Below are 56,765 nucleotides of genomic sequence, written 5' to 3' on the forward strand. Positions count from 1 at the left end.
CGCATGCCATCGAGACGGCGCTCGCCTCACCGCGTCCTGCGCGGATCACCGCGCTCGGTCACCGTTCGGACTCGGTCACCTATCTGGTGAACGAGCGTTTCGTCTTTCGTTTCGCCAAAGAAGCGCGACCGGCGGCCGCGTTGCAGGTGGAGACCCGGCTGTTGCCGGAGCTCGCGCCGCGGCTGCCGGCGCCGGTGCCGGAGTTACGTTTCGTCGGCCAGACCTCGACCGGCCTGCCGTACGTCGGCTATCCGCAGCTCACCGGCGAGTTCCTGACCGCCGACCGGTTTTCCACCTTGGACGCCGACGCGCGGCTGCGGCTGCTGGACGAGCTGGCCGCGTTCATCGCCGCCCTGCGCGACACCGACCTGGAGATGGCGCGCGGCCTCGGCGTGCCGGAGCTGGATTTCCCGGCCGTTTTCCGAGCCGACCGGGCGCGTTTCCAGGCCGAGTTGGCCGCGGCGCTGTCGGCCGCCGACGCGGAGCGGATCGACCGGCAGTTCGCGAGCTATCTGAGCGATGCGGCCAATTTCGCGTACGAGCCGGTGCTGCTGCACAATGCGCTGTCGGTCGACCACATCCTGTGCGATCCGCTGACCGGCGCCATTCGTGGCGTACTGGACTTCGGGGCGGTCGCGATCGGCGATCCGGACTACGAGCTGAGGCACGTCGCGCGGGCGTTCGGCCTGTCGGTGGCGCTGGAGCTGGCCATCCGGCTCGGTCACCACGACCGCTCGCGGCTGGTCGACAAGCTCGACTTCTTCGTCGCCGCCGACGGCGTACGGCTGGCGATGCGCGGCCACGAGCGCGGCGACCAGGACCTGGTACGCGCCGCCCTCAGCTCCTCACGCGCCGTGTCCCGTTGAGTCGTGGTCGCATGGCCACCATACGTGCGCTGGACGCACGCATGGTGGCCATGCGACCGAAAGGCTAGAGGCCGAGGCCGCGGCCGATGACCTCTTTCATGATCTCCGTCGTGCCGCCATAGATCCTGGTGATCCGCGCGTCCGCGTACGCCCGCGCGATCGGGTATTCGTTCATGTAGCCATAGCCGCCGTGCAGCTGCAGGCACATGTCGGTGACCCGGCCCTGCAGCTCGGTGCACCACCACTTGGCCTTCGCCGCGTCCTCCGGCGTCAGCTCGCCGGCGTTGAGCGCCAGCACGCACGCGTCCACGTACGCCTGCGCCACGTCGACCTCGGTGGAGATCTCGGCGAGCTTGAAGCGGGTGTTCTGGAACGAGCCGACCGGCTGGCCGAAAGCCTTGCGTTCCTTGACATATCCGAGCGTCCAGCCGAGTGCCGCCGCCGACGCGGCGACGCCGGCGACGGCGATCGAGAGCCGCTCCTGCGGCAGGTTGGCGACCAGGTGGCGGAAGCCCTGGCCGAGCTCGCCGAGCAGGTTGCCGGCCGGCACGCGTACGTCGTGGAAGAACAGCTCGGCGGTGTCCTGCGCGTGCTGGCCGAGCTTGTCCAGGTTGCGGCCGCGCTCGAAGCCGGCCATGCCGCGCTCCAGTACGAGCAGGCTCATGCCGGCATGCCGCTGGGACGGGTCGGTTTTCACCGCGGTGATCACCAGATCGGCGTTGATGCCGTTGGTGATGAAGGTTTTCGAGCCGTTGACGACGAAATCGTCGCCGTCGCGCAGCGCGGTGGTGGACATGCCGGCAAGGTCGGAGCCGATGCCCGGCTCGGTCATCGCGATCGCGGTGATCAGCTCGCCGGAGGCGATGCCCGGCAGCCACCGCTCGCGCTGCTCTTTCGTCGCGTACGCCAGGAAATACGGCAGGCAGATGTCGTTGTGCAGGGTGATGCCGAGGCCAGCGGCGGCCGCGCCGCAGTGCTGCACCTCCTCGCCGAGCACCGCGTTGAAGCGGAAGTCGTCGACTCCACCTCCGCCGTGTTCCTCCGGCACCGCCATGCCGAGAAATCCGGCGGCACCGGCCGCGGCGAACACCTCGCGCGGCACGATCCCGGCCGTCTCCCATTCGTGCAGATGCGGCACGACCTCCTTGTCCAGGAACCGGCGGACGCTCTGCCGGAAGGCCTCGTGCTCGGAGTCGTACAGCTGGCGGCGCATGGCGGTCTCCCCGGTACGGACGGCTGCCCACCAGCTTAACGATCGTTTGGTCGACAGGTCCTGGAAATGTGCGTGTAACACTGTCCCGATGAAAAAGCCAGACAAAACGGGTGTACAAATCTAGCAAACTTGTCACATTGTGTACGCCACGTACCTTACCTAGGCTCAACTGGTTAGCACTGCGAACTTATTCATCGACGGGGAAATCCGACGCAAGCATCTCTTGACCCCGCCGTTGGTGGAGGAGGCGACGCGGAATGTGCGGAATCACCGGATGGGTGGACTTCGATCGGGACCTGACCGGCCAGCGCGACATCGCGCAGGCGATGGTCGACACGATGGCCTGCCGCGGACCGGACGCGGAGGGCCTGTGGATACGTGAGCACGTGGCGCTCGGTCATCGCCGGCTGGCCGTCATCGACCTGCCCGGCGGTGCGCAGCCGATGCCGTTCAGCCAGCACAACGAGGATGTCGTCGCGCTGACCTACTCCGGCGAGGCGTACAACTTCGTCGAGCTGCGCGACGAACTGACGGCCAACGGCCACGTCTTCCGGACCGACAGCGACACCGAGGTCGTCCTGCACGCCTACCTGCAATGGGGCGCCGAGCTGGTCGACCACCTCAACGGCATGTACGCCTTCGCCATCTGGGACACGCGTAGGGAGGAGCTGCTGCTGGTCCGCGACCGGATGGGCGTCAAGCCGCTGTACTTCGCCGCGCTGCCACACGGCGTGCTGTTCGGCTCGGAGCCGAAGGCGATCCTGGCCAACGGCCAGATCAAGCCGGTGGTCGACGCCGACGGCCTGCGCGAGACGCTGGCCTTCGTCAAGACGCCGGGCCTGTCGCCGTACAAGGGCATTCGCGAGGTGCGGCCGGGTCACGTCGTACGGATCAACCGCGACGGTGTGACCGAGCACCGCTACTGGGGCCTGCGCTCGGAGCCGCACACCGACGACCTTGAGACGACGGTGCGCACGGTCCGCGAGCTGCTCGACGACATCGTCACCCGCCAGCTGATCTCCGACGTGCCGTTGTGCACGCTGCTCTCCGGTGGCCTGGACTCCAGCGCGATCACCGCGCTGGCACAGAAATCGCTGGTCGCCACCGGCCGGCCGCCGGTGCGTTCGTTCGCCGTCGACTTCACCGGCCAGACCGAGAACTTCCAACCGGACTTCATGCGCGACACCCCGGACGGGCCGTACGTCCACGACCTCGCCGAATACGCGAAGACCGACCACCAGGACATCGTGCTCAACACGGCCGACCTGATGGACGAGCGGCACCGCGAGGCCGTCGTACGCGCACGCGACGGCCTGTCGATGGGGGACATGGACACGTCCCTCTACCTGCTTTTCAAGGCCATCCGTGAGCGCTCGACCGTCGCGTTGTCCGGCGAGTCGGCCGACGAGGTTTTCGGTGGCTACAAATGGTTTCACGACCGGGACGCGGTGCGGGCCGGTACGTTCCCGTGGCTGGCCATGCGGCAGCGGATGGACGGCGGCTGGGACCGGCTGCTCGCGCCGCGGCTGGCCAAGAAGCTGGCCGTCGCCGACTACGTCCAGCACCGCTATGCCGAGGCGATCGGCGAGGTGCCGGCGCTGGACGGCGAGGAGCCCTTCCAGGCCCGGATGCGCGAGGTCAGCTATCTGCACCTGACCCGGTTCGTGCAGAACCTGCTCGACCGCAAGGACCGGATGAGCATGGCGGTCGGCCTGGAGGTGCGCGTGCCGTTCTGCGACCACCGGCTGGTGCAGTATGTCTTCAACACGCCGTGGTCGATGAAAACCTTTGATGGTCGGGAAAAGAGCCTGCTGCGTGCGGCGACCAAGGACGTGCTGCCGGAGTCGATCGTGCAGCGGGTCAAGAGCCCCTATCCCTCGACCCAGGACCCGACCTATCACCAGGCGCTGGTCGAGTCGGTGGAGAAGCTGATCGCGCAGGGGGACAGCCCGGTCTTCGACGTGCTCAACGCCGACATGCTGCGCGCGGCCACCCGCGCGCCGGCCGGTTTCGAGCAGCCGGCGCGGATGGGGCTGGAGCTGGCGCTCAGCATGGACAAGTGGCTGCGGATCGACAACGTCGAGATCGCCGTCTGACGCCGTCAGCCAAGCGCGGCGTGCAGCTGCTCGTACGTCGGTGCGAGCTGGCGAAAGGTCTCGGCGGCGGCCTTGGCCGAGCCGGCGGTCAGCTCGTACTGCAGCGATCCGACGAGTTTTGCCTGCCGTGACAACACATCCGCGGCGCTGGCGCGGCCGATCCGGCCGAGCCAGTGCGCGGCGTCGCACAGCCGCCGCACCCCGACGCGTACGGCGAAATGCACCAGGTGACCACGGCTGTCGGGCGGCAGGCCGGCCTCGACGAGGTCGGCCAGCCGCAGCGCCGCGCTCGCGCCGCCCGCGGGTGTGTCGCAGTCCTCCAACAGCTTGCGCGCGGCCGGTACGAACTCGGTGAAAGCGGTGTCCAGGTCGACGTTTTCGGTCTTTTCCAGCTCCGTACGCATGACGAACGGCTTGCCCGTGTAGTCGATGCTGTCGGCGCGCCAGGCCGCGGCGAAGGCGCCGGCGGGCAGCGTCGCGTACGGACATCCGTGTGGATCGTGGAAAACCACGGTGTCGCCGGCGACCTCCGTGACCACCACGTAGTGATCGGACCCGATCGGGCCGGTCATCTCCGGCAGGTGCCGGAGCAGACCGATCTCCACCGGACCGACCAGTGCCGGTCGGTCGCGGACGGCCAGTCGGAGCCGTTGGATGGCATCCCCGTCGTCTTCCTCCTCGCTTCCGGTGGTCACGGTGCTGGACCAACCCAGCCGGGCCAGCGCCGCCGTGCTGCCGGCGAGCGGATCCCAGCCGTACGGGTCGAAGAACGGCAGCCGGTCATCGTCGAGCCAGAGGCCGAACGGCGACCCGGTCAGCACCTCCACTGCCGAGGGATCCTCGCCGGTCAGCATCGCGATCGAGTTGGCGTAGCAATACGGCCCTGAGCCGGTGTAGCGCGTCGTCATTCGTCGACTGTGGCAGAATTTTTACCGCGATTTCAACAATTTCGTCGTCAGGACCGGGATCGGCGGCGCACCGGCGAGGGGGGCGTTCGGCGGTGGCTGCGCCGATCCCGGACTAGTTTTATCGTACATATGTTCGAACAAGATGGCAAGTGTTGGCCGACCGTCATGCGTGGTTTTGGGTCAGTACGCGCGCCACCACAGGTTGACGGCGTAGTCGACCTCCAGGCCGCTGTGCGCGGCGATGAACTCGTCCGCGAGCGCCGACGCAAACTCGATGCGGACGACCGCCTCCAGGTCGGCGCGCGAGCCGAACCGCCACCCCATGTCCAGGCTGCGCCGCGCGAAACCGTGCCGTCCCCAGAACCGCTCGACGCGCTCCGGGTCGTACGAGGGCACCGACCGGCGAAACCACGGCGCGAAGAACGACCGCGTCGCGTCGTTGTCGATGACGAAGGCGACGCCGCCACGGCGCATCACCCGGTCGAGCTCGCGCAGGCCAGGTTCGCAGCCAGGGCCGAAAAAGTATGACCAGCGAGCGTGTGCGACGCCGATCGTACGGTCCGCCACCGGCAGCGACTGCGCGACGCCGACCCGTACGTCCACATTGGACAGAGCGGCGACCCTTCGCTGTGCCTGCCGCGCGTTTTCGCGATGTGGCTCGACGCCGACGACCGACGACGCGGTGTCTGCGAAGGCCGGCAGGTGAAAGCCGGTGCCGCAGCCGATGTCGAGGACCACATCGCCGGCCCAGTCGCGGATCTCGCGCATCGCCCGCTCCAGCACGCCGTCCGGGTCGACCGCGCGGTTTTCCAGCTCGTAAACGTCGGGATGCCGCCAGATGTTCGGACTCGGGATCGCGCCACGCACATCCGGATTATCGCACCACCACCGGTGTCGAGCCGCGCCACCGCAGCCCGGCGGCGAACATCCCTCTGCCGCTGGGAATGTTGGCGTGGAAGACGATGTGGTCGCCGACCAGGTCCTGGCCGCCGGGGTTGGCGATCGCGCCGGGCCAGGTCGAGCTGTCCATCACGTACGTGCCGGACTTCCGGTACGGCCCGGTCAGCTGCCACGCGGTCGCGAACTTCACGTGGTAGTCGACCGTGTAGGGATTTGCCGAGTAGAGCAGGACGAACCGGCCACCGTGCCGGACGATCACCGGCGCCTCGATCACGTTGTTCTCGTCACCGGCCGGATCCGCGGTCAGCAGCCGCGTACGCGGACCGGTGAAGGTGAGCCCGTCGGCGGCGACCGGCTGCAGCCAGATCGACGCCGGCCGGTCGTGCGCGTTGGCATTGTCTTTGTAGACAAGGAAATGCCGGCCGCCGACCACCAGGCTGGACGGGTCGATCGCGCCGTCCACCGGGTCGCACACGAGCGGCGCGTCGCCGACGTTGTGGAACGGCCCGGTCGGCCGGTCGGCGAGCGCGGCGCCCACGCACTGCACCTGGCCGTGGACGTTTGCCGCGAAATACATCAGAAACCGGCCGTCCGGCCGGCGCGACACGTCCGGAGCCCAGATCAGGTTGGTGCCGCTGCCGGGGTCGAAGTCGGTCCACGACGGCGCCTGCGGCAGCGCGTCGACCGGCCCGACCGACCAGGGTCCGGTCACCTTTTTGGCCGAGGCGTACGGAATGTTTCGCAGGCCGTCGGCGTACGTGCTGTTGGTTGAGTACGCGTAGTAGGTGTCGCCGACCCGCAGGACGTCGGGATCGGGGAAGTCGCGGTTGATCAGCGGCGCCGGCGTGGCGTACGCCGGAGTGCCGGCTGCCAGCGTGAAGAGCGCGGCCACCAGGGCGACCACGGCGCGACGGACGGACATCGACGGCTCCTGAGGGGTGCGACGGGACCCTATTTTTCTCACGTTGGAAAACAATTGCGCGAGCCATTGTCCACATCTGGCAGCCGAGTTTTGCGGCAGTAGCTCCTGGTTTGCCAGCTAATGGGGGTTGCCAGGCGAGCTAATGTCGACGCCGGCGCGACGCGTTGTCACGGGTAGGCGCCGAGGGTCTGGCGGCAGACCCGATGACACCGGGGATGTGCGGCACGAGCGCCGGTTGGCCGGCGCCGGCTCGTACGTCCGTCGCGCTGGACGCGCGTGGTCGGGGGAGGCTCCGGTGCTGGCGGGGTCCCGCTGGCGAACTGCCAGCGGGGACCAGTCACAGCTTCGGGGTCACAGGGACGCGACCTCCACGGTCACGCCACCGTCGCGGATGTCGGCGAGCTGGTCCTCCTTGATGCCGGAGTCGACGATCAGCAGGTCGAAATCCGTCAGCGGACACAGCTGGTGCAGCGCGCGCCGGCCGATTTTCTGTGAGTCCATCAGCAAAATCCTGGTGTGCGCGGCGCGCAGCATGGCGCGCTTGGTGAGCACGATCTCCTGCTCCTGGTGATAGGCCATCTCGTGCGTCATCGCCGACGTACTCACGAAAACCACGTCGACGGTGAGCTGCGAGATGGCGTCGATGCAGCCGACACCGCCAAACGAGTCGTGCGTGTGGGAGTATTCGCCGCCGAGCGCGATCAGCCGGATGTCCGGCATCTTCCTCAGCACGTCGATCGCGCCGATGTAGTTGGTGACGACGGTCAGCGGCGACACGTCGCCGAGCAACCGCGCCACCGCGAGCGTCGAGGTGGCGTCGTCGAGCATCACCGCCATGCCGGCCTCGACGTGCTGGCGCGCGACCCGCGCCATCGCGGCCTTCTCGGCTTGCCTGCTCTGCAGCCGAAACTCGATGTTGCTCTCGAAAACGCTGGACGGTTGCGCGGACACACCGCCGCGGAACTTCCGTACGATGCCCTGCCGCGACAGGTCCTCCAGATCGCGGTGCACGGTCATCAGGCTGACGCCGGTCAGGTCGGCGAGCTCGTTGGCGGTCGCGGACTCGTGGTCGAGCACATACCTGGCGATCATCTCCTGGCGAGCCCGGCGGGCCGATGCGGGCTTTTGTGCGTCCATGCGGCCTGAGCCTAGAAGGTCCGGCCTTCGGCCACTAACGGGGCATTGAACCTTTCCAGCCTGAACATCCGGTCAGTGACCAGCAGATCTGTCCTGGAAACGTTGTCAGGGCCGCGAAGCAGCCGGCGATACGCGGACAGCTCGATGCCGAGGACGCGGCACAGCGCCAGCCGGATGGCGGTGTTGTGGCCGACGACCAGCACATGTTCGCCGCGATGGCGTTCTGCCAGCGACAACAGGCAGTGCCGCATTCGTTCGGCGGCGTCGGAAATCGTTTCCGCGCCAGGAAAAGGCGAGGCGACGGGATCGCGTACGAACGCGTCGGCGATCTCCGGCGGCAGCTCGGCGAGCGTACGTCCTTCGGCCTCGCCGAAATGCACCTCGCGCAGGTCGTCGTGGATGTCCGGCTCCAGACCGAGAATCCGCGCCGCCGGCGCGGCGGTCAGTCGCGACCGGGTCAGCGGCGAACAGGCGATCGCGTCCGGCTTGGCGACCGCGGCCCATTCGCCGAGCGCCTCGGCCTGTGCCAGTCCGGTGGCGGTGAGGTCCACATCGGACGATCCGGCATAGCGGTTGTCCGCGTGCCAAATTGTCTGTCCGTGCCGGACAAGGGTCAGCAGGGTCACGAGTTTTCCTTCAACGGCAGCAATGCGCGCTCGGCGAGCCGGGCTGGCAGCCAGTCGCGGCGGCGCAGCTCGGCGACGAAACGGGCGTACGCCTCGTCGAAACGGCCGGTCCGGTCGCCGCGCGGCTCGAAGACACGGTCGATGCGAACCATGGTCTCGGCGGTCTCGGTCAGCCGGCCGGGTGGCGCGGCGGCCAGGATCGCCATGCCGGCGGCGGCTTCCACGTAGGCCGGCACCGCGATCGGCCGGCCCATGACGTCGGCGCGCAGCTGGTTCCAGTAGCGGTTGCGGCTGCCGCCGCCGGTCGCGGTGAGCCGGCCACCGACCTCCGCGCCGATCGCCGCCAGCGCCGCGTACGCGAGACGCTCGGTGAAGGCGACCGACTGCAGGACGGCGGCGAACCGCGCCGTCTCGTCCGCCGGCACGCCAATCGAGAAGCCGTCCGCGTCCGGTGCCCGGAACGGGAACCGCTCACCGTGTCCGACCAGCGGATACGTCACGCCTGGCGCTGGCTCGCCGGCGGCAGCGGCGGCGGTCAGCCGGTCGAGCTCGTCGGCCGGGAAGTCGCGCGCCAGCACGCCGGCGCCGACGTTGGAGGCGCCGCCAGGCAGCCAGCCGCCGTCTGGATGCAGGTGCGAGTAGACGCTGCCGTCGGGGTCTTTGAGCAGCGTGGTCGAGACGCCTTTGATGGCCAGCGTGGTGCCGAGCACGGAGTTCCAGCTGCCGGGCCGCAGCGCTCCGGCGCCGATCTGCGCGGCGCAGCTGTCGGTGATGCCGGCGAGCACCGGCATGCCGGCGCGCAGGCCGGTGCGCTCGGCGGCCTTGGCCGTCAGCTGGCCGAGCGGCGTACCGGGAAGGACCAGGTCAGGCAGGATCGCCGGGTCGAGGCCGAGCGCGTCGAGCACGTCGGTCGGCCAACGGCGCTCGATCAGGTCGGCGCCGGTTTTCAGCGCGTGGCCGGTGTCGGTGGCGACCGGGTGTCCGACCAGCCGCGCGGCGACGTGGTCGGCCTGGTGCTCGACCCGCCTGGCGCCGGTGAGCTGGCCGTTGGTCGCGAGCCAGCGGATCTTCGGCAGGCCCCAGGAGGCCTGGATCTGATAGCCGAGGCGGTCCCACAGCTGCGCGCCGGCCCGCTGGACGATCGCCGCCTCGGCCTCCGCGCGCGTGTCGTCGTACATCAGCGCTGGTCCGGCCGGTCGTCCGGCGTGGTCGACGACCAGCACGGTCCCGGAGGTGCCGCAGATCGCGGCGGCGCGTACGCGGCTGGCGTCGACGTCGGCCAGTGCCTGGCGGCTGGCCGCGCAGACCGCCGACCACCACTCGTCCGGATCCTGCTCGTGCGTCGACGCCGTACGCCGGTCGCTGGTCAGCGCCGCGAAACCGGCCGCGACCTGCACTCCGGTGGCGTCAAGCAGGACGACGCGCGCGCTCTGGGTGCCGACGTCGATGCCGGCCCACAGCTCGTCCCCCGCGTCGCGCACGTCCCGCAGCCACCCCGCGTCTCAGCAAGATCACATACATGAATGATAATTCTGTCGTTCTTCATGTTAATTGGAGTCAGCTGCGCGGTCAGGACAGGGTCGCGCTGCAGTTCGCGATCGCGTTGCTGCCGGTCGCGTCGCGGGTGTCGACCAGGTTGCCGTCGACGGTGATCGAGCAGGTGATTTTCCCCTGGTACGTGTCGTTGTTGCGGACGTACAGGTGGATGGTCGTGACGTCGGCGCCGTCGATCGTCTCGTAGTCCGTCCACGGCGAGTCGACGTAGCTCTCGGTCTGCGTGACGGCGGAGTCGTCGTCGTACTCCACCTGGAAGACCGTGTCGTCGTCGGAGTCGGCTCGGTAGGTGACGGCGTGCACCCCGCCGGCCGTCGCCGAGCTGTCGACGGTCGGGTCGGCCGTACGCGAGGTCACCCAGACGACCGCGCCGGCGCCGCCGGCACACACGCACAGGACGATGACCAGCGCGCCGGCGACGATGCCGATGACGGCGCCGTTGCTCAGCCTCATGCCCGTATCCCTCTGTCCCCCTCGTCCAGGAGCATACGCACTGACCAGCACCGACGACATTTCGGCGGATGACAAAGCGTTACCGGCCGACACTGGACGCATGGTCGCGATTCACCGTAAACAGTCCAGCTGGATGCCGCTGGCGACGCTGTGCCTCGGCTTTTTCATGGTCATCCTCGACGTCACGATCGTCACGGTCGCCAATCCGACCATCGGCGCGCGGCTGCACGCCGGCGTCACGGCTCTGCAGTGGGTCGTCGACGGCTACACGATGGTGTTCGCCGGCCTGTTGCTGATCGCTGGCGGTCTCGGCGACCAGCTCGGCGCGCGCCGTGTTTTCGTTGCCGGATTGACGATTTTCACGCTCGCCTCGATCGCGTGCGGCCTGTCGCCGACGCCTGGCCTGCTCATCGCCGCGCGACTGGCGCAGGGTGCCGGTGCCGCGCTGATCGTGCCGACCTCGCTGTCCTTGTTGCAGGCGTCGTATCCCGACCGTGCGAGCCGAGCGCGCGCGTACGGCGTGTGGGCCGCGATGGGCGGGATCGCGGCGGCGGCCGGACCGGTGCTCGGCGGCGTACTCGTCACCGCCGTCGGCTGGCCGGCGGTGTTCTTCGTGAACGTGCCGGTCGGTTTGGCGGCGTTGCTGGGAACCCTGCGGTTCGTGCCGGAGACGGCGTCGACCGGCGTGGCGGTGTGGCCGGAGATCGGCGTGCAGGCCTTCGGCGTCGGTTTCCTGGCCGCGTTGACGGCTGGCCTGAACGAGGCGGGTTCGTCCGGTTGGACGGCCCCGCTGGTCCTCCTCGCGCTGGCCGTTTCCGTTGTCCTGCTTGGTGTTTTCGTACTTTTGGAACGCCGGTCGCGCGCGCCGATGCTGCCGTTGGGGTTGTTCCGGCGCGCGGAGTTTTCCGCGGCGGCCGTCGTGGGTGTGCTGATCAACGTCGGCTTCTATGGCCTGCTTTTCCTGGCGCCGCTGTATTTCAGCCAGGTCTATGGCTATGGTCCGCTGCTCACCGGCCTGGCCGTACTCCCGCTGGCCGCCGTCGTGGCGCTGTCGTCGGCGGTGTCCGGTCGGGTGACGGCGAAGCTCGGACCGCGTACGCCGATGCTGGTCGGCCTGCCGATCGGTGCGCTGGGTCTGCTCGGGTGGCTGGTCGCCGGCCCGTCGACGCCGTACGCGTTGCTGGTCGCGCCGATGATCGCGGCCGGCTTCGGCATCTCGTTCACCATGCCGGCCTCGACCGCCGCGATCATGGAGGCGGCACCGGCCGACCGTGGCGGCGTCGCGTCGGCCGTGTTCAACGCGAGCCGCCAGGTCGGCACCGCGATCGGCGTCGGCGTACTCGGGTCACTGGCCGCCGCCGGTGGCTTGGTCGCCGGCCTGCACGCCGGCGTACTCGTCGGCGCCGCCGCCTTCCTGCTGGCCGCGACCGTGACCGCACTCTTCGTCCCGCGTACGACCTGAAAATGGCCCCCCGCTGCCAGAGTCCCCGCCGGCCCCGACAAAACCGCGCCGCTCCTCCCAACTACCCGCTACAGCGCGAAACTGTCGTACCCCCCTGCCAATCTGGCCCCCACCCAAAACGGGCGGGGGGTGGGTTCGCGTGGCAACTTACATACATAGAAAGTTGATCTTGGCGTGCTCGGTGGTCGCATGGACCCCTTGCTTGCGTCAGACGCAAGCAAGGGGTCCATGCGACCAGGCAACAGCCCGCGCAAACCGACATTTAGCGCTACATGTCTCGCCGGATGCACGCATGGTGGCCATGCGCGCATCCAACGCACGCATGGTGGCCATGCGCGCACCCGGCACGGCGGCGCCGAGGGCAAGCGGCGCCGGGCAAGTGGCGCCCAGGGCAAGCGGCCCCACGTATGCCGTGACCAGCAAAAACGGCACTCGCGCCACATTCGGCCCGGCCGATGGGGGAGCATGGCCGGGTGAAGCTCTCGCGCCGCACCACACCAGCCGCCACCCCGGCGGCTGACCGGGCCGGCGGCGCGCAGAGCCTGCCGCCGGACCCGCCGCCGCGAGTACGCCGGCCGCTCGACCTCGTCCGGCTCGCGGTCACCGTCCTCGGCCTGGCGCTCGTCGTCCTCGTCGGCATGGTCGCGGCCAACACCGTCGCCGGCATCGGGGCCGACACCGACGCGGCCGGCGCGATCCCGCGGATCGTCCTCGCCGCGGCGGCGACCGTCGCCGCGTTGGCGCTGGCCGGCGTCATCCTGGTCGACCTCGCGGCGCACCGGCGGCTGCGTACGCTCGCCGAGGCCGCGGCCGGTCTGCTGGTCGCGGCGATCCTGCTGGCCGGCGCGCGGATCGCGCTCAGCCACGTGCTGCCAGCCCACCTGGCCGGGGCCGGCTATCGGCCGCTGGAGCTGCTGGTCGGCGGCCTCGCCGCGGTGGCGACCATCGCGCGGATCGGCCGCCGGCTCCGGTTCGCGACCACCGCGGTGTTCGCGATGGCCGCCGTGGCGATGCTCTTCGTCGGTTCGAACGTGCTCGCGGTGGCGGTCGCGCTGCTCGCCGGCCGGCTGGTCGGCCTGCTCGTACGCCTCGCGTGCGGCACACCGACGACCAGGCCGCGACCGGCCGACGTACTCGCGGCGCTGACCAGGATGGCCATCGACGTCACGGACCTGCGCGCCAGCGAGTCCGGCTATCTCGCCACCGAGGCCGCCGGCCGCCGCCTGCTCATCCGCGTCCTCGACCGTGACCGAGCCGGCGCCGTACGCCAGCTCTGGCGATACGTACGCCTGCACGACCAGCCGCTGTCGTTGTCGCTGCGCCGCACGCTCGAGCGCCGCGCGATGATGGCGATGGCGATGACAAACGCCGGTGTACGCACCGAGTGCCTGGTCGGCGCGGCTCCGATCGCACCGGACGCGGCGATCCTCGTCGTCGAGGATCGCGGCGGCCGTACGCTGAGCGACCTCGCGCCGGACGAGCTCACCGACGATCTGCTCGACGACACCTGGCGCCAGCTGAAGCTGCTGCAGCGCCAGGCCATCGCGCATCGCGGTCTGGACGCCGTGCACCTGGTGGTGCAATCGGGTCCCGAATGTAACGGCGCCGCGGTCGGGATCCGGCTGACCGGAGGCGGGACGATCGCCGCCGACGACCTCGCGCTGGCAGTCGACCGCGCCCAGTTGCTCGTCACGACGGCTCTGCTGGCAGGCACCGAACGCGCGGTGCAGAGCGCGCTGCGCGTCATCGGCGCCGAAGCGCTCGCCAGCGCCGTGCCACTGCTCCAGCCAATCGTCCTCACGCCTTCGACGCGCGCGTCGCTGCGGCGTGAGGACGGCCTCATCGACCGCCTACGCGAGGGCATCCTCGCCGCAGTGCCAGGCACGCCGGCCACCACGGTCCGAGTCGAGCGCTTCCGCCTTCGTACGGTCGTGTCCGCCGTGATCGCGATCGCCGCCGTCGTCGTGCTGGTCAACCAGGTGGCCGGCCTGGACCTGTGGTCGGTGGTACGCAACGCCGACTGGCGATGGGGACTGCTCGGCGTCGCGCTCTCGGCGGCGCGCTTCCTCGGCGCCGGACTCGGGCTGGTCGGCTTCGTCGCCGAGAAGCTCAGCCTGCGCCGGACGGTGCTGGCGCAGCTGGCCTGCTCGTACGTCGGACTGGCCGCGCCGGCCGGCATTGGCGTCGCCGCGCTGAATGTCCGATTCCTCGGCAAGAGTGGCGTGCCGGCCGCGCCGGCGCTCGCGAGCATCGCGCTGTGGCAGCTCGGCAGCCTGACGGTGAGCGTCACCTGGGTGCTGATCTTCGACTTCGTGTACGGCATCAGCCAGCCGGTCGTACCGGTGCCCCGCGGCACCGGCCTGGTGCTGCTGGCGGTCGCCGTCGCCGCACTGCTGGTCGTCTTCGCGGTGCCGCGTACGCGCCGGTTCGCGATCGCGCGCATCCAGCCCTACCTCGACCAGGTGCGGCCGCGGATGGCCTCGGTGCTGACTCGGCCGCGGCGCGTACTCACCGGCATGGGCGGGTTGTTCTTCCAGTCGATCTGCAACGTGCTGGTGATGGCGGTGTGCGTACGCGCGTTCCACGGCGAGGCGTCGCTGCTGACGATCACGTTCGTCGTGGTGGTCGGCGTCGCGCTCGGCTCGGCCGCGCCGACTCCCGGCGGTCTCGGGGCGGTCGAGGCGGTGCTGGCCGCCGGTCTCACGGCCGCCACCGGCATCAGCCCGGCCACCGCGGTGTCGGCCGTACTGCTCTATCGGCTGCTCACGTTCTGGCTGCCGGTGCTGCCGGGATGGGCCGCCTTCAGCTACATGCAGCGCGGCGAGCTGCTGTAAAACCGCAGGTCAGTGGACCGGCAATGACAACGGGTGTCACATATGCAGATTTGACTATGTGTTGCTATAGTCGGTGCCGGACACCGGATCAAACGGACAGGATGGCGGCATGGGGGTCGGGCACGGACACGGTCACGGCGGCGCCATGACGGCGGCCGGCGCGTACCGCCGGCGGCTCGCGGTCGTGCTCGGCATCACCAGCTCGGTGCTGGTCGTCGAGGTCGTCGGCGCGCTGCTGTCCGGGAGCCTCGCGCTGCTCGCGGACGCCGGCCACATGCTGACCGACGCGAGCGGCATCGCGCTGACGCTGTTCGCGGTGTGGATCGCGCAGCGGCCGACCAGCAGCCGGCGCACCTTCGGCTTCCAGCGCGCCGAGGTGCTCGCCGCGCTCGCCAACGCTGTGCTGTTGCTCGTCGTTGGCGGTTTCGTCGTGGTGGAAGGCATCCGCCGGCTGATCGAGCCGCCGGAGGTCGGCAGCACGATCGTGATGATCTTCGGCGCGATCGGCCTGGTCGCCAACGCGGTGTCGCTGGTGATCCTGTCGCGCGCGCAGTCGGCCAGCATCGGCATCCGTGGCGCGTTCCTGGAAGTGCTCAACGACGCCATCGGATCCGGTGCCGTGCTGGTGTCCGGCGCGATCATCGCGCTGACCGGCTGGCAACGTGCCGACGCGATCGCGTCGCTGCTGATCGGCGTGCTCATCGTGCCGCGTACGTTGAAGCTGCTCCGCGAGGCGATCGAGGTGTTGCTTGAGGCGACGCCGAAAGGTGTCGACCTCGATGACGTGCGTAAACATCTGTGCGAGACGCCAGGCGTGGTGGACGTGCACGACCTGCATGCCTGGACGATCACCAGTGGCGCGCCGGTGCTGTCGGCGCACGTGGTCGTCTCCGACGACCGGCTGGAATGCGGCTCGGGGACCGTACTCGACGCGCTGCAGCGCTGCGTCGCCGGCCATTTCGACGTGGAGCACTCGACCTTCCAGCTCGAACCGGCCGGCCACACCGACCACGAACCCGGCGCGCACGTCTAACCACGTTGTCGCCGAAAGTGTCGTACGCCGGCGCGACCGTTGATATCGGGGGCCCAAAATCAGGATGAGGCGTCGATGACCGCGGCGGTGATCGCGGCCCGCGACTTCACGGCGAGCTTCCCGCGGATGTTGGTCACGTGCGTCTCGACGGTACGCGGCCGCAGCCCCAGCCGGTCGGCGATCTCGCGGTTGGACAGGCCGGCGGCGACCAGCCGCGCGACCTCCAGCTCGCGCGCGGTCAGCTCCGCCAGCGACGGCTTCGCCGGCGTACGCAGCTGGTCGAGCTGCGCGTCGACCTCGGCGCGCCGCGACGGCAGGCCGCACGCGTCGAACAGCGACGCGGCTTTTTCCAACAATGGCAAGGCGTCCTCGCGCGACCCGGAGGCGGCCAGGCCGATGCCGGCGAGCAGCCAGCCGTCCGCCTCGTTGGCCGCGTGGCCAGCCGAGCCGAAGGCTGTCGCGGCCGCCCGCGCGTACGACGCGGCACCGGCGGCATCGCCGCCGAAGATCGCGATCCGCGCCCGGCTGATGTCACGGTAGCCGCGATATTTCGGCAGGTCGATGCCACCTTCCACGGCCGCCTCGATCATTTCCAGCCAAACCCTGGCGGCGTCCACCCGGCCACGCGCGAGCTCGGCCAGCACCATGCCGACGGCGAAAAACGGCCGGTGCAGAGCGTCGAGCAACGGCATCTCGGGTCCGCCGAAGGCGGGCACGGCGACCTCGACGCAACCGCCCGGGTCACCCATGATCAGCTTCGCGAAGCCGAGCGACCCGCCGGCCACCGCGCAGAACCAGTTCTGCTGTCCGCCGCCGGCCTCGACGGCGATCTCGGCGGCCTTCATCGCCGCCGGTCCGTCGCGCCGCAGCACGTGCACCAGGCTCTGCATCGCGTACGCGACCGTACGCAGGTGCTCGCTGCCGGACAGCTCGGCCGCGTCCACGGCGTCCTCGACATAGCGCAACGCCTCCGGCGCGCGTCCCATGTCCCACAGCGCCATCGCGCCGCCGGCCAGCAGATACGTGAGCAGGTCGCGTTTGCCGGCGCGCTGGCAGAGCCGCAGCCCGCGGTCGAAATGCGCGATCGCCGCCTGGTCCAGGCCGAGGAAGAACTCGGTCCAGCTCAGCGCCGCCAGCGCCTCCAGCCGTACGGCCAGCTCGTCGTCGCTGAGGGCGTCCATCTTCGACGCCGCCTCGCGCCGCCACTCCAGCGAACCGGCGGTGTCACCCATCCCCATCCGCGCGGCCGCGAGATCCGACAGCGCATGCGCCTGCAGTCCGAGGTCTTCCGACGCCCGCGCGATCTCCAGCACGCGCAGCACCTGTTCCTGGTCGACGTCCAGGAACTTGCCGCTCAGCACCCGCGCCGAAGCCAGCTCCACGTGCAGTGGGATCATGTGTGCGCCGGCCGCGCCCGGCAGCCGCCGCAGCTCCTCCACGATCAGGTCGCGCGCCACCGCAGGCCGGCCGAGCAGCACCTCGACGCGCGAGTACGCGACCGCCGCTTCGACCCGGGCCTGACCACCGTCGGCCGGCAAGAGCGCCAGCAGCTGCTGATATGCCTCGCGGCTGTCGGACAGCCGGCCGGCCAGCTGCAGCGCGCCGGCCAGCTCGCCGAGCAGCTCGATCCGCCGCTCGGTCTGGTCCTCCGGCAGGTTGTGCAGCGCCGCCTGCAGCCACTCGGCCGCCGTCGACGGACTCGTCGTCATGGTCGCGGTCGCCGCGTTGGTCAGCAGGTGGACGGCCGCCTGGTCGCCGACCCGCGCGACGCGCATGACATGTGGCGCGCGGTGGGTCAGCGGTGCGCGGGCCCTGGCCAACGCCTCGGCGGCCCTGGTGTGCGCGATCTGCTGCCAGCCGCGTCCGGCCGTACGGTAGACCACATCGCGTACGAGCGGATGCCGATAATGCATCGCGCCGCCAGGCCTCGCCAACCTGATCAGGTCACGCTGGACCAGTCCGTCCAGCCCGGCCTGGGTGTCGGCCAGCGGCAGATCGGCGACTTCGGCGACCGCGGCGGCCTCGAACGGGTCGTCCAACACCGCGGCCGCCTGCGCGATCAGCCGTTGCCGCGGCGGCAGCTGTTCGAACTCCGCGCGCAACACGGCGAGCACCGGCCAGTTCGCCGGATATTGCGCGTACGGACTGGCCGACTGCCGTGCCAACGCGTCCAGATAGAGCGGATTGCCGCCGCTGCGGCGATAAACCTCGTGTTGGCGTCGCGCCGGAATGGCAGCGCCGAGCAGCTCGGCGGCCTCGGCCCGGCTCAGCGGACCGAGGTCCAACCGCAGGTCCGGCGCCGCGCCGGCGCGCAGTGCGGCCATCATCGCCGGGGAGAGTTGCCGGGGCCGATAGGCCAACGCGACGAGCACCGGAGCCGGCGGCGGATGCCGCAACAAATGCGCGATGAACTCGGCGGACGCGGCGTCGGCCCAGTGCACGTCATCGAGCGTCAACACCAGTCCGCGCCGCGCCGAAAGGCGGGTGATCAGCGCGAGGATCGCACGGTGGGTCTGGAAACGCTCCGGGCTGCCGGCCGGTTCTGCGGCCTCGGCGAGCGCCGGAAACACCGGCGACAGCAGCGCGGCCGACTCGGCGTCGAGAATGTGCTTGCCGGGCGTGGAAAAGGCGGCCAGCTCGTCGTCGATCGCGTCGACGAGTACGGAGAACGGCACCATGCCGGTGACCTCGCTGGCGCGGCCGGACAGCACTCGATGCCGACGCGCGACCGACCGCAGCTCGGCGAGCAGCCGGGTCTTGCCGATCCCCGGCTCGCCGGTGATCTCGATCAGGTGCAGCCGCGGCGTGGTCGCCTGCCGGAAACTTTCGAGCACGCCACGGATCGCGGCCAACTCCGGGCCGCGCCCCACGAACCGCTCAGCCCCAGACTGCGGTTGCACGTCTTCCTTCGTCCGCCGGGAGCGTACGCGCCGGCTTTCCGCGAGATTAGCAATTGTTCCCGCCGCGACCCGCACCTGCCACTTTGCGGCGAAAAATCGAAAGGTGGGACGTTACGGTTGGTCGCTGTCGACCCAGTCGAAGGTCTTGGTGACCGCCTTCTTCCAGTTGCCGTATTGCCGGTCGCGGGTCTCGGCGTCCATCGCCGGGTCCCACTGTTTGTCCTGGGCCCAGTTGGCCCGGATGTCGTCCTCCGACTCCCAGAAACCGACCGCGAGTCCGGCCGCGTACGCGGCGCCGAGAGCGGTCGTCTCGTTGACCACCGGCCGGATCACCGGCACGTCGAGAATGTCGGCCTGAAACTGCATCAGCAACTCGTTGACCACCATGCCGCCGTCGACTTTCAACGATGTCAACGGTACGCCGGAGTCGGCGTTCATCGCGTCGATGACTTCCTTGGTCTGGAAGGCGGTGGCCTCCAGCACGGCCCGCGCGAGGTGGCCGGCGGTCACGTACCGCGTCAGGCCGACGATCGCCCCACGCGCGTCGGATCGCCAGTGTGGCGCGAAAAGACCGGAGAAGGCTGGCACGAAATAGCAGCCGCCGTTGTCCTCGACGCTGCCGGCGAGCCGCTCGATCTCCGGCGCCGACGCGATCATCTTCAGGTTGTCGCGCAGCCACTGCACCAGCGAGCCGGTCACCGCGATCGAGCCTTCCAGCGCGTAGATCGGGTCCGCCGAGCCGATCTTGTAGCAGACCGTGGTGAGCAAGCCGTTCTCGCTCATCACCTTTTCCGCGCCGGTGTTCAGAAGCACGAAGTTGCCGGTGCCGTAGGTGTTCTTCGCCTCGCCGGGGGACAGGCAGGCCTGGCCGAAGGTGGCCGCCTGCTGGTCGCCGAGGATGCCGGCGATCGGCACGCCGGCCAGCACGCCTTTGTCGCGCACCTTGCCGTATTCCTCCGACGAGGAACGGATCCGCGGCAGCATCGACACCGGGATCCGCATCTCCGCGCAGATCTGCTCGTCCCAGGCCAGGCTTTCCAGGTCCATCAGCAAAGTACGCGACGCGTTGGTCGGATCGGTGACGTGCAGGCCGCCGTCCGGCCCGCCGGTCATGTTCCACAGGACCCAGCTGTCCATCGTGCCGAACTTGAGCTCGCCGGCCTCGGCGCGTTCCCGCGCACCGTCCACATTGTCCAGCACCCAGCGGATCTTCGGTCCGGCGAAGTAGGTCGCCAGCGGAAGCCCGGTTTTGTGCCGATATCGCTCCTGGCCGCCGCCGAGCTCGCCGAGCTCGGCGCAGATCCGGTCGGTACGCGTGTCCTGCCAGACGATCGCGTTGTAGACCGGTTGGCCGGTTTTCACGTCCCACACCAACGTCGTCTCGCGCTGGTTGGTGATGCCGACGGCGGCGATGTCGGACGGCGACAGGTCGGCCCTGGCCAGCGCGCCGGCGCAGACTTCTCTGGTGTTGGACCAGATTTCGGTGGCGTTGTGCTCGACCCAGCCGGCCCGCGGAAAGATCTGCTCGTGTTCTTTCTGGTCGGCGGCCACCACCCGGCCGGAGTGGTCGAAAACCATGCACCGGGTGGAGGTCGTGCCTTGGTCGATGGCCGCGACGTACGTGCTCATGCTGCGGGTCCTCCAACAGGTTCGTGGGTCAGATGGTCTTCGGCAGGATAACCGCCAGCAGGCCGGCCAGCCCGCCGCCGATCAGCGGCCCGACCACCGGAATCCACGAATAGCCCCAGTCCGGGCTTCCCTTTCCGCGGATCGGCAGCAGGAACGCGTACGCGATCCGCGGGCCGAGGTCGCGGACCGGGTTGATGGCATAACCGGTCGGACCGCCGAGCGACTGGCCGATCCCCATCACCACGAAACTCACGCCGGCATAGCCGAGTGCCGCGTTGCCAAACTGCGGCACGCCACTGATGGCCGCGCCGGCCGGCGGTGACAGCAGGATCCAGCCGACCAGCACGAAAGTGCCGATGATCTCGGTCACCAGGTTCCACGGAGCGCTCCGGATCGTCGGCGCGGTCGAGAAAATCCCCAGCGTGTGCTCGTTGTCGTCGTACTTGTCGAATTGCAGCTTGTAGGCGGCCCAGCAGAGCACGGCGCCGACGATGCCGCCGGCGAGTTGGCCGATCAGATAGAAAGGCACCAGCTGCGGTGCCACCTTGCCGGCGATCAACAGGCCGAGGGTGACCGCCGGATTGATGTGCGCGCCGGTCGGATTCGCGATGCTGGCGCCGGCGAACACCGCGAATCCCCAGCCGAAGGTCACCATCAGGGTGCCGCCGGCGTGGCCGTACGTTTTGGTGAGCGTCACGTTTGCCACCACGCCGGTGCCCAGCAGCACCAGGACCGCCGTGCCGATCAGTTCCCACACCACGATCAGGCCAGGATTCACTCCGCCTCCTCGACAGCTCGGCGACAACGTCCGCGCACATTGGGTCCACCGGCAGACAATGCGTGCCTATGTGGCTCAATCGCAACGTGCCCGGACGTTATGTGATTTAGCAGCCGCTGTCTATGGCCGAGCGGGAGAGTGGAAGGCGGTTTGGGGCAACCGGAGGAAAAGTGTGGCCGGATATGGTCAGTCGATGCCGGAGGCCTCGCGTGCCGCGGCTATTACCTCCAGCACGGTGACCGCGTCGTTGGGGTCGACCGGTGCCGGAGCGGCGCCGCGCAGCGCGTCGCGCACCTGCCGATAGAACTCCGGATATGTGCCGGGAACACTGGGAATCGTGGTCAGCTTGTCCTCGGTGCCGAGCTGGCCCCACTGCGCGACCGGGTCCTCGCCCCAGCCGGGCCGGGCCGGATGCCGGCCGCCGCGCAGGTCGGATTCCTGTGGGTCCAGGCCGGTTTTGACGTACGCGGCCTGGTCGCCGAGCACCCGGAAACGTGGCCCCAGCTGGCCGGCGAGCGAGCTCATCCACAGATGTGACCGGGTGCCGGACTGGTGCGTGATGGCAAGGAAAGCGTCGTCGTCGGCCTTGCTGCCCGACCGCCGCCTGTCGACCTCGGCGTAGGCCGAATGCACCGGGCCGAAAAGCTGGATCGCCTGGTCGATCAGATGGCTGCCGAGGTCGAACAGAATGCCGGCGGCCTGGTCCGGGCCGGCCTGGTCGCGCCAGCCGTCCGACGGTTTCGGCCGCCACCGCTCGAACCGGGATTCGCAGCGGTGTACGGTGCCCAGCGCGCCTTCGTCGAGAAGTTTGCGCAATGTCAGGAAGTCCGAGTCCCAGCGCCGGTTCTGGAAGACGGTCAGCAGCAAGCCGCGTTCGGTCGCCGCGGTGACCAACTCGCGAGCCGCCTGTGGGGTGGTCGCCATCGGTTTGTCGATGACGACAGGAAGACCCGCCTCCAGCGCGGCCATCCCCAGTGTCGCGTGCGATCCGTTCGGGCTGGCGATCACGACCAGGTCGAGGCGGTCCGGCCGGGAAAACAATTCCTCGGCGGTGCGGACGATCTCGACGTCGTGGTAGTCACGGCAGGCACGGTCGGCGCGCTCCGGATTTCCGGTCACCACCGCGGTCAGCTCCAGACCGGGCGTCGCCGAGATGAGCGGAGCGTGGAAGACCGAGCCGGCCAGTCCGAAGCCGATCAGGCCGACGCGAAAGGACACTGGCGAGGAATCGGTCATGACCTGGAGTAAACCAATCCGGTGACCATGCGTGTCCTGCGGGGTCGGATTTTGTTAACTGTCCCCGCCGATTTACCAGGCCGGCATCGGCTATTCGGCTGAGTGCGCGCCCACTATTCGCGCCGCGTACGCGAAACGGCGCGACACCGACAGCGGTGTCGCGCCGTTTTCGGCTGGCGGGTTTTGCCGCCGCCGCAGGCGATCCGAGGTTAGGAGTTGGCCTGGCGGTATTGCTCCAGCACCGAGCCGGGCAGCCGGCCGCGGGTGGAAATCTGCAGGCCCTGCGCCTGAGCCCAGGCCCGTACGGCCTGAGTGTCGACCGCGGCGGCGCGACGGGAAGCGCGTTTGGCGGCTGGACGAGCCGGCGCCGCGGCGTTCTTGCGCGGACGACCGCGACCGCGCTTCACCGGAGCCGGCGCGGCTTTGGCTGCCTTGGTGGCTTTGCTGGCCCGCTTGGCCGGCGCTGCCGAACCGGAGCCGCCGCCCTCGATGCTTTCTTCCAGCGCCGCGAGGAACTGCTGCAGCGGGATCTTTTTGCCGCGACCGGCACGGCTGGCGCCTTTGCGCCATTCCACCGCGGAGTTGCCGATCCGCAAATGGCCGAGCACCGAACCGGAGTTGTCGGCAATGGACAGTAGGATGCCCTTGTCGCCAACAGTGATGCCCGCGTCTGCGATGTCCAGGTTGACCTGCATGTGCCCTCTCCTTGTGTCGAACTGTTGACGGCCCGACAATCCTACGGATGATTTCGATCGCAGTGCGGGTGCCATCCGCGATCCATAGAGGAATTAATACCACTTCCGGCACGCACTTGTCGCGCGGGGAGCAGCATAAAGGATAGAAGACCGCGATTTCCACCCCGGCAGCCGGGTCATTAGGTTCGGCAAAGGCCAGTTGGCGGCAAACTACCGGCCTTTCTCATCCGGTTCTCATGAGTTCCCTGCCTTCGCCGCCGATGCTAACGACTCCGCGCTCGGCCCGATCTGCCGGCCATTCGAGCACGGAGACGCGCTCAACGAGGGTCCAGACCGAATCCGCCGAATTTGCCGCCGGCCGTTTCGCCGCCGGTTTCGGGCAGCACGACACAGCGGCGCACCGGCCTTTTCCCGCCGGCCACTGCCGCAATGGCTCGCGTTCTGTGATACCTATTGCCCGGTCGGCGGGGTCCTCAAACCGGCGCGACGGCGTCAATTGCCGGCCGCGGGGCGCGAGGAACGCTGCCGTGGCGTGTGTATTGCCACGTATCGCCCGGTCAGGCCGGTACGGGTAGCGTTCGGCGGGTAATAGGAGTGAAGCGGGTCCGCCGGTGGGATCCGCCTGGCGGCACCGATTGTGGGGAGACGAACAAAGAGATGGCCGAGATCGCTGAGGTGACGGACAAGAAAGGAGGACCGGCCGATGGTGCAGTCGCTGGACATGCGACCGGATCCGGCTGACGAACGGAGCACCGGAGAACTGGTGAGCCAGCTCTCCAGCCAGGTGTCGGAGCTGGTCCGCGCCGAACTGAAGCTGGCCCAGCTGGAGCTTGCGGCGAAAGCCAAAAAGCTGGGGACCGGAGCCGGGTTGTTCGCCGGGGCCGGTGTCATCGCCTTCTATTCCTTCGGAGTCCTGCTCGCCGCGGCGGTGCTCGCACTGTCGTTGGTGTTGCCGGGTTGGGCCGCGGCGCTGATCGTCTTCGGTGCGATGATGATCGTCGCCGCCATCCTCGTGCTGGTCGGCATCCGGCTGGTGAAACGAGGCAGCCCGCCGGTGCCGAAGCAGGCGATCGAAGGCCTGAAGACCGATGTCGGCATCCTGAAGAACCTGAAAGAAAGGTCCGGCCCATGACCTCCGAACAGGTGCGGACGGAAACCGGCTCCACCGCCGCGCCTCAGGTGACCGGACCGGTGCCGCCGACCGAGGCCGAGCTGCACGCCGACATCGCGCGGTTGCGGGTCGAGCTGGGCGGCACGGTCGACCAGTTGGCCGGCCGGCTGGACGTACGGAAGCAGGCCGAGGCCAAGCTCGCCGAAAGTCGCGAGCGGCTGATGGAAAAGGCGCCGGTGATCGGCGCGGCCATCGGCGTCGGCGTGCTGGCGATCGGCGCGTTGATCGTGCTGCGCGCCGGAATGAAGCGGCGTAAGAAGAGGTCGTCGTGAAACCGGCGGCGTTGGCGTACAAACCGATCAGCATCGGCGCCGGGATCGCCGGCGGAATCGTGGCCGGGGTGGTTTTCCGGAAGGTGTGGCGGGGACTCGGCCACGAAGGCGACCGGCCGAAGGCGACCGCGGCGGATTCCAGCTGGAGCGAGGTGCTCACCGGCGCGGTGCTGGAGGCGGTGATTTTCGCGGTGGTGAAAACCGCGATCGACCGCGGCAGCGCGGAAATCTTCCACCGGATGACCGGAGTGTGGCCGGGTAAATGACCCCGGATCTCAGCCGCGGCGGATTTTGTCCGGATTCAGCACCGCTCGTACGGCGCTGATCCGGCCATCGTCCGCCGCGAACTCCAACGCGAACACCAGATAGGGCTTTCCTGCGACCGAAACGACCGCGCCGGGTCCGGCGTTCACCGCGGCCGGCTCGGCCCGCCGCCCGTCCGGCCAGAACCGCTTCAGCCAGGCCAGGTATTCGGCCACCGCGACCCGGCCGTGCAGCGGATAGCGTACGGTTTCCGCGGTCCCGCCGGCGTCGATCCACAGCGTCACGTCCGGCGCGAGCAACGTCATCAGCTCGGCGAGGTCGCCGCCGAAGGTGGCCGCCAGAAACCGATCGGTGATCTGTCGATGTTCGGTCGTCGTCGGTGTGAACCGCGGCCGGCGCGCCCGTACGTGCTGCCGTGCTCGATAGCCGAGCTGCCGGGTGGCGTGTTCGGTGCGGTCGATCATGCCGGCGATTTCGCCGTAGCCGAAGCCGAATGCCTCGTGCAACACGAAGACCGCGCGCTCGACCGGCGCGAGCGTTTCCAGCACGACCAACATCGCCATCGACACCGACTCGGCGTGCTCGGCCGGATCGGTGTTGGTCGACGGCCGGCTCCGGCAGCCACGGCCCGACGTAGGCCTCGCGGCGCGCTTTTGCCTTGCGCAGCTGGTCGATCGCTTTTCTGGTCATCACTCGGAAGAGATAGCCGCGCGCGTCCTCGACCGCCGTCTGGTCGACGGCTGACCAGCTCAACCAGGCTTCCTGGAGCACGTCGTCGGTGTCGGTGTGCGTGCCGAGGATGCGATAGGCGGCGGCGTGCAGCAGCTGGCGGTGTTCGTCGAACGGGTCCATCTCTCCTCCTCGCCGTCCCGACGGATCCGCCGTACGAAACGGTCGAGGAGGTCTATCGGCGGATATCGGCCGGTGACCTGGCCGCGCTGGAGGAGTTGCTGCATCCGGAATTCGTCTCGCACAACCCGCGCGTGGCGCACGATCCGGCGACCGGCTCGGCGAAACGGGCCTTCGTCGACTTCTTCCGCGCACCGGCCGGCCAGGCGCTGATCGCCGCCGGACAGGAGATCAAACGCATCGTGGCCGACGGCGACCTGGTCGCGGTGCACCTACGCATCACCACCGCGCCGCCGGCCGCCGCGGTGGATATTCTCCGCATTCAGGACGGACTTGTCGCCGAACACTGGGACGTGGTGCAGGCGGTGCCGGAAAATCCGGCGAATCCGTACGGAATGTTCTAGCTATTTCCGCGTGGGCCCGTGATGATCATCACCGGAAAACTGCTTGCATGGCACAAGCAACTGAGCGGATGCTTGTAGCAAGCAAGTATCCGAGGTGAGAGTCACATGTCCACTGACACGGCCGTCGAGACCAGCACAGAGGCCCTGGTCCGCGAGCTGTTCCGGTTCATGCGCGGCCTGAAGTCGTTGCATCACACGTCGCCGGCGGGTCACCGGTTCCGGCTGGACCCGCCGGCTTTCGGCGTGCTGTGGGCCATCGCCGAGCGCGGTCCGTTGCGGCCGTCGGCGCTGGCCGAGCACCTGTGTCTGGATCTGTCGACGGTCAGCCGGCACCTGTCCGGCCTGGAGTCGGCCGGTTACCTGGCCAGGGAAACGGATCCGGCCGACCGGCGGGCGCATTTGATCCGGGTCAGCGCGGCCGGGGAGCAGGCGCTCGCCGACGACCACCGGGCCAGGCTCGCCGGACTCTCGGTGCTGCTGGAGGACTTCTCCGAGGCCGAACGCCAGCGGTTCCTGCGCTGCCTGGTGCATTTCAACGCGAACATCGACAGCCGTCGGCGGCAGATCGCCGAGGCGGCTGGCGAGGAAGGACACGATAGATGAGCGAGTCGTTGGCGAAACCCGCCGGCGATGCCAAGGGCTTGACGTTGAGCCATCGGCAGATCCTGGTGATCCTGTCCGGTCTGTTGCTGGGAATGTTCCTCGCGGCGTTGGACCAGACCATTGTCTCGACCGCGATGCGTACGGTCGCGGACAAGCTCGACGGCCAGACCGCGCAGGCCTGGGTCACCACCGCCTACCTGATCACCTCGACGGTTTCCACGCCGCTTTACGGCAAACTGTCGGACATGTACGGCCGCAAGCCGTTCTATCTCTTCGCGATCACCATTTTCGTGGCCGGTTCGCTGTTGTCCGGCATCGCCAGCGACATCTACATGCTGGCCGCTTTCCGTGCCGTACAGGGGATCGGTGCCGGTGGCCTGATGTCGCTGGCATTCGCGATCGTCGGCGACATCGTGCCGCCTCGGCAGCGCGGTCGCTACCAGGCCTATTTCATGGCGGTCTTCGGCACCTCCAGCGTGCTCGGCCCGGTGGTCGGTGGCGTACTGGCCGGCCAGGACCACATCCTCGGTTTCGACGGCTGGAGGTGGATCTTCCTGGTGAATGTGCCGGTCGGCGTACTCGCCCTGACGGTGGTGGCCAGGGTGCTGAACCTGCCGCACACCCCGCGCAAGGCGCGGGTCGACTATCTCGGCGCGGCGTTGCTGGCCCTCGCGGTCGTACCGCTGCTGACCGTCGCCGAGCAGGGAAACGAGTGGGGTTGGACCTCGGCCGGCTCGCTCGGCCTCATCGCGGTCGGTGTGGTCGCCGCCATCGCTTTCGTGCTGTGGGAACGCGCGATGGGTGAGGACGCGATTCTTCCGTTGCGGCTGTTCAACAACAGCGTCTTCAGCGTCACGTCGGTGATGAACTTCGTCGTCGGCATGGTGATGTTCGGCGGCATCGCGGCGATCCCGCTCTATCTGCAGATCGTCCGCGGCTATTCGCCGACGGTGGCCGGTTTCCTGTCGCTGCCGCTGATGTTGGGCATCATGGGGTCGTCGTTCCTGTCCGGCCAGGTGATGTCGCGTACCGGCCGCTACAAGGTCTTTCCGATCGTCGGCGGGTTCTTCCTGCTGACCGGCATGCTGCTGAGCGCGACACTGACGCCGGATGTGGCGATCGTCGTTCCGATGGCGTACATGATGGTCATCGGCGCCGGCCTCGGCCTGTCGATGCAGACGCTGATCGTCGCCGTGCAGAACGCCGTTCCGGCCCGCGACATGGGGGTGTCCACCAGCTCGGCGCAGTTTTTCCGCACCATGGGTGGCACGTTCGGCACGGCGGTGTTCCTGTCGGTGCTGTTCAACTCGGTCGCCGGCAACATCCGGGACCGCTTCACCGACGCCAGCCACACCGAGCCCGGTGCGCTCCGGCAGGCGCTGGCGCAGCTCACCGGCCAGCAGCGCGAGCTGCTCGCCGGCGGTGGCGGCCAGAGCAGCCTGAACGACACCAGCTTCATCGGCCAGCTGCCGGAGGTGTTGAAGAACGTGTTCCTGCACGGCTTCAACGACTCGATGAGCACGGTCTTCCTGCTCGCCGGCCTGTTGGCCATCCCGGCCATCGTGCTCGGCTTCTTCGTACGCGAGATCCCGCTGCGGACGACCGCCGGCATCTCCGCCGCCGCGCAGGAGGATGACGCGAAGGCGGTCGCTCCAGCGGTGCACTGACGCCGGAAAGTTCGCATGGCCCCCATGCGTGCGTTGGACGCACGCATGGGGGCCATGCGGCCGTTTGGACAGTTAGCGTACGGATGTCAATGGCCGTAGCATCCCCATGATCCAGCTCACGTCGGCAGGCGTACGGCCAGCGGAGGTCACGATGCGCAGCACCATGCAGGACACCCCACTGTCGATCACCCGCATCCTCCAGCACGGCACCACCGTGCACGGCGACGCGGAGGTCGTGACCTGGACGACCGACGGTCCGCGCCGGCGGACATACGCCGAGGTCGGCAAGCGTGCGGCCAGGCTGGCCAACGCGCTGCGCGCGCTCGGCGTCGACGGCGACCAGCGGGTGGCGAGCTTCCAGTGGAACAACGCCGAGCACCTCGAGGTCTTCCTCACCGTGCCGTCGATGGGGGCCGTGCTGCACACGCTCAACCTGCGGCTGTTCCCCGACCAGCTGACCTACATCGCCAACCACGCCGAAGACAAGATCATCATCGTCGACAACACGCTCGTACCGCTGCTGGCGAAGGTGCTCGCGCAGCTGCACACGGTCGAGCACGTGATCGTGGTCGGCCCGGCCGACACGGCGCCGATCGCCGATGCCGGCAAGAGGATCCACGACTACGAGGAGCTGCTGGCCGCTCAGCCGGAGGAGTTCGCGTGGGTCGAGCCGGCGGACGAGCGCGACGCGGCGGCGATGTGCTACACGTCCGGCACGACCGGCGACCCGAAGGGCGTCGCGTACTCGCACCGGTCGATCTATCTGCACTCCATGCAGATCCTGGCGATGGAGTCCTTCGGCATCAGCGGCCAGGACCGGCTGCTGGCGATCGTGCCGATGTTCCACGCGATGGCCTGGGGCCTGCCGTACGCGGCGCTGATGGCCGGTTCGTCGCTGATCATGCCGGACCGTTTCCTGCAGCCGGAGCCGCTGGCCAGGATCATCGAGACCGAGAAGCCGACGTTCGGCGGCGCGGTGCCGACCGTCTTCTCCGGCCTGCTGTCCTACCTGGATGCCAACGATGTCGACACCTCCACCCTGAAGGAGGTCGTGATCGGCGGCTCGGCGTGTCCGCCGGCGTTGATGCGCGCGTTCAAGGAGCGGCACGACATCGACGTGATCCACGCGTGGGGGATGACCGAGACCTCGCCGCTCGGGTCGGTGTCCCGGGCGCCGGCTGGCACGAGCGGCGAGGAGGCGTGGGCCTATCGGATCACCCAGGGCCGGTTCCCGGCCGGCGTGCAGTATCGGCTGCTCGGTCCGGACGGCGACCTGGTGCCGACCGACGGCAAGGCGGTCGGTGAGCTGGAGGTGCGCGGCCCGTGGGTCACCGGGTCCTACCACGGCGACGACTCGCCGCCGGAGGAGAAGTTCCACGACGGCTGGTTGCGTACCGGCGACGTCGGCACCGTCACGCCGAACGGCTACCTGACCCTGACCGACCGCTCCAAGGACGTGATCAAGTCCGGCGGCGAGTGGATTTCCTCGGTGGAGCTGGAAAACCACCTGATGTCGCATCCGAAGGTGTCCGAGGCGTCGGTGGTCGGCGTACCGGACGAGAAGTGGGACGAGCGGCCACTGGCGGCTGTGGTCGTACGCGAAGGCGAGGAGGTGAGCGCGGACGAGCTGCGGTCGTACCTGGCCGAGAAGGTCGCCAAGTGGCAGCTGCCGGAGCGCTGGACCTTCATCGACGAGGTGCCCAAGACCAGCGTCGGCAAGTTTGACAAGAAGCGCCTGCGTGCGCGCTATGCCGAAGGTGACCTGGAGGTCATCACGCTGGGCTGACCGGCCAGTTACCCGCTACGGCGCGAAACTGTCGTACCCCCCTGTCAATCTGGGCCCCCACCCAGATCGGGTGGGGGGTGGGTTCGCGTGGAAACTTGGATAAGTTCGAAGTTGATCTTGGTCGCGCACGCATGGCATGCGTGCGTTGGAGCGCAAGGGCCCCCCGGCGTGCGCTGCGTGATGCGCACCCGGCGCCTCAGTGCTCGCCGGCGTGCTCCTCGGCGCGCTTGAGCGACGCGCGGATCTCCTCCTCGGCCTCGTCGCGACCGACCCAGGTGGCACCCTCGACCGACTTCTTCGGCTCCAGGTCCTTGTAGACCTCGAAGAAGTGCTGGATCTCCAGCCGGTCGAACTCGGGTACGTGGTGGATGTCGCGCAGGTGCTCCTGCCGCGGGTCACGTGCCGGTACGCAGAGCACCTTGTCGTCGCGGCCGGCCTCGTCGCGCATCCGGAACATGCCGATCGCGCGCGCCAGGATCACGCAGCCGGGGAAGGTCGGCTCAGGCAGCAGGACGAGCGCGTCGAGCGGGTCGCCGTCCTGGCCGAGGGTGTTGTCGACGAAGCCGTAGTCGGCTGGATACTGCGTCGCGGTGAACAGCACCCGGTCGAGCCGGATGCGTCCGGTTTTGTGGTCCACCTCGTACTTGTTCCGCTGCCCCTTGGGGATCTCGATGGTGACGTCGAACTCCACTGGATTGACCTCTCTGCGGAAAAGCACGTTCGTCTCCCTTGTAGTCTCGCCTACGGGTGGACCGCGGGAGGTGACGGGTGGCCGAGCGAACACCTCGCCTGGCGACGGTCGCCGGTCTGGTCGTTGCCATCGTGGTCGCCGTCGCGGGGACGGCGGCCGGCGGTGTGCTCGCCGTCACGTACGCCGGTCCGATCAAGGCCTTGCTCACGCCGGTGCCTCCGGCGTCCGCGGTCGCCTTCCCGGTGCCGGGGTTGCAGAAGCAGCCGCAGCAGGTGCTCGCCGACCCGTCCGGCAGCGGCGCCGCGCCGACGGTCGCCGGTCTCGCCAGCCATCTCGGCCAGGCGCTGCACGACAGCCGGCTCGGGCCGAGCGTGTCCGTGTCGATCCGGGACGGGCTGACCGGCGAGCCGTTGTACGGCGCTGGGGACAGCCGGCCGGCGCCGGCGGCCTCGGCCACCAAGCTGCTCACCGCTGCCGCCGCGCTGCAGAAACTCGGCCCTGATCACCGCTTCACGACCCGCGTCGTCCAGGGCTCCGAGCCAGGCAGCGTCGTACTCGTCGGTGGCGGTGACCCGACGCTCGGGATCGGCCCCAGGACGGCGTACGCGAACGCCGCTCGCCTCGACCTGCTCGCCGGCCAGGTGAAGAGGGCGCTCGGTGGCGCGAAGGTCAGCAAGATCGTCGTCGACACGTCGCTGTTCGGCGGACCGGCAACGGCGACCGGCTGGGCTCCTGGCGACCTCAAAGGCGACGTGGCGCCGATCGGCGCGCTGATGGTGGACGGTGGCCGTACGTCCCCGGACCAGGACTCCAGGCCGCGTACGGCGACTCCGTCGACCTTCGCGGCCACCGGTTTCGCTGCGGCGCTCGGCGCGTCCGGCGCGACGATCACCAGCGGCAAGGCGCCGTCCGGCGCGCGTGAGCTCGGCTCCGTACGGTCGATGCCGCTCTCCCAGATCATCGCCATCGACCTGGAGATCTCCGACAACGTGATCTCCGAGGTGCTCGGCCGGCAGGTCGCGATCGCCGCCGGTCTGCCGGCGACCTTCAGCGGCATGGCGGCGGCGGTGCCGAAGGTGCTGGCCGCGGCCGGCGTGACCGCGGCGTCCGACGCGCGGCTGTTGGACGCGAGCGGCCTGTCCGGTGCCGACCGGGTCACCGCGCGGCTGCTCAGCGCCGTACTCGCCACCGCCTCCTCCGCGAGCAAGCCGGCGCTGCGGCCGATGCTCACCGGGCTGCCGGTGGCCGGCTACACAGGCACGCTCGACAAGCGGTTCGTCAGCGCGCAGGCCAGGGCCGGCGCCGGGATCGTACGCGCCAAGACCGGCACGCTCACCGGTGTCAGCTCGCTGGCCGGCGTGGTCGTCGACAGCTCCGGCCGGCTGCTGGCCTTCGCCGTGGTCGCCGACAAGGTGCCGCCGACCGGGACCCTGGCCGCCGAGGCAGCGCTGGACGTGATCGGCACCGAGATCGCCGGCTGCGGCTGCTCCTGACCGCTCGACGAAACTGTCGGTCCCAGCGCGGACTCTGGTAACGGGGGCCCACCTGCCAGCGACGACGCAAATCGGATTCCGATCGCGTCGTCGGTGATCTGAGCATCCCCGGATATGAAGCCTGCCGGCCGGGACTGACACTTCTGGCGGGGCGTCAATGCACCGGGGTCGCGTCCCGGACGTCCATACGCGACCGGACGCCGAGCTTGCGCAGGACGCTGGCCACGTGTTGTTCGACGGTACGCCGTGACAGATACAGCGCCTCGGCGATCTCGCGGTTGGTCTGCCCGCTGGCCAGCAGCCGCGCCACGTCGTGTTCGCGCGGCGACAGGGCGTTTCCATAGCCGCGCCTGCCGCGCCGCGACGCCGGAGCCTCGCCGGTGCTGCGCAGCCGGTGCCGGCAGCGCGCCGCGTCGTGGGTCGCGCCGAGCCGCTCGTACGACTCGACCAGGCCGGCGAGCGCGGCCGGCGACGGCGCGGACTGTTCGGCGGCCTTGGCGGCGCGATATGGCACGCCGAGCCGGTCGAAGCCGCGCCGCGCGCCGGACATCAGGTCCACTGCCTCCTCGGCCGATCCCTGCGCGGCGGCCAAAACTCCGCGGCACGCGAGCAGCGCGACCGACGCCAGCGGCGCGTCGAGACCGGCCAGACCGCGGCCGACCTCATCGACCAGTCGCGCGAGATCATCCAGACGACCGGCCGCCGCGTAGGCCTCGGCCGCCGGCCAGGACAGCTCGCCCGACCACGACCACACCCCTTTGCGGCGTACGATTTCCCAGCCGCGGTCGGCCTGCGCGCATGCGCCGGCGACATCTCCGTGGTCCAGCAACAAACTCGTCATGCCACCGGACGCCGCGATCACCACCGGAGCGATCGACGCCTCCGGTTCTCCCAGCCCCGACCGCGAAAACGCGCGTTCGGCGCCGTCGCGGTCGCCGCGCGCGGCGGCCAGCCAGCCGGTCACCAGGCTCAGCTCGGTGATCACCGGCAGCAGGTGTCGATAGGTCTCGGCCAGCCGGCGCAACCGCTCGTCCAGGCCGGTCCAGCCGCCGGACAGCCAGTCCAGCCGGATCCCGGTCGCCTCCGCGGTGCTCGTGACGTACGGATTTCCGTTCAGTGAAGCCAGTTGCAGGCCGCTGCGCAACATGTTCCGCGCGCGTTCGTATTTGCCAACCCAGGAAAACGCGTCGGCGGAGTTGCAATGCGCGCGTGCCAGTTGGCGGTTGGCTTCGGCGTCCTCGCAGCGCTCCGGCAGCAGGTCGACCAGCCGCTCGGCGCCGCGTTCGGCGATGTGCAGCCGGCCACCGAGTACGTTCGCCAGCAACGCGATCCGCACCGACTCGGTCCGCACCTGCGACAGTCCGCCCTCCACGCGGCGCAGCCAGTGCAGGTGGTCGGAGAGCGGGCTGGAGCCGAGGTAGGGCATCGCCAGCACGGCCATGCCCCTCAGCGCGCGCTCCGGCCGGTTTCGCAGCAGGTCAAGGGAAAGCCGCACCTGTTCGCGGCCGCGGTCCATGGCGTCCTTGTCGCGGATCAGCAGCAGGCCGTGGCCGAGCCGCACCTCGCCGCGCACCTCGTCGGACAGCCGCGGGTCCGACAACAGCCGGTCGATCAGGTCGGTCACGCCGTGCTGCGCGAGGCCGGTCAACGCGTCCTGGCACAGTCGGACGGCCAGCTCGTCCACGCGCCGGGGCGGCAGAGCCGGGTCGGCGAGCAGCGACCTGCGCAGCTCGACCGCGGTCGCCGCGTCGCCGGCGTTCATCGCCGCGTCCGCCGCCGCCTCGCTGTGCGCCAGCCAGTCCTCGACCAGGCCGGCGCGCCGGCTGTGTTCGGCCAGCCGGACCAGCGGTCTGGGTTCCAGCCGCGACAGCGTACGAACCGCTCGCCGATGCAGGTCGCGGCGCCGCGGCCCCTCCAACGTCTCGTAGACGGCGCGTTGCGCGAGGATGTGCCGATATCCATAGCGGCACGCGCTGTCCTCGACGAGTACGCCGCCGGCCAGCAGCCGGATCAGCGCGGCTTCGGTACGCGCCGGCGCCAGCATCGCCAGCGACGCGAGCAGGTCACTCGACGCCGGTTGGTCGAGGACGGCCGCGGCCTCGGCCACCTTGCGCGCCGGCGCCGGCAGGCCGTCGAGCCGCTCGACCATCGCCTCGCGCAGCAGCGCCGGCACCTCGACGTTGTCCAGCAGTCGCTGCGCGGTCGCACTGTCGGCCTTCACCGCACCAGCCGGATCGCGCAGCGCATACAGAGTTTCCTCGACAACAAAAGGAATGCCGGCGGTCCGCTCGTGCAGCGTCTGCGCGAATCCGGTCGACACCGGCTGGCCGTCGAGGATCGCCTCTGCCAGACCGGCCACCTCACCGGCGGCCAGCGGGCCGAGTCGTACGTGCGCGCTGGCCGTGCCGGGCGCCGGCCGGAACGCCCGGCCGAGCAACGCACCGCCGGGCAGGTCCTCCTGGCGGTAGGTCAACACCAGCGACAGACCGGCCGGCGGCGAGCTGAGCAGGAAACGCAGCAGCTGCCGGCTGCCGTCGTCGGCCCAGTGCATGTCCTCGACGACCATCAGCACGCGGCCGAGGCCGGCGATCAACGCGCGTACGGCACGGAACAACCGGTGCCGCTCGGCGGCCGGATCGGCCAGCGGCTCCAGCGCCGGCGGCAGCCGGTCGGCCAGCTCCGGCAGGTAGGGCCGGAGCGCGCCGGTGATCGGGGCGGGACGGACCGGCCGCGCGCCGCCGAGGCATTCGAGGATCACGCCGTACGGAAACGGGTCGCGCAGCGGCTGACAGTGCCCGACCGTCAGCCAGCCGCACCGGCCGGCCAGCTCGCTGACCAGCCGGGTCTTTCCGACGCCGGCCTCGCCTTCGACGAAAACCACCGACGGTGCGATGCCGGCGACCCGCGCGAGCGTGGCCAACTCCGCGTCACGGCCGATCAGGACCGGTGAGCTGGTGCGTACGCGTGCGCTTTCCGGCATCGGCGACTCCCGGCTTTCGTGCGTGATGTGAGGGTAGGCGGGTAAAGGCCGGGTTGGAACCCTTTGACGGCGCCGATAGGGTGCCGGCCGCCAATAGATACGTACCCCTACGGATGCCGACCCCGGTTGTTTCGCCGGGCCAGTTGGCCGCCGGCAGGAGCTATTGGGCGCGACTGGCCGTAACGTATGGACATGCCTGAGATCGTCGACTGGGATCTGGCCGCCACCACCGCGGCCCGGCTGGCCCCGCCGGGCCCGTCCGTCACCTTCAGCGAGGCCGCCGGGGTGGTGTCGGAGCTGCGCCGGTTGAGCGAGGAGGCCGCCGAGCACGTGGCCGGCTTCACCGACCTGCCGCCGGCCGTCGATCCGGCGCCGGTGCAGGTGGTCGACCGCGGCGACTGGGCCAAGGTCAACATCTCCGGCCTACGCAAGGTGATCAAGCCGGTGTCGGACAAGATGACCGCCGTCCAGGCCAACCCGGTGCTGCGTACGGTCGCGCCGAAGGTGACCGGCGCGCAGGCCGGCGGCGTGCTCGCGTACATGTCGAGCAAGGTCCTCGGCCAGTACGAGGTGTTCTCCGGTGGCGCCGGCCGGCTGCTGCTGGTCGCGCCGAACATCGTCGAGGTGGAGCGCAAGCTCGGTGCCGACCCGCGCGACTTCCGGATGTGGGTCTGCCTGCACGAGGTCACCCACCGCACGCAGTTCACCGCCGTGCCGTGGATGCGCGAGCACTTCTTCTCCGAGGTCAACGCGTTCATCGACGCTTCCGAGCTGGACCCGGAGGCGATCGCGGACCGGGTACGCCGCGCCTTCACCACCGTGTCGGACCTGGTCAACGATCCGCAGTCGCGCGCCAACCTGCTGGAGATCGTGCAGACGCCGGCGCAGAAGGCGGTGCTCGACCGGCTGACCGCGCTGATGACGCTGGTCGAGGGGCACGCCGAGTACGTCATGGACGGCGTCGGTCCTGACGTCGTACCAAGCGTCGCCGAGATCCGCGCCGCGTTCAACGCGCGCCGCGCGTCGGCCAACCCGGTCGAGAAGCTGGTGCGCCGGCTGCTCGGCGTGGAGGCGAAGCTGCGGCAGTACGCGGAGGGCCGGCAGTTCGTCGCCGCGATCGTCGACGAGGTCGGGATGGCTGGCTTCAACCGGATCTGGACCTCGCCGAACACGCTGCCGGTGCTGGCCGAGCTGACCAACCCGAAGGCCTGGATCGAACGGGTTCATGGTCGGCCCGCCACCACCGCTGAATGAGCTGAGGGCGGCGGTCGTGGCCGCTCTGGACTGTCCGGCCGGCTCGTTGGTGCTGGTCGCGTGCTCCGGCGGCGCCGACTCGCTGGCGCTCGCGCACGCTTTGTCCTATTGCGCCAAGCGCGCCAGCCTGCGGGCCGGGTTGTTGACCGTCGACCACGGCCTGCAGGCAGGCTCGGCGGAACGGGCCGCCGGCGTACGCGACTGGGCCCTGTCGGCCGGCTTCTCGGTCGCCGAGGTCCTGACCGTCTCGGTCGGCTCGTCCGGTGGGCCGGAGGCAGCCGCGCGTGCCGCTCGTTATGCGGCTCTGGACGCCGCCGCTGAGCGCTTGGGCGCTGCCGCGGTGTTGCTCGGGCACACGCGCGAGGACCAGGCAGAGACCGTGTTGCTGGGGTTGGCGCGCGGCTCCGGAATCCGCGCCGCCGCCGGGATGCCGGCTCGGCGCGGCCGCTACCTACGTCCGCTTTTGGACGTACCGCGCGCCACCACCGCCGCGTTTTGTGCGGCCGCGGGACTGACTCCCTGGTGTGATCCTCACAACAGCGACCCGGCTTACGCGCGCTCTCGCCTGCGCGCGCTGCTGCCGGCGCTTGAGGAGGCCGCTCCTGGGCTCGTGGTCGGCTTGGCGCGTACGGCCCGGATGGCTCGCGCCGACGCCGACGTACTCGACGACCTCGCCGCGGACGTCAGCCGCCGCGCGGTGACCCCCGACGGCCTGGACGTTGATGTCGTCGCCGCGCAACCTGCGGCGATCCGTACGCGCGTGCTGCACCTTTGGGCCTCTGGCGCGGTGTCGTCGTTCGACCTGACGAGCCTGCACATCACCGCCTTGGAGGCACTGGTCACGGCCTATCGGGGCCAAGGCCCGGTATCCCTCCCCGGCGGCATCCGCGCCACCCGCACCGGCCGCACCCTCCGCCTCGTCGCCCCCTAGTGTCCCGAGTCGGAAATTCGTTGCTTAGCTCGGGGATCCAGGCGGTGACTGAGCGCACCGGAAAAGCGCCCTCATACCGGGCGTATTCGGGCGCCTTTCCGGTGCGCTCAGTCGCCGTCTGGGCGCCGAGACAAGTGACGAATTTCCGACTCGGGACACTAAACTACCCGCTACAGCGCGAAACTGTCGTACCCCCCTGCCAAATTTGGCCCCCACCCGGATCGGGTGGGGGGTGGGTTCGCGTGGAAACTTACATAAGTTACGAATCCGTATAGCGCTAAACGTACCTTTTGCGGCATTGGCTCGTGGTCGCATGGCCACCATGCGTGCGTCTGGCGCACGTAAGGGGTCCATGCGACCAGTCGGCGGCCGGTCGTTGTGACTCATGTGACTGATGAGGCTGTTGTTTTCGCAATTGCTTGCAACCTCTCAAACCCACCCCCCGCCCCGACAGGGAGGGGGCAAACTTACCCACACAGGTACGACAGTTTCGGGCTGTAGCAGGTAAACGGACGACGGAAACCGCGAGGTGGCGGTGGTTGCGCGCATTAAGCGCCCACCCCGGCAGGGGTGCGTGGCGGTGGCGCATGACACCCTGGAGGGGTGACGACCGCTGGGGCCGCGACCTTGTACGAAGCAGACATCGAGCGGGTGGTGGTCTCCGAGGAGGAGATCCGCGCCAAGACCGTGGAGCTCGCGAAGCAGATCGCGGCCGACTACGGCGAGACCGAGCCGCTGCTGGTCGGGGTACTCAAAGGCGCCGTGATGTTCATGGCCGACTTCGCCCGCGCGCTGCCGGTGCCGACGCAGCTGGAGTTCATGGCGGTGTCCAGCTACGGCGCCTCGACCTCCTCCTCCGGGGTCGTACGCATCCTCAAGGACCTCGACTCCGACATCGCCGGCCGGCACGTGCTGGTGGTGGAGGACATCATCGACTCCGGCCTCACGCTGTCCTGGCTGCTGCGCAACCTGGCCGCCCGCAACCCGGCCTCGGTCGAGGTGGTGACGCTGCTGCGCAAGCCGGAGGCGATCAAGGTGCCGGTGGACGTACGGTATGTCGGCTTCGACATCCCCAACGAGTTCGTCGTCGGCTATGGCCTGGACTACAACGAGCGTTACCGTGACCTGCCCTACGTCGGCGTCCTCAAGCCGGCCGTGTACGCACGCTGAGAGGTCGCTGAGAGGCGGAACGGAACGCCACTCCGGGTGGCATCGTTGCCTTAGGTGAACACCCGAGGTAAGCAATCCCACCTTGGGGTGTCTGCGGCAGCGGACACCGAGAGGTACCCTCGAGTAGTCGCCAACCGCCGGATCACCCGTTTTCGGTACGAATCCGGCCACGAGCACTTCATTCGTCGGATCAGGAGGGGTCGGGACCCGTCAACGGTGTCCCGCATGCAGCATGGATCGCACTCGCATACTCCGCCGCCCCCTCGTGTGGGTCGTGCTGGTGGCACTGGCCGCCTTGGTGATCTTCACCTTCACCCAGAACGGTGACGAGTACAAGAAGGTCGACACCTCGGTCGCGCTGGCGCAGATCACCAACGGCAACCTGACCAAGGTCAACATCCAGGACCGTGAGCAGCTGCTCCAGCTCACCCTGAAGAACCCCGTGCAGGGTTCCAAGATGGTGGAGGCGAGCTACCCGGCCGAGGCCACCTCGACGATCTTCGCGTCGATCCAGAAGGCCAAGGCCGCCAACTCCAGCCTCACCTTCGACACCAAGGTGACCAAGGACTCGTTCTGGGCCAGCCTGCTGATCAGCCTGCTGCCGGTCGCGGTGCTGCTGCTCCTGGTGTTCTTCTTCATGAGCCAGATGCAGGGTGGCGGCAACCGGGTCATGAACTTCGGCAAGTCCAAGGCCAAGCTGGTCAGCAAGGACACGCCGAAGACCACCTTCGCCGACGTGGCCGGTGCCGACGAGGCGATCGAGGAGCTGCAGGAGATCAAGGAGTTCCTGGCCGCTCCGGCCAAGTTCCAGGCCATCGGCGCCAAGATCCCCAAGGGTGTGCTGCTGTTCGGCCCTCCCGGTACGGGTAAGACGCTGCTGGCGCGCGCGGTGGCCGGCGAGGCCGGCGTGCCGTTCTACTCGATCTCCGGTTCGGACTTCGTCGAGATGTTCGTCGGTGTCGGTGCCTCCCGCGTACGCGACCTGTTCGAGCAGGCCAAGGCCAACGCGCCGGCGATCATCTTCGTCGACGAGATCGACGCGGTCGGCCGCCATCGCGGCGCCGGCCTCGGCGGTGGCCACGACGAGCGCGAGCAGACCCTCAACCAGATGCTGGTCGAGATGGACGGCTTCGACGTCAAGGGTGGCGTGATCATGATCGCCGCCACCAACCGGCCGGACATCCTCGACCCGGCGCTGCTGCGGCCCGGCCGGTTCGACCGGCAGATCGCCGTCGACCGTCCGGACATGGAGGGCCGCAAGTCGATCCTGCGCGTACACGCCAAGGGCAAGCCGTTCGCGCCGGACGTCGACCTCGACACGATCGCCCGCCGTACGCCCGGCTTCACCGGCGCCGACCTGGCCAACGTGATCAACGAAGGCGCGCTCCTCACCGCGCGTTCGGACAAGAAAGCCATCACCAACGACGTGCTGGAGGAGGCCATCGACCGCGTCGTGGCCGGCCCGCAGCGCAAGACGCGGGTGATGAGCGACAAGGAGAAGAAGGTCACCGCCTACCACGAGTCCGGCCACGCGCTGGTCGCCTGGGCCCTGCCGCACTCCGCGCCGGTGCACAAGCTGACCATCCTGCCGCGCAGCCGCTCGCTGGGTCACACTCTGGTGCTGCCGACCGAGGACAAGTACAACCAGACCCGCTCGGAGATGATCGACACGCTGGCGTACGCGCTGGGTGGCCGGGCCGCTGAGGAGCTCGTCTACCACGAGCCGACCACCGGCGCGTCCGACGACATCCAGAAGGCCACCAACATGGCCCGCGCGATGGTCACCGAGTACGGCATGTCCGCCAAGCTCGGCGCGGTCAAGTACGGCCAGACCGACGGCGAGCCGTTCCTCGGCCGCACGATGGGCCACGAGGCCAACTACTCCGACTCGGTGGCCGCGGTCATCGACCAGGAGGTGCGCAGCCTGATCGAGATGGCGCACGACGAGGCCTGGGAGATCCTGGTCGAATATCGGGACGTGCTGGACGCCATGGTGCTGGAGCTGATGGAGAAGGAGACGCTCACCAAGACCGACCTGGAGCGGATCGCGCACCGGGTGGTCAAGCGTCCGCCGCTGGCTCCGTACAACGGCTTCGGCAAACGTACGCCGAGCGACAAGCCGCCGATCATGACCCCGCGTGAGCTGGCCGCGCTCAACCAGAAGTCGCTGGACACGCCGGTCAACGGCAGCCGGCCGACCGAGCCGGCGGTGATCGGTGACGTGGCGCCGAGCGCGGTCGACGAGGAGGCCACGCAGCAGATCCCGCTGCCGAAGCCGACGCCCGGCACCAACCCGCCTTACCCGTCCGGTGCCTGACGCGGAGCGCAGCAGCATCGCAGCCGACAGCCGACCCGCCACCGCCGAGGTGGCGGGTCAGTCGCGCCTCGACCTCGACCGGATCGCCAGGGCGGTACGCGAGATCCTGATCGCCGTCGGCGAGGACCCGGAGCGCGACGGCCTGCGGGACACGCCGGCACGGGTGGCGAAGTCGTACGCGGAGATGTTCGCCGGCCTGACCTACGACCCGGCCGCCGCGCTGACGACGACCTTCGAGGCCGGTCACCAGGAGCTGGTGCTGGTCAAGGACATCGAGCTCTACTCCAGCTGCGAGCACCACCTGGTGCCGTTCCACGGCGTCGCGCACGTCGGCTACATCCCCAACGCCGACGGCCGGATCACCGGTCTGTCCAAGCTGGCCCGGCTGGTCGACGGCTTCGCCAGGCGGCCGCAGGTGCAGGAGCGGCTGACCGGCCAGATCGCCGACGCGATGGTGGAGCGGCTGCGTCCGCAGGGCGCGATCGTCGTGCTGGAGTGCGAGCATCTGTGCATGTCGATGCGCGGCATCCGGCGACCCGGAGCGCGTACGGTCACCTCCGCCGTGCGCGGCATCTTCGAGAAGTCCGCGACCTCGCGCGCCGAGGCGATGAGCCTGATCATCGGCAAGTGATGAGGAGGCCGGGTGGGATCGCCAGGCCGGCGGTGATGGGTGTCCTCAACGTCACGCCGGACTCGTTCTCCGACGGCGGCCGCTACGTGAGCGTCGACGCGGCGCTGGATCACGGCCGGCAGATGGTCGAGCAAGGCGCCGACCTGATCGACGTCGGCGGTGAGTCGACCCGGCCCGGTGCGCTGCGGGTCGACGCCGACACCGAGGTCAAGCGGGTCGTACCGGTGATCGCCGACCTGGCCGCGGACGGCATCACCCTCTCGGTCGACACGACCCGTGCGCAGGTCGCCGAGGCCGCGCTCGCGGCCGGCGCGACGTGGGTCAACGACGTGTCCGGCGGACTGGCCGACCCCAACATGGCCGCGGTCGTGGCCGATGCCGGCTGTCCGTGGGTCCTGATGCACTGGCGCGGGCACAGCAGGGACATGCACAAGCTGGCCACGTACGGCGACGTGGTCACCGAGGTGCGCGACGAGCTGTCCCGGTGCGCCGACGCGGCGATCGCGGCCGGTGTCGACCCGGACAACCTGGTGCTGGACCCGGGCCTCGGTTTCGCCAAGCGCGCCGAACACAACTGGCAGCTGCTGGCGCATCTGGACGTGCTGATCGCGGTCGGCTTTCCAGTGCTGCTCGGCGCCAGCCGCAAGTCGTTCCTCGGCCGGCTGCTGGCCGGTGCCGACGGCCAGCCGCGGCCGGTCGACGAGCGCGAGGACGCCACGCTGGCGACGACTATCCTCGCCTTGCAGGCAGGAGTTTGGGGGATTCGGGTGCACGAGGTGCTGTCCACCGTGGACGCGGTCAAGGTCTGGCAGGCGGTCCGCGATGCCTGACCGGATCACGCTGCGCGGCCTGACCGTACACGGCTTCCACGGCGACCTGGACCACGAGCGGGTGGTCGGCCAGGTGTTCGTCGTCGACGCCACGATCGAGCTGGACCTGAGCGCTGCCGGCAGTTCCGACCAGCTGTCCGACACGGTGGACTATGGCAAGCTCACCGACCAGCTCGCGGAGATCGTCGCCGGCGAGCCGGTCCACCTGCTGGAGACCCTCGCCGAACGGCTCGCCGCCGCGTGCCTCGCGTACCAGCCGGTGCTGGCCGCCGAGATCACCGTGCACAAGCCGCACGCGCCGATCGCGCACCCGTTCGCCGACCTGACCGTCACGATCCGCCGCGAGCGCGGCTGACCGCCCCGATGGCCGACCAGCTCGCGCGGTTTACCCGCTACAGCGCGAAACTGTCGTACCCCGGTGCAAATCTGGCCCCCACCCAGGACGGGTGGGGGGTGGGTTTGAGGTCTTCTTCTTACATAAGAAAAGTTGATCTTGGCCAGCGGTCGCATGGCCACCATGCGTGCGTTGAGCGCAAGCAAGGCCTCCATGCGTGCGTCGCGCCGGAGCGGACCGGACGATGACCGAGCCCGACCGTGACCCCGACGGTCCCGCGCCGTCCATCGGCCCGACCCGGCCGCTGACCCTGCTGCTCGCCTTCGCGGTCGCGGGCGTCGCCGCATATCTGCTGGTCAGCCGCTTCTACGGCGACATCTCCGTGCCGCTGCTGCCGGTGTTCATGTTCGCCGTGCTGGCGGTCATCGAAGGCGTGCTGGCCCGCGCCACCAAGGCTCGCATCGAGCGGCGGCCGGGCACCGAGCCGATGCCGCCGCTGTCCGCGGCCCGGATGATCGTGCTGGCCAAGGCCTCGTCGCTGGCCGGCGCCATCTTCGCCGGCCTGTACGCCGGAGCCCTGCTCTACGTGCTGTCGGTCGCCGACCAGCTCCGCGCGGCCGCGGCCGAGGTGCCGATCGCCGGCGGTGGCGTCGTCACGGCCGCGCTCCTGGCCGGCGCGGCGCTCTGGCTGGAACGTTCCTGCCGCATCCCGCCGGCCGACGACGATGACAAACCGCGGGACTGAGATCTGGTGGGCCTCGGCGACCGACGCGGCTGACCGGCTCCTGACCCTGCTGCCAGCGGCCGAGCGCGACCGCCACCGCGCGTTCGTACGCCAGTCGGACCGCGACCTCTACCTGACCGCGCACGCCCTGACCAGGCTGTTGGTCGGCGACCGCCTCGGCGTCGCGCCGGACCAGATCGTTTTCGACCGTACGTGCCACTGCGGCGCCGACCACGGCAAGCCACGCCTGCCCGGCACCGGCCTGGAAACCTCGCTCTCGCATTCCGGGAAGCGCGTGGCCGTCGCGCTCGCGCCGGAGCCGGTCGGCGTGGACGTCGAGCGCGTCGACCGGTCGATCGACATCGGATCGCTCAGCAGCGTCGCGCTGTCCGAAGCCGAGCAACGCGTGCTCGACGCGCTGCCGGCCGACCGCAGACCGCAGGCCTTCTTCACGTACTGGTGCCGCAAAGAGGCCCTGCTCAAGGCCACCGGCGACGGCCTGTCCGCAGGTCTGCACAGCCTCACCGTGAGCTCGCCGGCGACCAAGCCGGAGTTGCTCACCTGGTCGATGACCGACCGTCCCGCACCGACCGTGTCGTTCGCGGACCTCCAACCGGATGCTCTGCACCTCGGCTGCGTCGCCGTGATCACCGGTACGCCGGTCGAGATCACCGAGCACGACGGCTCCGCTTTGCTGAAATCTCGATAGCGATGCAGCGGATCGCACCGCTCCGGCGTTGACGAGCCGGATCGGATGCGATGAGAGGTGCCGATGGAGTTCACCGAGTACGTGCGCGCGCAGCGCCCCGCGCTGATGCGCTTTGCCACCGTGCTGACCGGACAGCCGTGGCTCGCCGACGACCTGGTCAGCGACGTGCTGGGACGCGCGTTCGAGCGGTGGCCGGCGATCGGCGCGATGGATCGCCCGCACGCGTACGTGCGCCGGATGGTCGTCAACGAGCACCTGTCGTGGCGGCGCCGGCTGCGCCGGACCGCGATCGACCGGCAGCCGCCGGAAGAAGCGGTCGCGGACGGCGCGCACGCCTACGCCGAGCGTGACGCGATGATCGCACTGCTGGCACGGCTGCCGCGCCGGCAGCGTGCGGCAGTCGTGCTGCGCTACTACGTCGGACTCTCCGACACGGAGGTCGCCGCCGAGCTCGGCTGCCGCGAGAGCACCGTACGCAGCCAGATCTCCAGAGCCCTGCGGTCGTTGCGCATCGACATCGCCCGATCCGACCGCCATGTCGCCGAGCCTGTGGAGCAATCATGAACACCCTGCGTACGCTGCACGACGCCTTCGCGGAGCTGGAGAAGCGCGCGGACGCCACGCCCGTCCAGGCGCACATCGTGCCGGAAAGACCTGCTCGCGGCCGCCTCGCCGCGCCGCTGCTGACGGCGGCCGCCGTCGCGGCGGTCGTGGCCGGTGTCGCGCTCTGGCAACAGCCGGTCGGCAACCGTACGGTCCAGCCGCCAGCGGCGCCGGCCGCGAACAAGGCCGCCACGTACACGCCGCCGGACACCGCCGCGAAGCTCGCGGCGAAGGCACGCACGATCCTCGCCGGCGTCGCGACGGTCACTCTCGACAACTCGCGGTCGTCCAACTGCGGCGCGGTCATCGTCAAGGTCGGCCCCAGGGCGTCGCACGACACGGACAGGTCGCCGACGCGGCTGGAGCCGGACAAGAAGCCGCGGACCTGCTCCGGTGCGGCCATCGGCGGCCGGCTGACCAGGGGAAACGCGACCGGCGGCTTCGATCTCGCCGTCTATCGGACCAGTAGGGGAGAGAAGGCGAGCTGCGACCAGTCAGGGGACTGCAGTCTGCGTACGCTGCCGGACGGCAGCACGCTGGCGATCAGCACCTGGCGTGATCCGCACGTGCCCGGCGGACTGACCACCAAGATCGAGCTGGTCCGCGCCGACCTCGCCGACATCAACATGCACCTGAGCACCGAGGCCGATCCGAAAGGCAGCAGCGCGCGCGTCGGTACGACGCTGCCGCTCACCGTTGAACAGCTGACCGCCTTCGTCAGCTCCCATCGCTGGTAACAGCCGGTCAGGGTTGTCGCACCGGCATAGGATGCCGGCCGTGACTGACACGCGTCCCGAGCCGGCGGACCGGCTGCTGTTTCACCTGATCTGGGAAGGCGTACTGCTGCTGGCGGTGCTCGTGCTGCTGGTGGTCGTGCTGGCCACCGGCGGCCGGATCGGCGTCCTGTTCCTGTCGGTCGCCGCCACCGGCATCGTCGCTTTCGCTTTTTCCCTGTCCGTACGCGCCGCGGTGCCCAACCTGGCGGTCGTCGGTGCGGCAGCCGTCGGTGCCGCAATCGCGGCGCAGGTCGGCGGCGTGCTCGGCATCGTCGTCAGCATCGTCGTGCTGGTCGTGGTCGGTGCGCTGGTCGCGCTCGCGGCCGTGCTGCTGCCGGTGCCGACCTGGGCCGGCACGCTGGTCTTCGGGCTGGCGCTGTCCGCGGTGGCGTCGCTGGTGCTCGGCAACCAGTCGGTGCAGGTCGGCAGCGGAGGCGCCGGCACGACCATCGCCGGCGTGCTCTTCGGCCTGGCCGCGATCGGCTCGATCGGTGTCGGCGTCGCGTGCGCGTTCTGGCCGGTACGCCGGACGCTCGGCCAGTATCGGTCGGTCGGAGACGGAAAGCGTGGCCTGCCGGCGCTCGGTGTGGCGGCCGGCGCGACCGTGGTCAGCACGGTGGTCGCTGGCATCGGCGGCATCATCGGCGCGTACTACCTCGGCGTCGCCGTGCCGACGAGCACGCCGCAGCTGCTCTGGATCATCGCCGCCGTGCTGATCGGTGGCGCGAGCCTGCGTGGCCGGCGTGTGGGTGTGGCGGGCACGTTCCTCGGCGTCATGCTGGTCGCCTGCGTCAGCGGCCTCACCGCCCTGGCCGGCCTGTCGTCCGCGCTGACGCAGCTCCTGCTCGCCGTGATGGCGGTCGTCGGCCTGGTGGTCAGCTGGGGTGCCGACGCGCTCGGCGGCGGCCGTACGCCGCCTCGTACGCTGGCGCAATGACGACTGACCCACGGTTCGCCGAGTTCGACGCGTTGCCGACCGAGGAGCTGCGCAAGCGCGCTTTCAGCACGGCGCGCCACCACGGCGATCTCGGGTTCTTCATCGACCTGTTCCGCCGGCTGCCGGCCGCCGCGCAGGCCGAGCGGCTGGACAACTCGACCGGCGACATCGGGCTGGCCATCGACGACGCGGTGGCGCTGTGGCGCGAGTTCACCGGCCACGCGTACGGTGACGCCGAGCCGGTGCTGCGCGCGGCCTTCGTCGACTACCTGCTCAAGCACGCGCCCGCTCGCTAGTGGTGTGTTTCCGAAATGGCACGCCCATTTCAGAAACACACCACTAGATGGTCAGGTTTCGACCTGATAGTCGGACGCGCGTCGCGCCTCTAGCGCCAGTAAATCGGCTTTCGCGCCATCCAACGCCCTCCCCCTGACGACCCGGCGAGTGCTAGGCAAACCGGTCATGGGAACGTCCGACTCGGGGACACCAGCCGGACGACCGATTGGCAACTGCCAAGAGATAACCGCAGGTCAGAGCACATCAGACGGCGCAATCGGATGCCGATTGCGCCATCAGGCCCCCGGATTCGAGCGTGCCACCGGCCACCGACAGTCAGTCGTCGGCGGTCGCCGCCTCCGGCGGCAGGGCGTGGCGCAGGGTTTGGTGGAGGGCCTGCGGCGACAGTACGCCGAGCGTGGTCGACCCGTCCCGTACGGCCACCCAGCCGGTGTCGCCGGCCAGCAGCACCGCCAGCGCGTCCTTGAGGCTGGCGTTGACCGTCACCGACGGCACGTCGTCGACCTTGGTCACCGCCGACAGCGGCGCGAGCGCGTTCACGTCGATCGGCGTCACCGCGAGCCGCCGCAGCGACCGGTCGCCGCCGACGAAGTCGGCCACGAACGAGGACGACGGCGCACCGAGGATCGTCGCCGGGTCGGCGTACTGCTCCAGCTTTCCGCCTTCGGAGAACACCGCGATCCGGTCCGCCATCCGTACGGCCTCGTCGACGTCGTGGGTCACCATCACGATCGTCTTGCGCACTTCGGCCTGCAGCCGCAGAAACTCCTCCTGCAGCCGGCCGCGCGCGATCGGGTCGATGGCCGAAAACGGCTCGTCCATCAGCAGCACGACGGGGTCGGCCGCCAACGCGCGCGCGACACCGACTCGCTGCCGTTGGCCGCCGGACAGCTCGTGCGGATAGCGCTTGCCGAAGACCGCCGGGTCGAGACCGACCAGGTCGAGCAGCTCGTCGGTGCGCTCGCGGATCCGCTTGCCGTCCCAGCCGAGCAACCGCGGCACGGTGCCGACGTTGGTACGCACGTCCTGGTGCGGAAACAGGCCGACCTGCTGGATCACGTAGCCGATCCGCCGGCGCAGCCGCACCGGGTCGACGCGCGTCACGTCCTCGTCGGCGAGCCACAGCTGACCGCCGGTCGGCTCGGTCAGCCGGTTGATCATCCGCAGGGTCGTGGACTTGCCACAGCCGGACGGGCCGATGAAGGCGACCAGCTCTCCCTCGGGGATGTCGATGGTCAGCGAGGCGACGGCGACGGTGCCATCTGGATACTGCTTGCTGACATTGTCCAGCCGGATCGCGGGCTTCGCGGTAGCGTCCACCCCGTGTCCAATCTCCAGGCGGTCATTCCGTACGGCGCGTTACATAGTGACACGACCGTGCTCGCGGGCCCGGCCGATGCTCCCAACCCGTGGTTGAGTTGGTCGTACCTTCAGGACAACGCTCCAACCATCCTCGATCATTTCCTCGAGCACGTCACCTTAACGCTGGAATCCATCGTGATCGCGACGATCATCGCGGTGCCGTTGGGGCTGGTGGCCAGCCGGATTCGATGGCTCGCGGCGCCGATCATCGGTGTGACCGGCGTCATGTACACCATTCCGTCGCTCGCGCTTTTCGCGGCATTGGTCCCATTCACCGGTCTCAACAACACGCCGGTGGTGATCGGCCTGGTGATGTACGCGCTGCTCATCCTGGTGCGCAACACGGTCACCGGCCTCGACGGCGTGCCGGCGGACGTACGCGATGCCGCGCAGGGAATGGGATATGGCTCGCTGAAGCTGTTCTGGCAGGTCGACCTGCCGATCGCGTTGCCGTCGATCATGACCGGCATCCGGGTCGCGACGGTGTCGACGGTCGCGCTGGTCACGGTCGGCGCGGCGGTCGGCAGCGGCGGCCTGGGCCAGCTGATCCTGCAGGGATTCAACCAGAACTTCTATCGCGCCCAGATCGTCACCGCGTCGATTCTGTGCGTCGTGCTGGCATTGTTCGCCGACGTCCTGCTTGCGACCGTTACCAGATTGTTGTCTCCGTGGGCTCGGCGGAGGGCCGCGTAAATGAATCCGATCAGCGAAGCGCTCGTCTGGCTCAACGACCCGCTCAACTGGCAGGGCTCTGACGGCATCCTGGCCCTGACCGGCGAGCACCTGTGGATTTCCTTCCTGGCCGTGCTGATCGCCTGTGTCATCGCCTGGTCGCTCGGACTTTGGCTCGGTCACACGGGTCGCGGCGGCAATGTGGTCGTGGTGGTCTCCAACGCCTCACGCGCCATCCCGACATTGGCTCTGTTGACGATCCTTTCGTCGGTGAGCGCGTGGTTTTTCGGTACGCCGGCCACGGTGATCTCGCTCGCGGTTTTCGCCATTCCGCCGTTGCTGTCCAACACTTATGTCGGTCTGCGAGGTGTCGACCCCGACGTGGTCGACGCGGCTCGCGGGATGGGGTTGTCCAGCGGGCAGATTCTCTGGCGGGTCGAGGTGCCGCTGGCGATTCCGTTGATCGCGGCCGGATTTCGTACGGCCGCCGTGCAGGTGGTGGCGACCACCACACTTGCCGCGCTGGTCGGCGGCGGCGGCCTCGGCAACATCATCAACCTCGGCCTGGGACAACAGAAAGGCGGCGTGATCCTGGCCGGCGGTTTCCTGGTGGCGCTGTTGGCGCTGGTCACCGAGGGTGTGCTGGCGATCGTGCAGAAGCTGGTGACGCCCGGCAAGGTGCGCAGGCGTACGGCCAAACCGGTGACCGCCGACCCGGCCGGCGCCGCCGCGTAATCCTGCTTATTTCCGGTTTTTCGGCTTCGCATGTCGACTTGCGGATGCGATGTCGTACGTGTTCAGTACGCTTCTACGACAAAGAACGGGCCGCGTCGCGACCCGTCCGGACACGCGTTGGCACAGCAGCCAGCGGGACACAGAAGGCGGGCCTATGCGCTCTCGCAGGATAGTTCTCACCCTCACCGCGGTCGCGATGGCTGGTGCGCTCGCGGCTTGCGGCCAGGCCGGTTCGTCCGGCTCCGGCAACGGCGGCGGCACCGCCAGCGGAAAGGCCGGTTGCGCACCGGTCCAGGGCACCGACCTGGTCGCCCTGACCGACGACAAAAAGCTGCAGAACTCCGACAACGTCATCCCGGCCATCAACGAGAAAGCCGCCTCGCCGGCGCTGGTCGCCGCGCTGGACAAGGTTTCCGCGGCGCTGGACAGCCCCACGCTGATCGCGCTCAACAAACAGGTCGACGTGGAGCGCAAGACCTCGCAGGCGGCCGCGACCGGGTTCGTCGCGGACAAGAAGCTGACCGACGGCCTGCAGAAAGGCTCCGGCGCCATCGTCGTCGGCGCGGCCAACTTCGCCGAGAGCCAGACGCTCGGCGAGATCTACGCCCAGGTGCTGAAGGCGGCCGGTTTCAGCACCAGCGTCAAGACGGTCGGCAACCGCGAGGCCTACCTGCCGGCGCTGGAGAAGGGCGAGCTGCAGGTGGTGCCGGAGTACGCCGCGACGTTGACCGAGTTTCTCAGCAAGGGCAAGGCAACTCCGGACATCGACAAGACCGTCGCCGCGCTGACCCCGCTCGGCAAGGCCAAGGGCCTGGCGTTCGGTAAGCCGGCCGCGGCCACCGACCAGAACGCTTTCGCCGTGACGACCGCGTTCGCACAGAAAAACGGCGTGAAGACGCTGTCGGACTTCGCCGCGAAGTGCTCCGGTCAGGCCACGATCCTCGGCGGTCCGCCGGAGTGCAAGGAGCGGCCGTTCTGCGCGCCTGGCCTGCAGAAGACCTACAAGCTCTCCTACGGCTCGTTCACCACGCTCGACTCGGCCGGTCCGCTCAGCAAGCAGGCGCTGAAGGCCGGCAAGGTCAGCATCGCGCTGGTGCTTTCCTCCGACGGCAGCCTGACCACGACAAGCTAGCCACACCACCGCGAGGGTGACGTTTTGCGGTCAGAACCGGCCTGGCGACCGCCAAAACGTCACCCTCGCGATGGTCCTCAGTCGTCGTCCTGGTCGCGGATCGAGGCGAACGACCGCGCCATTTTCCGTTTCAGCGCCGGCACGTTGTTGATCACGCGCATCGACGTACGCATGCCGGCCAGCGCCAGCGGACCGATGAACGGCTTGAAAATCGGCTGGTTCACCGTCATGCCGGACAGCGACTTCTCCACCGCGTCGAAGGCATAGTCGATCATTTTCGTCTCGTACGCGCGGATGCCGTCCAGCAGTGACAGCTGTCCGTCGCGTACGGCGACCAGTTTGCGGCACAGCAGTCGCGCGTCGCGCAGCGCGGTGTTGGCGCCCACCCCACGGCCGGGCGTCATCGTGTGGATCGCGTCGCCGATCAGCGTCACGTTGCTGGTCGGCCACTGCGGCTGGCGCTCGGTTGTCCTGATGTTCAACGGAAAACAGCTGCCGGGATCGACCAGCGACAGCAACTCGCGCAGGTGCGGGTGCCAGCGGCGAGTACGCTCGATGAGCAGGTTTTTCAGCTGCTGGCCACGCAAATCCATCACGTTCGTCGGCAGGGTGCGGGCCGCCGTGCCGAAACCGATCATCACATAGTCGCGCGTGTTGTCCCACTGCAGTCCCGGCCAGCTCGCCAGCAGGTCGGCATCGCTGCCGCCGATGTCGTCGCGCGGCTTGCCGTGCAGGTCCCAGTTGAACTGCATGACGTGCACGATCATGCTGTTGCCACCGGGCGCGAAAACCATCGATACACCGCGCTGCACTTTCTCCGGCAACAATGCGCGCGTACGATCGTTCAGCTCGGTTTTTCCGGTGATGCCGACCAAACCGGTGTCGAACATCCGGGCATGCGGCAGATACTGCTGGCGTACGCGCGAGTTGGAGCCGTCGGCGGCGACCAGCACGTCACCGGTCGCCGACGTGCCGTCCTCGAAACACGCGGTCACCGTGCCGTCGGCGTTTTGCTCATAGCGCTGGAAAACCTTGTCGAAGCGTACGACGTCCTCCAAGCCGGTCAGCAGCACCTGGCGCAGCGTCATCCGGCTCACCGAGCGATCCTGCGCGATGTCGCCGGGCGCCGGCGCCGAGTCCGCGACCTCCGGTCCCATCGACAGCAGCTCACCCCAGTTTTCGGTGTACTGGTTGAAATAGATCGGTGCCCGCGCGCAGGTGGCCACGAAGATGTCGAAAAGCTCCGGCGGCAACAGGTCGTGCAGCGCGCGGCTGCCGTCCGGTGAGATGCCGACCCGATAACCCTGCAGGCCGTCCGTACGCGTCCGGTCGCGTTCGAAGACGGTGACCGGAATGCCGGCGCGGCGAAGGCCGTGCGCCAACGCGAGGCCACCGGTGCCGGCGCCGATCACCAAAACTCGGGGTGCGTTTCTTAAAGCAGACATGGGAAAACTCCTCGGTATCAGAATGTGACCGGTCCTGATACCGTGCGAGGAGGGGACGCGGGTATCCGGCTTCGGCCGTGCTTGCCTCACCAGGTCTCCGTGCGGTGTTGCCGCACCGCCGGAGACCGCCTTTCTCATTCCCGCAGTCGTCGGTGCATCTCCCGCAGCTCGGCGATGCCGGAAAGCTCGTCGGTGCGGATTCGCCGCACCAGCTCACGGATCCAGTCGATCTCGGCGGTGAACACCGCGATCCGGTATTCGTTCTCCACCAGGAAGACGTCCCACATGTCGGCCGGCTTGTCGGTGATGGTGGCGCGCAGTCCGGCCACCTGCTCGGCGAGCCGGTCCGCGCGTTTTTCCAGCAGGTCGGCGGCCTCGTCCGGCGGCAGGCCGGGCATCATCGACAAACCCGCGAGAAACCGCGGAAACTCCTGATGCGGCGTGCCGAGCAGCTCGGCGAGCCAGTCGTGGAACTCCTGTTTGCCGGCATCGGTGATCGCGTACAGCGTGCGCTCCGGATAACGGCCGGCGCGTACGGTCTCGGTGCCGACGATGAACTTCTCCCGCTCCAACGCGCGTACGACCGTGTAGAGCGAGCCGTACTTGATGTTGATGCTGTCGTGCTTCTCGCGGTGCCGCAGGGTGGTGACCATGTCGTAGGGATGCATCGGCCGCTCGAACAGCAACCCCAGCACCGCCAGCGCGAGCGGATTGGAGATCTTGCGGTCCGCCATGGTCACCTCCTCTAGTTGGCCACAACTATACGCGGACATCTAGTTGCTGCCAACTAGTGCTGAAGTTTGTGATCGGCGCCGCATCGGCGAAGACTGTGCGGTGCCGGTGTCGATCAACAGGAAGATTTCCGGCGGTCGTCCGGCTTGAAACGGCACCGTGCGGTGCATACGGTGGCCATCATGGCGACCACTAGCTCTGACGTACGCGTGCTTTCCCACCTGATCGGCGGCGACCGTGCCGCGCCGGCCGGCGACCTGATCGACTCGGTGAACCCGGCCGACCGCACCGACGTGGTCGCGCGCGTGCCGCTGGCCAGCGCGGAGACGTTCGTCGACGCGGCGCGCGCGGCGAAGGCGGCGCAGCCGGGGTGGGCCGCGGTGCCGGCGCCGGTACGCGGCCAGGTCATCGCCGCGATCGGCCAGCTGGTCCGGTCCAACAAGGAGGCGCTGTCCCGGCTGGTGACCCGCGAGATGGGCAAGCCGTACGCGGAGTCGCTCGGCGAGGTGCAGGAGGTCATCGACACCTGCGACTTCTTCCTCGGCGAGGGCCGCCGGCTGTACGGCCAGACCGTGCCCAGCGAGGTCGGCGACAAGCAACTGTTCACCTTCCGCCGGCCGGTCGGCACGCTGGCGATCGTCACCGCCGCCAACTTCCCGATCGCCGTACCGTCCTGGTACATCATCCCGGCGCTGCTGGCCGGCAACGCGGTCGTCTGGAAGCCGTCGGAGATGACACCGGCGGTCGGCGACGCGTTCGCCGAGATCATGTCGCGCGCCGGCCTGCCGCACGGCGTCCTCAACCTGGTGCACGCCAACGGCGTGAACACTTACGACGGTCTCGGTGCCGCGCTGGAGGCGGGGCTGGTCGACAAGGTCGGCTTCACCGGCTCGACCGAGGTCGGCCGCGCGATCAGCGAGCTGGCCGGCCGCTTCCTGCAGACCCCGATCCTGGAACTCGGTGGCAAGAACCCGCTGGTCGTCGCGGCCGACGCCGACCTCGACCTGGCGGTGGAGGGCGCGCTGTTCGGCGGCTTCGGCACGGCCGGCCAGCGGTGCACGTCGACCGGCACGATCTGGGTCCACCAGGACGTGCACGACGAGTTCCTGCGCCGCTTCACCGCCGCGGTCGAAAACGCGGTCATCGGCGACCCGACGCAGGACGTGCTTTACGGTCCGCTGATCGCCGAGGCATACCTGCGCCGCTACGAGTCCTATCTGGACTGGATCGGTGACCACCACACGGTTTCCGGCTCGACGAGCACCGGCCAGATCACCGCCGACGCGCCGCGCAAGGGCTTCGTCGGCGACCCCGCCGACGGCTTCTACGCGCATCCGGTGATCGTCGACGGCGTACGGCCGGGCGACGACCTCTACGCCAAGGAGACCTTCGGACCGCTGCTCGGTGTGGGCACGTACCAGCATCTGGACGAGGCGATCGAGCTGGCCAACGGCCATGGCTATGGCCTGTCCAGCGCGATCTACACCAACGACCCGAAGACCGCCTTCGCCTTCGCCAACGGCATCAGCGCCGGCATGACCAGCGTCAACAACTCGACCTCCGGCGCCGAGGCGCACCTGCCGTTCGGCGGAAACGGGTTGTCCGGCAACGGATCCCGGCAGTCGGGCATCTGGGTCCTGGACGCGGTGACCCGCTGGCAGTCGCTCAACTGGGACTACTCCGGCAGGCTGCAGAAGGCGCAGATGGACACCGCCGTCCTGCCGGCCGACCTTGACTTCCGTCTCTGACCGCGCGTCGGTCGTCATCGTCGGCGGCGGGATCGTCGGCGTTTCCACGGCGTTCCACCTCGCCGAGGCCGGCGTACGCGACGTTTTGTTGGTGGAGAAGGACTCGCTCGGCGCCGGGTCGACGTCGAAGGCGGCCGGCGGCGTACGCGCGTCCTTTTCCAACCCGACCAACATCGCGCTCGGCGCGCGGTCACTGGAGACGTGGCGGTCGTTCGACGCGCGGCCCGGTGGCCAGATCGACCTGGAACAGGTCGGATATCTGTTCCTGCTGTCCACAAAGGACGATCTGGCCGGCTTCTCCCGCGCGGTCGCGCTGCAGGCCGGTTTCGGCTTGGACTCGCGGATCGTCGACGTCGAGGAGGTCGCGCGGCTCAACCCGTTGGTGAGCACCGACGGCCTGCTCGGCGCGGCTTTCTCACCTGGCGACGGATATTGCACGCCAGAAGGCGCGGTCGCCGGCTACGCGTCCGCCGCGCGCCGGCTCGGCGCTCGGCTGGTGACCGGTGTTTCCGTTTCGTCGGTGGAAACTTCCGGTGGCGAGATCGTCGGCGTGCGAACCAGTGCGGGGTTTGTCCGTACGCCCGCTGTCATCTGCTGCGCCGGAGCGTGGTCACGGTCGGTGGGGGAGATGGCCGGTGTGCCGCTGCCGGTCACCCCGGTGCGCCGGCAGATCGCCGTCACCGGACCGGTTTCCGGTCTGCCGGAACGGTTTCCGATGACACTGGACTATTCGTCGACGTTCTATTTCCACCGCGAGGGCCACGGCCTGCTGTTCGGCATGTCGCCGGACGAGGAGCCGGGTTTCCGGCTGGGGACCGACGATCGCTGGCTGGCCGGCCTGGCCGACGCGGTCGGTTTTCGCGCGCCGGCGCTGGCGGACGTGGGGATCGCGCACACCTGGGCCGGTCTATACGAGATCACGCCCGACCATGACGGCCTGGTTGGCGAGTCGGGCGAGGTCTCGCGTTTTCTTTACGCCTGCGGGTTTTCCGGCCACGGCTTCCTGATGGGACCGGCGGTCGGTGAGGCCGTGCGCGACCTCTTCCTCGGCCGTACGCCCGTCATCGACGTGTCGTCACTGTCGGCCGACCGCTTCGCCGCCGGCGCCACCCGCGTCGAGTCGCACATCATCTGACTTCAGGTCGCATGGCCCCCATGCGTGCGTTGGATGCACGCATGGGGGCCATGCGTGCTCTCCGATGACAAGGTCGCTTGACATTAGGTCAAGGTCGCTGTACATATTGTCAAGCGATCTGTACTAGATGAAAGGGGTGGGGCGGATGAGCACACCTGCTCTGATGGCCTTTGTGGTGGCGGCGGTGGTGGCCGGTCTCGGCGCGCCGATTTTGGTGACAGCGCTGCGAAAGCGGCTGCGCGTACCGATGACGGTCTTTTTCGTCGCCGCCGGTTTCTATCTCCTCAACCTGCTGATCCAGCAGCCGATTTTCCTTGGCGTACGCGCGTTTCATCTCAACGGCGTGGTGGTGACTGGCCTCATCGCACCGGCGATCTACGCGGTGTGCGAGGAGTCGATGCGCTATCTGAGCTTTCGCGCCGGCCGCAAGATGCGCGACAACCGTACGCCGAACGGCGCGGTCGTCGCTGGCCTCGGCCACGGCGGCGCGGAGGCGCTGCTCTTCACGCTCGGCATGGTGGCGAGCGTCGCGACGGCGGTGCTGGCGCCGCAGATGTTCGCGGCCAACGGCGGCGATCCAAACGCGATCGTGCATGGCGGCCCTGGTTATTACCTGCAGTTCGCGTTGAGCCGCGTGCTGGCGGTCATCGCGCACACTGGGTTCGCGACGATGATCATGCTCTCCTACCGGCAGGTTCGCTGGCTGCCGGCGGCGATCACCGCGCATTTCGCGGTGGACGCGAGCGTTTTCAGCCTGCAGGGCGTGTTGCCGGCGAGCAGTCCGGTGCCGGATCTGGTGTTCGCCGGCTGGGCCGCGCTGGCGATCGTCCTGCTGGTGGTCGTACGGCGGCGACCGGTGGCGGTCGAGC

General features: G+C 69.0%; 50 protein-coding genes and 2 pseudogenes (2 of these 52 running past the window's edge). 32 read left to right on the forward strand and 20 right to left on the reverse strand.

Annotated features, from left to right (window positions below; all coding sequences use genetic code 11):
• Positions 1–866: the 3' portion of a phosphotransferase family protein gene (locus GNX95_RS41370; protein ID WP_163513615.1), read on the forward strand. The gene continues 37 nt to the left of window position 1, outside the view; the window shows 866 of its 903 coding nt (coding positions 38–903); the start codon falls outside the window, past its left edge; its stop codon occupies positions 864–866.
• Positions 867–930: 64 nt separating this feature from the next.
• On the opposite strand, the gene GNX95_RS41375 is transcribed toward GNX95_RS41370, so the two are convergent.
• Positions 931–2,079 (reverse strand): acyl-CoA dehydrogenase family protein, encoded by a 1,149-nt coding sequence (locus GNX95_RS41375; RefSeq protein ID WP_163513616.1) that lies wholly within the window; start codon positions 2,077–2,079, stop codon positions 931–933.
• 257 nt (positions 2,080–2,336) lie between these two features.
• On the opposite strand from GNX95_RS41375, the gene asnB reads away from it, so the two are divergent.
• Entirely contained in the window at positions 2,337–4,175 is a 1,839-nt protein-coding gene (gene asnB / locus GNX95_RS41380) for an asparagine synthase (glutamine-hydrolyzing) (RefSeq protein ID WP_163513617.1), read from the forward strand.
• Positions 4,176–4,180: 5 nt separating this feature from the next.
• On the opposite strand, the gene GNX95_RS41385 is transcribed toward asnB, so the two are convergent.
• From GNX95_RS41385 to GNX95_RS41415, 7 genes are all read right to left on the reverse strand, one after another.
• Positions 4,181–5,083 (reverse strand): hypothetical protein, encoded by a 903-nt coding sequence (locus GNX95_RS41385; RefSeq protein ID WP_163513618.1) that lies wholly within the window; start codon positions 5,081–5,083, stop codon positions 4,181–4,183.
• A 180-nt stretch (positions 5,084–5,263) separates the two neighbouring features.
• The gene (locus tag GNX95_RS41390) at positions 5,264–5,950 is read right to left on the reverse strand and encodes a class I SAM-dependent methyltransferase (RefSeq protein WP_163513619.1); all 687 of its coding nucleotides are present in this window, start codon (positions 5,948–5,950) and stop codon (positions 5,264–5,266) included.
• Positions 5,951–5,957: 7 nt separating this feature from the next.
• Complete coding sequence (locus GNX95_RS41395) at positions 5,958–6,905, reverse strand: glycoside hydrolase family 43 protein (protein ID WP_163513620.1); 948 nt, start codon at positions 6,903–6,905, stop codon at positions 5,958–5,960.
• Between the two features lie 351 nt (positions 6,906–7,256).
• Positions 7,257–8,042: a DeoR/GlpR family DNA-binding transcription regulator gene (locus GNX95_RS41400; protein ID WP_163513621.1), complete on the reverse strand. Its 786-nt coding sequence runs from the start codon at positions 8,040–8,042 to the stop codon at positions 7,257–7,259.
• An 11-nt stretch (positions 8,043–8,053) separates the two neighbouring features.
• Positions 8,054–8,668, reverse strand: coding sequence for a histidine phosphatase family protein (locus GNX95_RS41405; RefSeq protein WP_222854317.1), 615 nt, complete (start codon positions 8,666–8,668; stop codon positions 8,054–8,056).
• On the reverse strand, positions 8,665–10,149 hold the full coding sequence (locus tag GNX95_RS41410) for an FGGY-family carbohydrate kinase (RefSeq protein ID WP_222854318.1): 1,485 nt from the start codon (positions 10,147–10,149) through the stop codon (positions 8,665–8,667). The genes GNX95_RS41405 and GNX95_RS41410 overlap by 4 nt, the downstream gene beginning before the upstream one ends.
• A gap of 88 nt (positions 10,150–10,237) precedes the next feature.
• Positions 10,238–10,675: a hypothetical protein gene (locus tag GNX95_RS41415; protein WP_163513622.1), complete on the reverse strand. Its 438-nt coding sequence runs from the start codon at positions 10,673–10,675 to the stop codon at positions 10,238–10,240.
• 100 nt (positions 10,676–10,775) lie between these two features.
• Here GNX95_RS41415 and GNX95_RS41420 point away from each other — a divergent pair, with 100 nt between their 5' ends.
• From GNX95_RS41420 to GNX95_RS41430, 3 genes are all read left to right on the forward strand, one after another.
• Positions 10,776–12,137, forward strand: a complete 1,362-nt coding sequence (locus GNX95_RS41420; RefSeq protein ID WP_187369768.1) for a DHA2 family efflux MFS transporter permease subunit — start codon at positions 10,776–10,778, stop codon at positions 12,135–12,137.
• 473 nt (positions 12,138–12,610) lie between these two features.
• Complete coding sequence (locus tag GNX95_RS41425) at positions 12,611–14,971, forward strand: lysylphosphatidylglycerol synthase transmembrane domain-containing protein (protein ID WP_163513623.1); 2,361 nt, start codon at positions 12,611–12,613, stop codon at positions 14,969–14,971.
• A gap of 109 nt (positions 14,972–15,080) precedes the next feature.
• Entirely contained in the window at positions 15,081–16,004 is a 924-nt protein-coding gene (locus GNX95_RS41430; protein ID WP_163513624.1) for a cation diffusion facilitator family transporter, read from the forward strand.
• 59 nt (positions 16,005–16,063) lie between these two features.
• Here GNX95_RS41430 and GNX95_RS41435 read toward each other — a convergent pair whose 3' ends face one another.
• The 5 genes from GNX95_RS41435 to GNX95_RS41455 form a co-directional block, all read right to left on the reverse strand.
• Complete coding sequence (locus tag GNX95_RS41435) at positions 16,064–18,874, reverse strand: helix-turn-helix transcriptional regulator (RefSeq protein ID WP_163513625.1); 2,811 nt, start codon at positions 18,872–18,874, stop codon at positions 16,064–16,066.
• Positions 18,875–19,015: 141 nt separating this feature from the next.
• On the reverse strand, positions 19,016–20,533 hold the full coding sequence (glpK, locus tag GNX95_RS41440) for a glycerol kinase GlpK (protein ID WP_163513626.1): 1,518 nt from the start codon (positions 20,531–20,533) through the stop codon (positions 19,016–19,018).
• A gap of 28 nt (positions 20,534–20,561) precedes the next feature.
• On the reverse strand, positions 20,562–21,311 hold the full coding sequence (locus GNX95_RS41445; protein WP_163513627.1) for an MIP/aquaporin family protein: 750 nt from the start codon (positions 21,309–21,311) through the stop codon (positions 20,562–20,564).
• A gap of 186 nt (positions 21,312–21,497) precedes the next feature.
• Positions 21,498–22,547, reverse strand: a complete 1,050-nt coding sequence (locus GNX95_RS41450; protein WP_163513628.1) for a Gfo/Idh/MocA family oxidoreductase — start codon at positions 22,545–22,547, stop codon at positions 21,498–21,500.
• Between the two features lie 209 nt (positions 22,548–22,756).
• Positions 22,757–23,242: an Lsr2 family DNA-binding protein gene (locus GNX95_RS41455; protein WP_163513629.1), complete on the reverse strand. Its 486-nt coding sequence runs from the start codon at positions 23,240–23,242 to the stop codon at positions 22,757–22,759.
• Between the two features lie 703 nt (positions 23,243–23,945).
• Here GNX95_RS41455 and GNX95_RS41460 point away from each other — a divergent pair.
• Genes GNX95_RS41460 through GNX95_RS41470 form a run of 3 tightly spaced genes read left to right on the forward strand, consistent with a single transcriptional unit; the run spans position 23,946 to position 24,951 of the window.
• A complete protein-coding gene (locus GNX95_RS41460) occupies positions 23,946–24,374 on the forward strand; it encodes a phage holin family protein (RefSeq protein WP_163513630.1) in 429 nt (142 codons plus the stop codon).
• Positions 24,371–24,685 (forward strand): DUF3618 domain-containing protein, encoded by a 315-nt coding sequence (locus tag GNX95_RS41465; protein WP_163513631.1) that lies wholly within the window; start codon positions 24,371–24,373, stop codon positions 24,683–24,685. Before GNX95_RS41460 ends, GNX95_RS41465 begins: the two co-directional genes overlap by 4 nt.
• Complete coding sequence (locus tag GNX95_RS41470; RefSeq protein ID WP_163513632.1) at positions 24,682–24,951, forward strand: DUF4235 domain-containing protein; 270 nt, start codon at positions 24,682–24,684, stop codon at positions 24,949–24,951. Before GNX95_RS41465 ends, GNX95_RS41470 begins: the two co-directional genes overlap by 4 nt.
• A 9-nt stretch (positions 24,952–24,960) precedes the next feature.
• Here GNX95_RS41470 and GNX95_RS41475 read toward each other — a convergent pair whose 3' ends face one another.
• Both GNX95_RS41475 and GNX95_RS43705 read right to left on the reverse strand, forming a co-directional pair.
• Positions 24,961–25,512, reverse strand: coding sequence for a sigma factor-like helix-turn-helix DNA-binding protein (locus tag GNX95_RS41475; protein ID WP_246281937.1), 552 nt, complete (start codon positions 25,510–25,512; stop codon positions 24,961–24,963).
• Between the two features lie 148 nt (positions 25,513–25,660).
• A pseudogene (locus GNX95_RS43705) lies at positions 25,661–25,801 on the reverse strand (sigma factor); the annotation flags it as partial.
• 53 nt (positions 25,802–25,854) lie between these two features.
• Here GNX95_RS43705 and GNX95_RS42300 point away from each other — a divergent pair.
• The 4 genes and pseudogenes from GNX95_RS42300 to GNX95_RS41495 all read left to right on the forward strand — a co-directional run.
• Positions 25,855–26,202: pseudogene (locus GNX95_RS42300) on the forward strand (nuclear transport factor 2 family protein); the annotation flags it as partial.
• Positions 26,203–26,307: 105 nt separating this feature from the next.
• Positions 26,308–26,805, forward strand: a complete 498-nt coding sequence (locus GNX95_RS41485) for a MarR family winged helix-turn-helix transcriptional regulator (RefSeq protein WP_163513634.1) — start codon at positions 26,308–26,310, stop codon at positions 26,803–26,805.
• On the forward strand, positions 26,802–28,472 hold the full coding sequence (locus tag GNX95_RS41490; protein WP_163513635.1) for an MDR family MFS transporter: 1,671 nt from the start codon (positions 26,802–26,804) through the stop codon (positions 28,470–28,472). The genes GNX95_RS41485 and GNX95_RS41490 overlap by 4 nt, the downstream gene beginning before the upstream one ends.
• A 151-nt stretch (positions 28,473–28,623) precedes the next feature.
• A complete protein-coding gene (locus tag GNX95_RS41495) occupies positions 28,624–30,258 on the forward strand; it encodes a long-chain fatty acid--CoA ligase (RefSeq protein ID WP_163513861.1) in 1,635 nt (544 codons plus the stop codon).
• A gap of 196 nt (positions 30,259–30,454) precedes the next feature.
• Here GNX95_RS41495 and GNX95_RS41500 read toward each other — a convergent pair whose 3' ends face one another.
• Positions 30,455–30,949, reverse strand: a complete 495-nt coding sequence (locus tag GNX95_RS41500) for an inorganic diphosphatase (RefSeq protein WP_163513862.1) — start codon at positions 30,947–30,949, stop codon at positions 30,455–30,457.
• A gap of 77 nt (positions 30,950–31,026) precedes the next feature.
• On the opposite strand from GNX95_RS41500, the gene dacB reads away from it, so the two are divergent.
• Positions 31,027–32,442, forward strand: coding sequence for a D-alanyl-D-alanine carboxypeptidase/D-alanyl-D-alanine endopeptidase (gene dacB, locus GNX95_RS41505; RefSeq protein WP_163513636.1), 1,416 nt, complete (start codon positions 31,027–31,029; stop codon positions 32,440–32,442).
• Between the two features lie 154 nt (positions 32,443–32,596).
• Here dacB and GNX95_RS41510 read toward each other — a convergent pair whose 3' ends face one another.
• On the reverse strand, positions 32,597–35,422 hold the full coding sequence (locus GNX95_RS41510) for an ATP-binding protein (RefSeq protein WP_163513637.1): 2,826 nt from the start codon (positions 35,420–35,422) through the stop codon (positions 32,597–32,599).
• A 192-nt stretch (positions 35,423–35,614) separates the two neighbouring features.
• On the opposite strand from GNX95_RS41510, the gene GNX95_RS41515 reads away from it, so the two are divergent.
• The 13 genes from GNX95_RS41515 to GNX95_RS41575 all read left to right on the forward strand — a co-directional run bounded on the left by GNX95_RS41515 (position 35,615) and on the right by GNX95_RS41575 (position 46,934).
• Positions 35,615–36,676, forward strand: a complete 1,062-nt coding sequence (locus GNX95_RS41515) for a zinc-dependent metalloprotease (protein ID WP_163513638.1) — start codon at positions 35,615–35,617, stop codon at positions 36,674–36,676.
• Positions 36,677–36,692: 16 nt separating this feature from the next.
• A complete protein-coding gene (gene tilS, locus GNX95_RS41520) occupies positions 36,693–37,607 on the forward strand; it encodes a tRNA lysidine(34) synthetase TilS (RefSeq protein WP_222854319.1) in 915 nt (304 codons plus the stop codon).
• A 627-nt stretch (positions 37,608–38,234) separates the two neighbouring features.
• Positions 38,235–38,777, forward strand: coding sequence for a hypoxanthine phosphoribosyltransferase (hpt, locus tag GNX95_RS41525; protein ID WP_163513863.1), 543 nt, complete (start codon positions 38,235–38,237; stop codon positions 38,775–38,777).
• A 232-nt stretch (positions 38,778–39,009) separates the two neighbouring features.
• Positions 39,010–41,094: an ATP-dependent zinc metalloprotease FtsH gene (ftsH, locus tag GNX95_RS41530; protein WP_163513640.1), complete on the forward strand. Its 2,085-nt coding sequence runs from the start codon at positions 39,010–39,012 to the stop codon at positions 41,092–41,094.
• Positions 41,095–41,143: 49 nt separating this feature from the next.
• Entirely contained in the window at positions 41,144–41,725 is a 582-nt protein-coding gene (gene folE, locus GNX95_RS41535; RefSeq protein WP_246281966.1) for a GTP cyclohydrolase I FolE, read from the forward strand.
• The gene (folP, locus tag GNX95_RS41540) at positions 41,725–42,555 is read left to right on the forward strand and encodes a dihydropteroate synthase (RefSeq protein WP_246281967.1); all 831 of its coding nucleotides are present in this window, start codon (positions 41,725–41,727) and stop codon (positions 42,553–42,555) included. The genes folE and folP overlap by 1 nt, the downstream gene beginning before the upstream one ends.
• Positions 42,548–42,910, forward strand: coding sequence for a dihydroneopterin aldolase (gene folB / locus GNX95_RS41545; protein ID WP_163513641.1), 363 nt, complete (start codon positions 42,548–42,550; stop codon positions 42,908–42,910). Before folP ends, folB begins: the two co-directional genes overlap by 8 nt.
• 223 nt (positions 42,911–43,133) lie before the next feature.
• Complete coding sequence (locus GNX95_RS41550; protein ID WP_163513642.1) at positions 43,134–43,634, forward strand: DUF3180 domain-containing protein; 501 nt, start codon at positions 43,134–43,136, stop codon at positions 43,632–43,634.
• On the forward strand, positions 43,615–44,322 hold the full coding sequence (locus GNX95_RS41555; protein ID WP_163513643.1) for a 4'-phosphopantetheinyl transferase family protein: 708 nt from the start codon (positions 43,615–43,617) through the stop codon (positions 44,320–44,322). The genes GNX95_RS41550 and GNX95_RS41555 overlap by 20 nt, the downstream gene beginning before the upstream one ends.
• Before the next feature lie 63 nt (positions 44,323–44,385).
• Positions 44,386–44,886: a SigE family RNA polymerase sigma factor gene (locus GNX95_RS41560; RefSeq protein ID WP_163513644.1), complete on the forward strand. Its 501-nt coding sequence runs from the start codon at positions 44,386–44,388 to the stop codon at positions 44,884–44,886.
• Positions 44,883–45,662: a hypothetical protein gene (locus GNX95_RS41565; RefSeq protein ID WP_163513645.1), complete on the forward strand. Its 780-nt coding sequence runs from the start codon at positions 44,883–44,885 to the stop codon at positions 45,660–45,662. Before GNX95_RS41560 ends, GNX95_RS41565 begins: the two co-directional genes overlap by 4 nt.
• A 40-nt stretch (positions 45,663–45,702) precedes the next feature.
• A complete protein-coding gene (locus GNX95_RS41570) occupies positions 45,703–46,638 on the forward strand; it encodes an ABC transporter permease (RefSeq protein ID WP_163513646.1) in 936 nt (311 codons plus the stop codon).
• On the forward strand, positions 46,635–46,934 hold the full coding sequence (locus GNX95_RS41575; protein WP_163513647.1) for a hypothetical protein: 300 nt from the start codon (positions 46,635–46,637) through the stop codon (positions 46,932–46,934). The genes GNX95_RS41570 and GNX95_RS41575 overlap by 4 nt, the downstream gene beginning before the upstream one ends.
• 316 nt (positions 46,935–47,250) lie before the next feature.
• Here GNX95_RS41575 and GNX95_RS41580 read toward each other — a convergent pair whose 3' ends face one another.
• The gene (locus GNX95_RS41580; RefSeq protein ID WP_246281938.1) at positions 47,251–48,255 is read right to left on the reverse strand and encodes an ABC transporter ATP-binding protein; all 1,005 of its coding nucleotides are present in this window, start codon (positions 48,253–48,255) and stop codon (positions 47,251–47,253) included.
• Positions 48,256–48,258: 3 nt separating this feature from the next.
• Here GNX95_RS41580 and GNX95_RS41585 point away from each other — a divergent pair, with 3 nt between their 5' ends.
• The 3 genes from GNX95_RS41585 (at position 48,259) to GNX95_RS41595 (ending at position 50,836) form a co-directional block, all read left to right on the forward strand.
• Positions 48,259–48,990 (forward strand): ABC transporter permease, encoded by a 732-nt coding sequence (locus GNX95_RS41585; RefSeq protein WP_222854321.1) that lies wholly within the window; start codon positions 48,259–48,261, stop codon positions 48,988–48,990.
• On the forward strand, positions 48,991–49,704 hold the full coding sequence (locus GNX95_RS41590; RefSeq protein ID WP_163513648.1) for an ABC transporter permease: 714 nt from the start codon (positions 48,991–48,993) through the stop codon (positions 49,702–49,704). It begins immediately after the preceding gene.
• Between the two features lie 154 nt (positions 49,705–49,858).
• Positions 49,859–50,836 (forward strand): glycine betaine ABC transporter substrate-binding protein, encoded by a 978-nt coding sequence (locus GNX95_RS41595; RefSeq protein WP_163513649.1) that lies wholly within the window; start codon positions 49,859–49,861, stop codon positions 50,834–50,836.
• A 77-nt stretch (positions 50,837–50,913) separates the two neighbouring features.
• On the opposite strand, the gene GNX95_RS41600 is transcribed toward GNX95_RS41595, so the two are convergent.
• Both GNX95_RS41600 and GNX95_RS41605 read right to left on the reverse strand, forming a co-directional pair.
• Positions 50,914–52,281, reverse strand: a complete 1,368-nt coding sequence (locus GNX95_RS41600; protein ID WP_163513650.1) for an FAD-dependent oxidoreductase — start codon at positions 52,279–52,281, stop codon at positions 50,914–50,916.
• Between the two features lie 134 nt (positions 52,282–52,415).
• Positions 52,416–53,015 carry a PadR family transcriptional regulator gene (locus tag GNX95_RS41605; protein ID WP_163513651.1) on the reverse strand — a complete coding sequence of 200 codons (600 nt, stop codon included), beginning with the start codon at positions 53,013–53,015 and terminating at the stop codon, positions 52,416–52,418.
• Between the two features lie 180 nt (positions 53,016–53,195).
• Here GNX95_RS41605 and GNX95_RS41610 point away from each other — a divergent pair, with 180 nt between their 5' ends.
• From GNX95_RS41610 to GNX95_RS41620, 3 genes are all read left to right on the forward strand, one after another.
• On the forward strand, positions 53,196–54,761 hold the full coding sequence (locus GNX95_RS41610; protein ID WP_163513652.1) for an aldehyde dehydrogenase family protein: 1,566 nt from the start codon (positions 53,196–53,198) through the stop codon (positions 54,759–54,761).
• Positions 54,745–55,896, forward strand: a complete 1,152-nt coding sequence (locus tag GNX95_RS41615; protein WP_163513653.1) for an NAD(P)/FAD-dependent oxidoreductase — start codon at positions 54,745–54,747, stop codon at positions 55,894–55,896. Before GNX95_RS41610 ends, GNX95_RS41615 begins: the two co-directional genes overlap by 17 nt.
• A gap of 145 nt (positions 55,897–56,041) precedes the next feature.
• Positions 56,042–56,765: the 5' portion of a YhfC family glutamic-type intramembrane protease gene (locus GNX95_RS41620; protein WP_163513654.1), read on the forward strand. It continues 29 nt past the right edge of the window; only the first 724 of its 753 coding nucleotides appear in the window; its start codon is at positions 56,042–56,044; its stop codon lies off the right edge, out of view.

Origin of the sequence: Fodinicola acaciae, from assembly GCF_010993745.1 — a bacterium.
Classification (GTDB): Bacteria; Actinomycetota; Actinomycetes; order Mycobacteriales; family HKI-0501; genus Fodinicola; species Fodinicola acaciae.

What these genes read in the sequence shown, in the direction of transcription:
- GNX95_RS41375 (WP_163513616.1), bottom strand. Translation starts at nt 2,079, where the DNA reads ATGCGCCGCCAGCTGTACGACTCCGAGCACGAGGCCTTCCGGCAGAGC.
- asnB (WP_163513617.1), top strand. Translation starts at nt 2,337, where the DNA reads ATGTGCGGAATCACCGGATGGGTGGACTTCGATCGGGACCTGACCGGC.
- GNX95_RS41385 (WP_163513618.1), bottom strand. Translation starts at nt 5,083, where the DNA reads ATGACGACGCGCTACACCGGCTCAGGGCCGTATTGCTACGCCAACTCG.
- GNX95_RS41395 (WP_163513620.1), bottom strand. Translation starts at nt 6,905, where the DNA reads ATGTCCGTCCGTCGCGCCGTGGTCGCCCTGGTGGCCGCGCTCTTCACG.
- GNX95_RS41400 (WP_163513621.1), bottom strand. Translation starts at nt 8,042, where the DNA reads ATGGACGCACAAAAGCCCGCATCGGCCCGCCGGGCTCGCCAGGAGATG.
- GNX95_RS41415 (WP_163513622.1), bottom strand. Translation starts at nt 10,675, where the DNA reads ATGAGGCTGAGCAACGGCGCCGTCATCGGCATCGTCGCCGGCGCGCTG.
- GNX95_RS41420 (WP_187369768.1), top strand. Translation starts at nt 10,776, where the DNA reads ATGGTCGCGATTCACCGTAAACAGTCCAGCTGGATGCCGCTGGCGACG.
- GNX95_RS41430 (WP_163513624.1), top strand. Translation starts at nt 15,081, where the DNA reads ATGGGGGTCGGGCACGGACACGGTCACGGCGGCGCCATGACGGCGGCC.
- glpK (WP_163513626.1), bottom strand. Translation starts at nt 20,533, where the DNA reads ATGAGCACGTACGTCGCGGCCATCGACCAAGGCACGACCTCCACCCGG.
- GNX95_RS41450 (WP_163513628.1), bottom strand. Translation starts at nt 22,547, where the DNA reads ATGACCGATTCCTCGCCAGTGTCCTTTCGCGTCGGCCTGATCGGCTTC.
- GNX95_RS41455 (WP_163513629.1), bottom strand. Translation starts at nt 23,242, where the DNA reads ATGCAGGTCAACCTGGACATCGCAGACGCGGGCATCACTGTTGGCGAC.
- GNX95_RS41460 (WP_163513630.1), top strand. Translation starts at nt 23,946, where the DNA reads ATGGTGCAGTCGCTGGACATGCGACCGGATCCGGCTGACGAACGGAGC.
- GNX95_RS41465 (WP_163513631.1), top strand. Translation starts at nt 24,371, where the DNA reads ATGACCTCCGAACAGGTGCGGACGGAAACCGGCTCCACCGCCGCGCCT.
- GNX95_RS41475 (WP_246281937.1), bottom strand. Translation starts at nt 25,512, where the DNA reads ATGGCGATGTTGGTCGTGCTGGAAACGCTCGCGCCGGTCGAGCGCGCG.
- GNX95_RS41485 (WP_163513634.1), top strand. Translation starts at nt 26,308, where the DNA reads ATGTCCACTGACACGGCCGTCGAGACCAGCACAGAGGCCCTGGTCCGC.
- GNX95_RS41490 (WP_163513635.1), top strand. Translation starts at nt 26,802, where the DNA reads ATGAGCGAGTCGTTGGCGAAACCCGCCGGCGATGCCAAGGGCTTGACG.
- GNX95_RS41495 (WP_163513861.1), top strand. Translation starts at nt 28,624, where the DNA reads ATGCGCAGCACCATGCAGGACACCCCACTGTCGATCACCCGCATCCTC.
- GNX95_RS41510 (WP_163513637.1), bottom strand. Translation starts at nt 35,422, where the DNA reads ATGCCGGAAAGCGCACGCGTACGCACCAGCTCACCGGTCCTGATCGGC.
- GNX95_RS41515 (WP_163513638.1), top strand. Translation starts at nt 35,615, where the DNA reads ATGCCTGAGATCGTCGACTGGGATCTGGCCGCCACCACCGCGGCCCGG.
- ftsH (WP_163513640.1), top strand. Translation starts at nt 39,010, where the DNA reads ATGGATCGCACTCGCATACTCCGCCGCCCCCTCGTGTGGGTCGTGCTG.
- folP (WP_246281967.1), top strand. Translation starts at nt 41,725, where the DNA reads ATGAGGAGGCCGGGTGGGATCGCCAGGCCGGCGGTGATGGGTGTCCTC.
- folB (WP_163513641.1), top strand. Translation starts at nt 42,548, where the DNA reads ATGCCTGACCGGATCACGCTGCGCGGCCTGACCGTACACGGCTTCCAC.
- GNX95_RS41550 (WP_163513642.1), top strand. Translation starts at nt 43,134, where the DNA reads ATGACCGAGCCCGACCGTGACCCCGACGGTCCCGCGCCGTCCATCGGC.
- GNX95_RS41555 (WP_163513643.1), top strand. Translation starts at nt 43,615, where the DNA reads ATGACAAACCGCGGGACTGAGATCTGGTGGGCCTCGGCGACCGACGCG.
- GNX95_RS41560 (WP_163513644.1), top strand. Translation starts at nt 44,386, where the DNA reads ATGGAGTTCACCGAGTACGTGCGCGCGCAGCGCCCCGCGCTGATGCGC.
- GNX95_RS41565 (WP_163513645.1), top strand. Translation starts at nt 44,883, where the DNA reads ATGAACACCCTGCGTACGCTGCACGACGCCTTCGCGGAGCTGGAGAAG.
- GNX95_RS41575 (WP_163513647.1), top strand. Translation starts at nt 46,635, where the DNA reads ATGACGACTGACCCACGGTTCGCCGAGTTCGACGCGTTGCCGACCGAG.
- GNX95_RS41590 (WP_163513648.1), top strand. Translation starts at nt 48,991, where the DNA reads ATGAATCCGATCAGCGAAGCGCTCGTCTGGCTCAACGACCCGCTCAAC.
- GNX95_RS41595 (WP_163513649.1), top strand. Translation starts at nt 49,859, where the DNA reads ATGCGCTCTCGCAGGATAGTTCTCACCCTCACCGCGGTCGCGATGGCT.
- GNX95_RS41600 (WP_163513650.1), bottom strand. Translation starts at nt 52,281, where the DNA reads ATGTCTGCTTTAAGAAACGCACCCCGAGTTTTGGTGATCGGCGCCGGC.
- GNX95_RS41605 (WP_163513651.1), bottom strand. Translation starts at nt 53,015, where the DNA reads ATGGCGGACCGCAAGATCTCCAATCCGCTCGCGCTGGCGGTGCTGGGG.
- GNX95_RS41610 (WP_163513652.1), top strand. Translation starts at nt 53,196, where the DNA reads ATGGCGACCACTAGCTCTGACGTACGCGTGCTTTCCCACCTGATCGGC.